Source organism: Paenibacillus lentus (genome assembly GCF_042714055.1).
Lineage (GTDB): Bacteria > Bacillota > Bacilli > Paenibacillales > Paenibacillaceae > Fontibacillus > Fontibacillus lentus_A.
The window spans coordinates 1-54,622 of the sequence record NZ_JBHGVC010000017.1; the positions used below are offsets into that span (position 1 = coordinate 1).

Annotated in this window: 75 protein-coding genes and 1 other RNA gene (1 of these 76 cut by a window edge); 10 read left to right on the top strand and 66 right to left on the bottom strand. The window is 46.4% G+C overall.

Translation table 11 applies throughout. The features are described from left to right. Positions 1–176: 176 nt before the first annotated feature. From ACE3MQ_RS24570 to ffs, 6 genes are all read right to left on the bottom strand, one after another. Complete coding sequence (locus tag ACE3MQ_RS24570) at positions 177–443, bottom strand: pro-sigmaK processing inhibitor BofA family protein (protein ID WP_379397740.1); 267 nt, start codon at positions 441–443, stop codon at positions 177–179. Between the two features lie 29 nt (positions 444–472). Continuing rightward, positions 473–763 carry a DUF2508 family protein gene (locus ACE3MQ_RS24575; protein WP_379397742.1) on the bottom strand — a complete coding sequence of 97 codons (291 nt, stop codon included), beginning with the start codon at positions 761–763 and terminating at the stop codon, positions 473–475. Between the two features lie 165 nt (positions 764–928). After that, positions 929–1,528: a recombination mediator RecR gene (gene recR / locus ACE3MQ_RS24580; protein WP_055105465.1), complete on the bottom strand. Its 600-nt coding sequence runs from the start codon at positions 1,526–1,528 to the stop codon at positions 929–931. A 27-nt stretch (positions 1,529–1,555) separates the two neighbouring features. Next, complete coding sequence (locus ACE3MQ_RS24585) at positions 1,556–1,867, bottom strand: YbaB/EbfC family nucleoid-associated protein (RefSeq protein WP_379397745.1); 312 nt, start codon at positions 1,865–1,867, stop codon at positions 1,556–1,558. A 66-nt stretch (positions 1,868–1,933) separates the two neighbouring features. After that, complete coding sequence (gene dnaX, locus ACE3MQ_RS24590) at positions 1,934–3,694, bottom strand: DNA polymerase III subunit gamma/tau (protein WP_379397747.1); 1,761 nt, start codon at positions 3,692–3,694, stop codon at positions 1,934–1,936. Between the two features lie 455 nt (positions 3,695–4,149). After that, positions 4,150–4,417: signal recognition particle sRNA large type (gene ffs, locus ACE3MQ_RS24595), an RNA gene on the bottom strand. A gap of 143 nt (positions 4,418–4,560) precedes the next feature. Between ffs and ACE3MQ_RS24600 the strand changes: the two genes are divergently transcribed. Beyond that, positions 4,561–5,826 (top strand): stalk domain-containing protein, encoded by a 1,266-nt coding sequence (locus ACE3MQ_RS24600; protein ID WP_379397749.1) that lies wholly within the window; start codon positions 4,561–4,563, stop codon positions 5,824–5,826. 84 nt (positions 5,827–5,910) lie between these two features. Here the strand turns inward: ACE3MQ_RS24600 and rpmE are convergent, their stop codons facing one another. The 8 genes from rpmE to rpoE form a co-directional block, all read right to left on the bottom strand. Continuing rightward, positions 5,911–6,108: a 50S ribosomal protein L31 gene (gene rpmE, locus ACE3MQ_RS24605; RefSeq protein ID WP_110929797.1), complete on the bottom strand. Its 198-nt coding sequence runs from the start codon at positions 6,106–6,108 to the stop codon at positions 5,911–5,913. Positions 6,109–6,217: 109 nt separating this feature from the next. After that, complete coding sequence (locus ACE3MQ_RS24610) at positions 6,218–7,486, bottom strand: radical SAM family protein (RefSeq protein ID WP_379397751.1); 1,269 nt, start codon at positions 7,484–7,486, stop codon at positions 6,218–6,220. Between the two features lie 65 nt (positions 7,487–7,551). Further along, on the bottom strand, positions 7,552–8,886 hold the full coding sequence (rho, locus tag ACE3MQ_RS24615) for a transcription termination factor Rho (protein WP_379397753.1): 1,335 nt from the start codon (positions 8,884–8,886) through the stop codon (positions 7,552–7,554). 169 nt (positions 8,887–9,055) lie between these two features. Continuing rightward, complete coding sequence (locus ACE3MQ_RS24620; RefSeq protein ID WP_379397755.1) at positions 9,056–10,309, bottom strand: UDP-N-acetylglucosamine 1-carboxyvinyltransferase; 1,254 nt, start codon at positions 10,307–10,309, stop codon at positions 9,056–9,058. 184 nt (positions 10,310–10,493) lie between these two features. Further along, entirely contained in the window at positions 10,494–11,348 is an 855-nt protein-coding gene (fba, locus tag ACE3MQ_RS24625; protein ID WP_379397757.1) for a class II fructose-1,6-bisphosphate aldolase, read from the bottom strand. A 366-nt stretch (positions 11,349–11,714) separates the two neighbouring features. Further along, on the bottom strand, positions 11,715–12,092 hold the full coding sequence (locus ACE3MQ_RS24630) for a response regulator (RefSeq protein WP_055105456.1): 378 nt from the start codon (positions 12,090–12,092) through the stop codon (positions 11,715–11,717). 188 nt (positions 12,093–12,280) lie between these two features. Beyond that, positions 12,281–13,882, bottom strand: coding sequence for a CTP synthase (locus tag ACE3MQ_RS24635; protein WP_379397760.1), 1,602 nt, complete (start codon positions 13,880–13,882; stop codon positions 12,281–12,283). A 282-nt stretch (positions 13,883–14,164) separates the two neighbouring features. Beyond that, on the bottom strand, positions 14,165–14,719 hold the full coding sequence (gene rpoE, locus ACE3MQ_RS24640; RefSeq protein WP_379397761.1) for a DNA-directed RNA polymerase subunit delta: 555 nt from the start codon (positions 14,717–14,719) through the stop codon (positions 14,165–14,167). 494 nt (positions 14,720–15,213) lie between these two features. Between rpoE and ACE3MQ_RS24645 the strand changes: the two genes are divergently transcribed. Continuing rightward, positions 15,214–16,365, top strand: a complete 1,152-nt coding sequence (locus tag ACE3MQ_RS24645) for a S8 family peptidase (RefSeq protein ID WP_379397763.1) — start codon at positions 15,214–15,216, stop codon at positions 16,363–16,365. Positions 16,366–16,522: 157 nt separating this feature from the next. On the opposite strand, the gene argS is transcribed toward ACE3MQ_RS24645, so the two are convergent. The 7 genes from argS to ACE3MQ_RS24680 form a co-directional block, all read right to left on the bottom strand. Continuing rightward, positions 16,523–18,202 (bottom strand): arginine--tRNA ligase, encoded by a 1,680-nt coding sequence (argS, locus tag ACE3MQ_RS24650; RefSeq protein WP_379397765.1) that lies wholly within the window; start codon positions 18,200–18,202, stop codon positions 16,523–16,525. 1 nt (position 18,203) lies between these two features. Beyond that, on the bottom strand, positions 18,204–18,623 hold the full coding sequence (locus tag ACE3MQ_RS24655; RefSeq protein ID WP_379397767.1) for a YwiB family protein: 420 nt from the start codon (positions 18,621–18,623) through the stop codon (positions 18,204–18,206). 76 nt (positions 18,624–18,699) lie between these two features. Continuing rightward, positions 18,700–19,779 carry a PQQ-dependent sugar dehydrogenase gene (locus ACE3MQ_RS24660; protein WP_379397769.1) on the bottom strand — a complete coding sequence of 360 codons (1,080 nt, stop codon included), beginning with the start codon at positions 19,777–19,779 and terminating at the stop codon, positions 18,700–18,702. Positions 19,780–19,893: 114 nt separating this feature from the next. Further along, positions 19,894–20,892, bottom strand: a complete 999-nt coding sequence (locus ACE3MQ_RS24665) for a hypothetical protein (protein WP_379397772.1) — start codon at positions 20,890–20,892, stop codon at positions 19,894–19,896. 389 nt (positions 20,893–21,281) lie between these two features. Beyond that, positions 21,282–22,151 (bottom strand): agmatinase, encoded by an 870-nt coding sequence (speB, locus tag ACE3MQ_RS24670; RefSeq protein ID WP_379397774.1) that lies wholly within the window; start codon positions 22,149–22,151, stop codon positions 21,282–21,284. Between the two features lie 15 nt (positions 22,152–22,166). Next, entirely contained in the window at positions 22,167–22,994 is an 828-nt protein-coding gene (speE, locus tag ACE3MQ_RS24675; RefSeq protein WP_379397988.1) for a polyamine aminopropyltransferase, read from the bottom strand. 194 nt (positions 22,995–23,188) lie between these two features. After that, positions 23,189–23,497 (bottom strand): hypothetical protein, encoded by a 309-nt coding sequence (locus ACE3MQ_RS24680; protein WP_379397776.1) that lies wholly within the window; start codon positions 23,495–23,497, stop codon positions 23,189–23,191. A gap of 96 nt (positions 23,498–23,593) precedes the next feature. Between ACE3MQ_RS24680 and ACE3MQ_RS24685 the strand changes: the two genes are divergently transcribed. Both ACE3MQ_RS24685 and ACE3MQ_RS24690 read left to right on the top strand, forming a co-directional pair. After that, the gene (locus ACE3MQ_RS24685; RefSeq protein ID WP_379397778.1) at positions 23,594–23,806 is read left to right on the top strand and encodes a helix-turn-helix domain-containing protein; all 213 of its coding nucleotides are present in this window, start codon (positions 23,594–23,596) and stop codon (positions 23,804–23,806) included. A gap of 432 nt (positions 23,807–24,238) precedes the next feature. After that, complete coding sequence (locus ACE3MQ_RS24690; RefSeq protein ID WP_379397780.1) at positions 24,239–25,108, top strand: hypothetical protein; 870 nt, start codon at positions 24,239–24,241, stop codon at positions 25,106–25,108. A 114-nt stretch (positions 25,109–25,222) separates the two neighbouring features. Here ACE3MQ_RS24690 and ACE3MQ_RS24695 read toward each other — a convergent pair whose 3' ends face one another. The 3 genes from ACE3MQ_RS24695 to ACE3MQ_RS24705 all read right to left on the bottom strand — a co-directional run bounded on the left by ACE3MQ_RS24695 (position 25,223) and on the right by ACE3MQ_RS24705 (position 26,115). After that, positions 25,223–25,468 (bottom strand): YolD-like family protein, encoded by a 246-nt coding sequence (locus ACE3MQ_RS24695; RefSeq protein WP_379397782.1) that lies wholly within the window; start codon positions 25,466–25,468, stop codon positions 25,223–25,225. A gap of 63 nt (positions 25,469–25,531) precedes the next feature. Beyond that, entirely contained in the window at positions 25,532–25,810 is a 279-nt protein-coding gene (locus tag ACE3MQ_RS24700; protein ID WP_379397784.1) for a hypothetical protein, read from the bottom strand. Positions 25,811–25,896: 86 nt separating this feature from the next. Further along, positions 25,897–26,115: a helix-turn-helix domain-containing protein gene (locus tag ACE3MQ_RS24705; protein ID WP_379397786.1), complete on the bottom strand. Its 219-nt coding sequence runs from the start codon at positions 26,113–26,115 to the stop codon at positions 25,897–25,899. Positions 26,116–26,258: 143 nt separating this feature from the next. Here ACE3MQ_RS24705 and ACE3MQ_RS24710 point away from each other — a divergent pair, with 143 nt between their 5' ends. From ACE3MQ_RS24710 to ACE3MQ_RS24730, 5 genes are all read left to right on the top strand, one after another. Further along, positions 26,259–26,381: a hypothetical protein gene (locus ACE3MQ_RS24710; RefSeq protein ID WP_379397788.1), complete on the top strand. Its 123-nt coding sequence runs from the start codon at positions 26,259–26,261 to the stop codon at positions 26,379–26,381. A gap of 77 nt (positions 26,382–26,458) precedes the next feature. After that, positions 26,459–26,716, top strand: a complete 258-nt coding sequence (locus ACE3MQ_RS24715; protein WP_379397790.1) for a hypothetical protein — start codon at positions 26,459–26,461, stop codon at positions 26,714–26,716. 30 nt (positions 26,717–26,746) lie between these two features. Continuing rightward, positions 26,747–27,019, top strand: a complete 273-nt coding sequence (locus ACE3MQ_RS24720; protein WP_379397792.1) for a hypothetical protein — start codon at positions 26,747–26,749, stop codon at positions 27,017–27,019. Beyond that, complete coding sequence (locus tag ACE3MQ_RS24725; RefSeq protein ID WP_379397794.1) at positions 27,016–27,168, top strand: hypothetical protein; 153 nt, start codon at positions 27,016–27,018, stop codon at positions 27,166–27,168. The genes ACE3MQ_RS24720 and ACE3MQ_RS24725 overlap by 4 nt, the downstream gene beginning before the upstream one ends. A 127-nt stretch (positions 27,169–27,295) precedes the next feature. Next, positions 27,296–27,619 carry a hypothetical protein gene (locus ACE3MQ_RS24730; protein WP_379397796.1) on the top strand — a complete coding sequence of 108 codons (324 nt, stop codon included), beginning with the start codon at positions 27,296–27,298 and terminating at the stop codon, positions 27,617–27,619. 48 nt (positions 27,620–27,667) lie between these two features. On the opposite strand, the gene ACE3MQ_RS24735 is transcribed toward ACE3MQ_RS24730, so the two are convergent. The 36 genes from ACE3MQ_RS24735 to ACE3MQ_RS24910 form a co-directional block, all read right to left on the bottom strand. After that, on the bottom strand, positions 27,668–28,576 hold the full coding sequence (locus ACE3MQ_RS24735; RefSeq protein WP_379397798.1) for a P63C domain-containing protein: 909 nt from the start codon (positions 28,574–28,576) through the stop codon (positions 27,668–27,670). Positions 28,577–28,820: 244 nt separating this feature from the next. Then, positions 28,821–29,618: an N-acetylmuramoyl-L-alanine amidase gene (locus ACE3MQ_RS24740; RefSeq protein ID WP_379397800.1), complete on the bottom strand. Its 798-nt coding sequence runs from the start codon at positions 29,616–29,618 to the stop codon at positions 28,821–28,823. Then, complete coding sequence (locus ACE3MQ_RS24745) at positions 29,608–29,883, bottom strand: phage holin family protein (protein WP_379397802.1); 276 nt, start codon at positions 29,881–29,883, stop codon at positions 29,608–29,610. Before ACE3MQ_RS24745 ends, ACE3MQ_RS24740 begins: the two co-directional genes overlap by 11 nt. A 22-nt stretch (positions 29,884–29,905) precedes the next feature. Continuing rightward, the gene (locus tag ACE3MQ_RS24750; protein ID WP_379397804.1) at positions 29,906–30,184 is read right to left on the bottom strand and encodes a hypothetical protein; all 279 of its coding nucleotides are present in this window, start codon (positions 30,182–30,184) and stop codon (positions 29,906–29,908) included. Between the two features lie 73 nt (positions 30,185–30,257). Then, entirely contained in the window at positions 30,258–30,398 is a 141-nt protein-coding gene (locus ACE3MQ_RS24755; RefSeq protein ID WP_379397806.1) for an XkdX family protein, read from the bottom strand. Beyond that, positions 30,398–30,841, bottom strand: coding sequence for a hypothetical protein (locus tag ACE3MQ_RS24760; RefSeq protein WP_379397808.1), 444 nt, complete (start codon positions 30,839–30,841; stop codon positions 30,398–30,400). The genes ACE3MQ_RS24755 and ACE3MQ_RS24760 overlap by 1 nt, the downstream gene beginning before the upstream one ends. A 14-nt stretch (positions 30,842–30,855) precedes the next feature. After that, positions 30,856–31,578, bottom strand: a complete 723-nt coding sequence (locus ACE3MQ_RS24765) for a hypothetical protein (RefSeq protein ID WP_379397810.1) — start codon at positions 31,576–31,578, stop codon at positions 30,856–30,858. 38 nt (positions 31,579–31,616) lie between these two features. Next, entirely contained in the window at positions 31,617–33,113 is a 1,497-nt protein-coding gene (locus tag ACE3MQ_RS24770) for a hypothetical protein (RefSeq protein WP_379397812.1), read from the bottom strand. Positions 33,114–33,115: 2 nt separating this feature from the next. Beyond that, a complete protein-coding gene (locus tag ACE3MQ_RS24775) occupies positions 33,116–34,204 on the bottom strand; it encodes a siphovirus ReqiPepy6 Gp37-like family protein (protein ID WP_379397814.1) in 1,089 nt (362 codons plus the stop codon). Positions 34,205–34,206: 2 nt separating this feature from the next. Then, positions 34,207–35,064: a phage tail family protein gene (locus tag ACE3MQ_RS24780; protein WP_379397816.1), complete on the bottom strand. Its 858-nt coding sequence runs from the start codon at positions 35,062–35,064 to the stop codon at positions 34,207–34,209. Between the two features lie 11 nt (positions 35,065–35,075). Next, positions 35,076–39,485, bottom strand: a complete 4,410-nt coding sequence (locus ACE3MQ_RS24785; RefSeq protein WP_379397818.1) for a phage tail tape measure protein — start codon at positions 39,483–39,485, stop codon at positions 35,076–35,078. Positions 39,486–39,503: 18 nt separating this feature from the next. Continuing rightward, positions 39,504–40,025 carry a hypothetical protein gene (locus ACE3MQ_RS24790; protein WP_379397820.1) on the bottom strand — a complete coding sequence of 174 codons (522 nt, stop codon included), beginning with the start codon at positions 40,023–40,025 and terminating at the stop codon, positions 39,504–39,506. 65 nt (positions 40,026–40,090) lie between these two features. After that, positions 40,091–40,687, bottom strand: a complete 597-nt coding sequence (locus ACE3MQ_RS24795; protein WP_379397822.1) for a major tail protein — start codon at positions 40,685–40,687, stop codon at positions 40,091–40,093. Positions 40,688–40,692: 5 nt separating this feature from the next. Then, the gene (locus ACE3MQ_RS24800) at positions 40,693–41,070 is read right to left on the bottom strand and encodes a DUF3168 domain-containing protein (RefSeq protein ID WP_379397824.1); all 378 of its coding nucleotides are present in this window, start codon (positions 41,068–41,070) and stop codon (positions 40,693–40,695) included. Positions 41,071–41,072: 2 nt separating this feature from the next. Further along, entirely contained in the window at positions 41,073–41,459 is a 387-nt protein-coding gene (locus ACE3MQ_RS24805; RefSeq protein ID WP_379397826.1) for an HK97-gp10 family putative phage morphogenesis protein, read from the bottom strand. Further along, the gene (locus tag ACE3MQ_RS24810; RefSeq protein WP_379397828.1) at positions 41,452–41,811 is read right to left on the bottom strand and encodes a phage head closure protein; all 360 of its coding nucleotides are present in this window, start codon (positions 41,809–41,811) and stop codon (positions 41,452–41,454) included. The genes ACE3MQ_RS24805 and ACE3MQ_RS24810 overlap by 8 nt, the downstream gene beginning before the upstream one ends. Continuing rightward, positions 41,786–42,019 carry a hypothetical protein gene (locus tag ACE3MQ_RS24815; RefSeq protein WP_379397830.1) on the bottom strand — a complete coding sequence of 78 codons (234 nt, stop codon included), beginning with the start codon at positions 42,017–42,019 and terminating at the stop codon, positions 41,786–41,788. Before ACE3MQ_RS24815 ends, ACE3MQ_RS24810 begins: the two co-directional genes overlap by 26 nt. 17 nt (positions 42,020–42,036) lie before the next feature. Then, positions 42,037–42,294, bottom strand: coding sequence for a head-tail connector protein (locus ACE3MQ_RS24820; RefSeq protein ID WP_379397832.1), 258 nt, complete (start codon positions 42,292–42,294; stop codon positions 42,037–42,039). Between the two features lie 16 nt (positions 42,295–42,310). Continuing rightward, complete coding sequence (locus ACE3MQ_RS24825; RefSeq protein WP_379397834.1) at positions 42,311–42,511, bottom strand: hypothetical protein; 201 nt, start codon at positions 42,509–42,511, stop codon at positions 42,311–42,313. A gap of 77 nt (positions 42,512–42,588) precedes the next feature. Beyond that, on the bottom strand, positions 42,589–43,734 hold the full coding sequence (locus ACE3MQ_RS24830; RefSeq protein ID WP_379397836.1) for a phage major capsid protein: 1,146 nt from the start codon (positions 43,732–43,734) through the stop codon (positions 42,589–42,591). Continuing rightward, complete coding sequence (locus ACE3MQ_RS24835; RefSeq protein ID WP_379397990.1) at positions 43,731–44,459, bottom strand: head maturation protease, ClpP-related; 729 nt, start codon at positions 44,457–44,459, stop codon at positions 43,731–43,733. The genes ACE3MQ_RS24830 and ACE3MQ_RS24835 overlap by 4 nt, the downstream gene beginning before the upstream one ends. A gap of 13 nt (positions 44,460–44,472) precedes the next feature. After that, entirely contained in the window at positions 44,473–45,681 is a 1,209-nt protein-coding gene (locus ACE3MQ_RS24840) for a phage portal protein (protein WP_463140478.1), read from the bottom strand. 14 nt (positions 45,682–45,695) lie between these two features. After that, a complete protein-coding gene (locus ACE3MQ_RS24845; RefSeq protein ID WP_379397838.1) occupies positions 45,696–47,438 on the bottom strand; it encodes a terminase large subunit in 1,743 nt (580 codons plus the stop codon). Continuing rightward, the gene (locus ACE3MQ_RS24850; RefSeq protein ID WP_379397840.1) at positions 47,413–47,727 is read right to left on the bottom strand and encodes a phage terminase small subunit P27 family; all 315 of its coding nucleotides are present in this window, start codon (positions 47,725–47,727) and stop codon (positions 47,413–47,415) included. The genes ACE3MQ_RS24845 and ACE3MQ_RS24850 overlap by 26 nt, the downstream gene beginning before the upstream one ends. A gap of 162 nt (positions 47,728–47,889) precedes the next feature. Then, positions 47,890–48,201, bottom strand: coding sequence for an HNH endonuclease signature motif containing protein (locus ACE3MQ_RS24855; protein ID WP_379397842.1), 312 nt, complete (start codon positions 48,199–48,201; stop codon positions 47,890–47,892). A gap of 345 nt (positions 48,202–48,546) precedes the next feature. After that, entirely contained in the window at positions 48,547–48,882 is a 336-nt protein-coding gene (locus ACE3MQ_RS24860; protein WP_379397844.1) for a hypothetical protein, read from the bottom strand. 39 nt (positions 48,883–48,921) lie between these two features. Continuing rightward, on the bottom strand, positions 48,922–49,206 hold the full coding sequence (locus ACE3MQ_RS24865; RefSeq protein ID WP_379397846.1) for a hypothetical protein: 285 nt from the start codon (positions 49,204–49,206) through the stop codon (positions 48,922–48,924). Next, a complete protein-coding gene (locus tag ACE3MQ_RS24870; protein ID WP_379397848.1) occupies positions 49,199–49,513 on the bottom strand; it encodes a hypothetical protein in 315 nt (104 codons plus the stop codon). Before ACE3MQ_RS24870 ends, ACE3MQ_RS24865 begins: the two co-directional genes overlap by 8 nt. Further along, positions 49,510–50,052 (bottom strand): hypothetical protein, encoded by a 543-nt coding sequence (locus ACE3MQ_RS24875; protein WP_379397850.1) that lies wholly within the window; start codon positions 50,050–50,052, stop codon positions 49,510–49,512. The genes ACE3MQ_RS24870 and ACE3MQ_RS24875 overlap by 4 nt, the downstream gene beginning before the upstream one ends. 193 nt (positions 50,053–50,245) lie before the next feature. Continuing rightward, the gene (locus ACE3MQ_RS24880) at positions 50,246–50,875 is read right to left on the bottom strand and encodes a DUF1492 domain-containing protein (protein ID WP_379397852.1); all 630 of its coding nucleotides are present in this window, start codon (positions 50,873–50,875) and stop codon (positions 50,246–50,248) included. After that, positions 50,832–51,038: a hypothetical protein gene (locus ACE3MQ_RS24885; protein WP_379397854.1), complete on the bottom strand. Its 207-nt coding sequence runs from the start codon at positions 51,036–51,038 to the stop codon at positions 50,832–50,834. The genes ACE3MQ_RS24880 and ACE3MQ_RS24885 overlap by 44 nt, the downstream gene beginning before the upstream one ends. Positions 51,039–51,111: 73 nt before the next feature. Continuing rightward, positions 51,112–51,246, bottom strand: coding sequence for a hypothetical protein (locus ACE3MQ_RS24890; protein ID WP_379397856.1), 135 nt, complete (start codon positions 51,244–51,246; stop codon positions 51,112–51,114). After that, positions 51,243–51,734, bottom strand: coding sequence for a hypothetical protein (locus tag ACE3MQ_RS24895; protein WP_379397858.1), 492 nt, complete (start codon positions 51,732–51,734; stop codon positions 51,243–51,245). Before ACE3MQ_RS24895 ends, ACE3MQ_RS24890 begins: the two co-directional genes overlap by 4 nt. Then, positions 51,727–52,059, bottom strand: a complete 333-nt coding sequence (locus tag ACE3MQ_RS24900) for a hypothetical protein (protein ID WP_379397860.1) — start codon at positions 52,057–52,059, stop codon at positions 51,727–51,729. The genes ACE3MQ_RS24895 and ACE3MQ_RS24900 overlap by 8 nt, the downstream gene beginning before the upstream one ends. Before the next feature lie 3 nt (positions 52,060–52,062). Then, complete coding sequence (locus ACE3MQ_RS24905) at positions 52,063–52,485, bottom strand: YopX family protein (RefSeq protein ID WP_379397862.1); 423 nt, start codon at positions 52,483–52,485, stop codon at positions 52,063–52,065. A 13-nt stretch (positions 52,486–52,498) separates the two neighbouring features. Then, on the bottom strand, positions 52,499–52,801 hold the full coding sequence (locus tag ACE3MQ_RS24910; protein WP_379397864.1) for a hypothetical protein: 303 nt from the start codon (positions 52,799–52,801) through the stop codon (positions 52,499–52,501). A 112-nt stretch (positions 52,802–52,913) separates the two neighbouring features. On the opposite strand from ACE3MQ_RS24910, the gene ACE3MQ_RS24915 reads away from it, so the two are divergent. After that, entirely contained in the window at positions 52,914–53,117 is a 204-nt protein-coding gene (locus ACE3MQ_RS24915; RefSeq protein WP_379397866.1) for a hypothetical protein, read from the top strand. Between the two features lie 57 nt (positions 53,118–53,174). Here the strand turns inward: ACE3MQ_RS24915 and ACE3MQ_RS24920 are convergent, their stop codons facing one another. The 6 genes from ACE3MQ_RS24920 to ACE3MQ_RS24945 form a co-directional block, all read right to left on the bottom strand. Beyond that, positions 53,175–53,411 carry a hypothetical protein gene (locus ACE3MQ_RS24920; protein WP_379397868.1) on the bottom strand — a complete coding sequence of 79 codons (237 nt, stop codon included), beginning with the start codon at positions 53,409–53,411 and terminating at the stop codon, positions 53,175–53,177. Between the two features lie 155 nt (positions 53,412–53,566). Beyond that, positions 53,567–53,872: a BC1872 family protein gene (locus ACE3MQ_RS24925; RefSeq protein WP_379397870.1), complete on the bottom strand. Its 306-nt coding sequence runs from the start codon at positions 53,870–53,872 to the stop codon at positions 53,567–53,569. A gap of 54 nt (positions 53,873–53,926) precedes the next feature. Beyond that, positions 53,927–54,076, bottom strand: coding sequence for a hypothetical protein (locus ACE3MQ_RS24930; RefSeq protein WP_379397872.1), 150 nt, complete (start codon positions 54,074–54,076; stop codon positions 53,927–53,929). Then, positions 54,073–54,198: a hypothetical protein gene (locus tag ACE3MQ_RS24935; protein ID WP_379397874.1), complete on the bottom strand. Its 126-nt coding sequence runs from the start codon at positions 54,196–54,198 to the stop codon at positions 54,073–54,075. The genes ACE3MQ_RS24930 and ACE3MQ_RS24935 overlap by 4 nt, the downstream gene beginning before the upstream one ends. Further along, positions 54,195–54,329, bottom strand: coding sequence for a hypothetical protein (locus tag ACE3MQ_RS24940; protein WP_379397876.1), 135 nt, complete (start codon positions 54,327–54,329; stop codon positions 54,195–54,197). The genes ACE3MQ_RS24935 and ACE3MQ_RS24940 overlap by 4 nt, the downstream gene beginning before the upstream one ends. After that, on the bottom strand, positions 54,319–54,622 hold the final stretch of the coding sequence (locus tag ACE3MQ_RS24945; protein WP_379397878.1) for a hypothetical protein. The gene runs 542 nt beyond the window's last position; 304 of the gene's 846 nt are visible here — the last part of the coding sequence; its start codon lies off the right edge, out of view; its stop codon occupies positions 54,319–54,321. The genes ACE3MQ_RS24940 and ACE3MQ_RS24945 overlap by 11 nt, the downstream gene beginning before the upstream one ends.

Consider the following 54,622-nt stretch of genomic DNA (forward strand, 5'->3'; position numbering starts at 1 on the left):
GTTTCCGCCGCCAGATTGTTTCAGCAGCGACCTTTATAATATATCATGATTGCCCTTCTTAAGTCAACACTTTTTTTAAAATAAAAATTGCTGACTGACCTTGATGTACTGGCCTATCGAAGAAGCGATTTATAATGTAACACAGAACGCAAATTAACGTCAACCATGAAATCCAATCAAAGCATTGTTAATTTTAGCCCAAGCAGTAAACCAACGCCAGGCAAGCCGAGAATAAGCACGGTACTTATCGTAACCGGATTCATCGGGATATAAGTCTCCGTCAATAAACCCGAGAAGTTAACAACATAAATCCCAAGTGCGGCCAATACGATATGAAGGCCTAAACGAGTAAGCCATGCGAAACCCAGCCTCCGCGAAAAAATGATGTAGCCTAATAACAGCAATGATCCGATAAGTACGAGAGATAATATTATTTTTATCATCTATTCCCCTCCTCATTAGCACACTCGAATTATTTCCTAAGGTATGAATCGGAATACGAACCAAATTGAAATGGCTCCCATGTGACATTCGCCTGCTTGGCCGCCTTTAAATGAACCTGATAGCGTCTTTCTGCAGCTTCAAGGGTATATATTGCGATATCCACCTCATCAGCGCCTACCGCCTCCTGAAGCGCGCAGTAAGCTTGCTCCCACTGACGCTGCGCCTTTTTTACTTCACTATACAAATGCTCCTTATACTCTAGATCCTGATCTATCTGCTTCATCTTTTTCATTCTCAATAACCATTGCTTCCACTTCACGATAATATCCGCCCCCTTAACCCGGTATATTTCATGTGTATCGGAAAAGGGACAAACTTAGAACTTTCGTGTTTTCTAATTTTGATCGCGTTGATCCTTTCGTGTAAAAAATGCAAAAAGAAGCCCCGGTCTTAACCGGAGCTTCCAAATCGACTTGAATTTCTTTTACCTTAATTCACGCCTGCCCTCAAGCGCCTTGGATAAGGTTACCTCGTCCGCATACTCCAAATCGCCGCCAACCGGCAATCCATGGGCAATCCGAGTAACACGAATATCGAATGGCTTCACAAGACGAGAAATATACATCGCCGTCGCTTCCCCCTCAATGTTGGGGTTGGTCGCCAAGATCAGCTCTTTAACCCGTTCATCACTTAGACGGTTCAAAAGCTCCTTGAGCCTTATGTCATCGGGACCAAGTCCTTCCATGGGTGAAATAGCGCCCTGCAGTACATGATAGTAACCATCAAACTCTTTTGTTCGTTCCATAGCCACCAAATCCTTGGAGTCCTGGACAACGCAAATGACCGAGGAATCTCGAGTCTTGTCCTGACAAATCCGGCAGGGATCGGTGTCCGTAATGTTACAGCATACCGAGCAATAGTGAAGGTTTCGCTTGACGCTTACTAATGCTTTGGCAAAATCGATAACATCGTCTTCCTTCATATTCAGTACGTGAAAAGCCAGCCTCGCGGCCGTCTTCGGTCCGATTCCCGGCAAATGAGTAAAGGCGTCGATCAGCTTGGCGATCGGTTCGGGATAATACAATGAGCGTGTTCTCCTTCGGTCGTTTAATTAGAACAGGCCTGGAATTTTCATTCCGCCCGTGAATTTACCCATGTCGTTATTAGCCAGCTCGTCCGCTTTGCCAAGCGCGTCGTTCACAGCTGTCAACACGAGATCCTGCAGCATCTCTACATCATCAGGATCCACAGCCTCCGGCTTAATATTGATAGACAACACTTTCTTATGTCCGTTAACCTCGACGGTAACTACGCCGCCGCCCGCGCTTCCCTCGACCGTCTTGCCGCCGAGCTCCTCCTGAGCTTTCAGCATTTGCTCCTGCATTTTCTTAACTTGCTTCATCATTTGGTTCATATTATTCATATTACTTACATCTCCTTTGCCTTGGTCATTTATATTATAGTAATTTATACAAAAAGTTAGCCGGGCTTACTCCTTCACGATAACAAGATCGTCTCCAAACATTTGCAGCGCCTCGTCCACCCACGGCTCCTTACTGCCGCTGCCTCCATCTTCTGAGACCTGTTCTAGCTGAAAGGGCTCCTCCTTGGACGGGTCAGCTGCCGCGCCATCAATACTGTCGCTCCAGTCCTTGAGCATCATCGTAACCAGCCGATATGGCGAGCCTAATACCCGCTCCATAACCATTTCAATGAGCTGCTTATTGGCCGGCTTCTCTGTGGTTTCCCGATGAATGTCATTCTTGAATGCGACCAGAACGGCATCCTCCAGCACGGAAACAGGCTCGCCGTTGACGAACCAGGCATGAATGGTGATCTTCTCATCCTTAACGCCTTGAAGCACCTGATTCCACTTCCCCTGCACCGCCAAGAATTCCGGGCTGCTTCGCTGCGCAACGTATCGGTCAAGTCCAGCAGGGAGCTTGGCCTTTGAGGCTACGCGCGGCGCAGCTGTCCTTGCCCCCGGGCGGTTCCCTTTATTGCCAGGATCTTGTCCTCCGCCCGTCAAGCCTCCTTGCAGCGCGCGTTCCAGCTTCTTCTCCAATTCGGACAATTGACGGCGCAGCTGCTCAACCTCCGATTGACCGGCAGAGGAGCTTGGAGCGACAGAGGATACCGACTGCGATTGGACTGCGTCTTCACCCTGCGGAATGCTGCACAGCTTCAAAAGCGCCACCTCAAACAGCGTCTGCGGCTGCAGTGCATATTTCATCTCTGTCTGATAATGGTTCAGCGTATCAATAATCCGAAACAGCTGCGAACGCGTGAACACTTCCGCCATCTCCCTGAATTCCTGGGGATCCAGCACGCGCTCCGTCATCTTATCCGCATTCGGCACCATTTTAATCATTAATAAATCGCGAAAATAATACAGCAGGTTCTCCATGCATTTATCAGCACTCTTGCCCTCCTGCATAAGGCCTTCGATCAACTGCAGCATGCCCCCGACATCGCCTTCGATCAGCGTTCTAGCGATTTCCGCAAACTGCTTCGAAGGAATCCCGCCGGTCATATCCAGCGCCTGCTTGTAGGATACATGTCCATCCGAGAAGGATGCGATCTGATCCAATATGCTTAGCGCATCCCGCATGCCTCCGTCCGACAGCCGCGCTATATATTGAATAGCTTCATCCTCGGCGGTAATGCCCTCTTGCTCGCAAATAAGCTTAAGCCGCTCGCTCTGTTCCTCCAAGGATACGCGGCGGAAATCAAAGCGTTGGCAGCGGGATATGACCGTGGCTGGAAGCCGATGCGGCTCTGTTGTCGCAAGGATAAACATCACGTGCGGCGGCGGCTCTTCCAGCGTCTTGAGCAATGCATTAAACGCTTCCGTCGTCAGCATATGAACTTCATCGATAATGTAAACCTTCTGCCGCACTTCGGTAGGGGCATATTTCACTTTTTCGCGCAAATCACGAATTTCTTCGACTCCCCTGTTGGAAGCGGCGTCAATCTCAAGCACGTCCATAACAGCTCCTGCCGTAATCCGGCGGCATGAGTCGCATTCGTTGCACGGCTCCGGTGCCGGGCCCTTCTCGCAGTTGACGGCTTTGGCCAGAATTTTGGCCGCGCTCGTCTTCCCCGTTCCCCGAGGACCGCTAAACAAATAAGCGTGCGAAAGCCGCTGCTCCCGAATCGCATTCTGCAACGTGCGAATAATGTGCTGTTGTCCTACCATGTCTTGAAACGACTGCGGCCGCCAAGCACGGTACAGCGCAATATGCTCCATATGCGGCACCTTCTTTCTTCATGAAGCGATAATCGTCACTTTCCCATTATACTATACTCGAAGGATGAGAAAAACTTCTAACTGATAAGTCGCTTTCAGTAATAAATATCACTTCATGCCATTAGCATGATTACACCATGATACAGATCCATAAGAAAAACGTCTATCGACGTATAATCTAAGTAGACAGACCGCATTTAGCGGTAGTTTTTCTTGCGATTATAGAATAATTCAGCTCCGCTGATAACTTATAAATTGTATAATCTAAAGAAAAACGTCTATCGATGTATAATCTAAGTAGACAGACCGCATTTAAGCGGTAGTTTTTCTTGCGATTATAGAATCCTTCTGCTCCGCTGAAACTTATAAATTCTATAATCTAAAAGAATAAATATACCCATAAAAAAACATCTCTGTCCGAGAGACAAAGATGTTGCTTTATAAATACTATGTAGCCGTGCACCTGTTATTGATCATTGCGATCCAAGCGGCACCTTTAAGGCGCAACTCGAGACAGGCTTCCCCCCGGCACAAAAGTATGACTGCTTATGGCTGCTTCCTTCCGGACCTGACCAGGTTCACAGGTACTCATTGCGGAGGACCCGTCTGTCAACGTCTGCCGTAAAGACCGGACCTCACATCGGCAAGACCTCTAACAGGAATTCAACCTCGCTATAGCGGATTGCGAGTTACAGGGCACCGCTACCTCCCCATCTAGCACGGTGAAAATAAGTATATCTCATACATGTCCAAAATGCAACCGGCGGAAAAAGTTGTCTTATTACAATACCGTAAACATGCCTTCTCTCTTAAAGTTTGATATATTTATAGAATAATATGGAACTTCATAGAGAGGATGTACCTTGATGACAAAAATAGGAAAATTGGCGCTCGCTGCCGCGATATGGATCGGAACCCTTGCCGGGGTTATGTCGCAGCCGCAGCAGATTCACGCTAACACTACTCCGATCCGCATCATGCTTGACGGATACCCTCTTCAATTTCCAGCGGAGCCTATCATCCAAGAAGGGACGACCCTTGTGCCATTTCGGGCGATATCCGAAGCGTTGGGCATTCAGGTGACATGGGATGCTAAATCAAAGAGCATCTCCGCCATCAAAGGAACCGGTGCAAATACGGTTCGCGTTCAATTGACCTTGAACAGCAAGAAATCCAGTGTAAATGGAGCGGCTGTCGATCTCGCTGCAGCTCCGCAGGCGGTAGGCGGGCATACCTTGATTCCGCTCAGCTTTTTTAGCCAACAATTCGGGGCACAAGTCAATTGGGATCAGAAAACGCGCACCGTCTCGATTTCTTCGCCGCAGCAGCGGATGTACACCATGGGTTTCTATGCGATCTCATCCTTTTCCGACGTTTCGGTCATTCCCAGCCTAGATTCCGTAGCCTTTGGCTGGAGCCGAATTGATGAGAACGGCAAATTCACACTGAACGGCAAAGATTTTAAATGGCCTCTCCCTGCAGGAAACACAACTCCGGAGAGTCTGGTTAGCGAAGCGGCGCAATCCCGTACGCTCCCTTATTTGATGGTCTATTCAGGAGACGTCAATGGCGAATTAACAAAAATTATCGAAAATGCCGATGCCCGGAAGCAAGCGATTTCGGAAATAATCTCTACTGCAAAAAGCAATCAATTCCAAGGTATTCTGCTTGATTTCGAAGGCTTGGGCCTCACCACGGATAAAGCAAAAACCCGCTCCTCCTTTACGGCTTTCGTCAAAGAGGTGTCCTTACAGGCCAAATCTGAGAATTTAAAGCTGGCCCTAGCACTGCACCCGCTCAACTCTTCTTATCAAGGCTACGATTACAAGGCGCTCGGCCAAATTGCGGATGAAATCATCATCATGGCCTATGACTACCGCAGCGGTGGCGGAACCGGACAACCGGAACCAGCCGATAAAGTGGATGAAGCGATCCGCCTCGCTCTTAAGGAGACCAAGAAGGACAAGCTCGTGCTGGGACTCAACCTGAACAGCGAAAATGCTAAATCCGTAAACACGCTTATCGGCTTAGCCAAACGCTACGATCTTAAAGGCATTGCTATATGGAGACTCGGCCTAATCAGCAGCGATGAATGGACGCAAATGCAAAAAAGCATTGAATTCAAAAAATAAAACAACAAATCCCCTGCCAATAAGCAGGGGATTTCGCATGTATTTCGAGATGCTGCATCGCAGCATGTCTCCATCAAATGTAAATTAGATGCCGTATTTCTTCTTAAATCTGTCAACACGTCCACCAGCATCCACGAATTTCTGTTTACCTGTGAAGAATGGATGGCAATTGGAGCAAATCTCGACGCGCAGGTCTTGTTTGACAGAACCTGTTTCAAAGGTATTTCCGCAAGCGCAAGTTACCGTTGTCACGTGATATTTAGGTTGAATTGCTTCGTTCATGACTTTCACCTTCTTTCCGCCCTGGGCCTCAAGCGTGCACAGAGTTATAATGACACATAACGTGATTATATCACGCGATGTTTTGTCGCGCAATTGGAATATATAAGGGCTACCCTCGCACCTTAACTCGGGCCAATTCAGCCGGAGGAACATGCGTATAGGAACCGATCACTACATCCGGCAGCTCTTGCTGGAATATCTCAATCGCCTGCTTCATGCCGAAGATATCGCCTTGCGCCGGAGGAATAAGCTCCAAATAGCTTTCGGGATCGATGTTAAGATTGCGAAGCTGAATCAGGCGGAGCTTCGTGCGGCGGGCGAATTCGATCATCGCCTCAATTTCCTCCTCCCGATCCGTAACGCCAGGGAAGATCAAATAGTTGATCGACGTGTATACTCCTTGATCGGAGGCGTAACGGAGCGACTTCTCCACATTGGCCAAAGTATATCCGCGCGGTTTGTAGTAAGCATTATAATGATCATCGAGTGCGCTAATCGTGCTTACGCGCATTAAATCCAGCCCGGCATCGACAATACCGCGAATGTGATCGCTAAGGCCTGCATTCGTATTAATATTGATATATCCCATATCGGTCTGTCGCCGAACCTCGCGAATCGCTTCGATAATCAGCTTCGCTTGCGTCGAAGGCTCTCCTTCGCAGCCTTGTCCAAAGCTAATAATGGACTCCGGCGTCTTCAAATGCTCTAGCATAATCTCAACAAGCTCATCCACCCGGGGACGAAAGTTCATTCGCGTCTGCGGAGCAACAAACCCGCTGTCATCCGGCTGCTCCGAAATGCAGCCGAAGCAGCCCGCATTGCAGGAGTAAGATACCGGAACCGCGCCTTCCCAACGATTCAAGAACGTATTTGAGGCAGTCAAGCATTCGTATCCCAAGGCACAGTTGGATAAATGCTCGTACAAACGGTTCTCGGGATATTTCGTTTTTAACGCCTTGACTTGGCTCTTTAGCTCAAGCGGATCACAGTTCAGTGGATTCCATTTCTCAGGATCATCAGATAACCGCGCCGTTACATAAAATTGGCCTTCCTTCCATACGACCGCGGAATATCCGAACAGTGGGAGCTTATAATCCTTATCCGTCTTTACATACCCCGGAAGGCAGAGTCGAGTGAAGCCCTGCGGAAGTAAAGCCCCTACAGCCTGCACATCTCCAGGAACGGGCATCATCTCTCCGGTATCGGGATCCATTCCGATCGGCCTGGTTGAGGGCAGGCCTACAAGAGTCGCCCCCTCCGGTAACGGAATCAGTTCATCTTCTAGAATTTCAACGATCATATCCGCGCTGCGGGCAAGGCCATACAGCGAGGGGTGATCATATACTTGTCCTTGTTTGTCTGCATACACTAAATACATGTCTTTCTCCTCTTTGCCTTACGATATGGCCATACTTAAGCCACTTCATGACGCCAGGCGTATTGTTATGACCCCGAGCCTGACCCGGAACCCGATGGAGCAGTTGGACGCGGCGAACGGCGCACACCACTTCCGCTGCTGGACGTTGATGTATTGCCAGCGGTATCGAAAGAAGCGAGGAACTCGGCATTAGTCTTGCTGTCACGCAGCTTTTTCAAGAAACCTTCCACAAAATCATAGGAATCGTTCATATTTTTGCGGATGGACCAGATCGTATCCAATTCTTCTTTCGTCAAGAGCACTTCTTCCCGTCTCGTCCCGGAGCGGCGAATATCAATGGCCGGGAAAATTCGGCGTTCTGCCAATTTTCTATCCAAGTGAAGCTCCATATTGCCGGTTCCTTTAAACTCTTCATAAATGATATCGTCCATTCTAGAACCCGTATCTACCAGGGCTGTGGCCAGAATGGTCAGACTGCCGCCCTCCTCCACATTACGCGCCGAACCAAAGAACCGTTTCGGACGATGGAACGCTGCGGGATCAATCCCTCCGCTCAGCGTACGGCCTGAAGGCGGAACGACAAGATTATACGCTCTGGCCAGACGAGTAATACTATCTAGCAGGATGACGACATCCTTCTTATGCTCTACCAAACGAAGCGCACGCTGAAGCACAAGCTCAGCTACCTTAATATGATTCTCCGGCAGCTCATCGAACGTGGAAGCAATCACTTCCCCCTTTACCGAACGCTGCATATCCGTAACTTCTTCCGGGCGTTCATCGATAAGTAACACAAATAGCTCAATCTCGGGATGATTAGTAGAAATACTGTTGGCAATTTCTTTTAGCAACAGCGTCTTGCCTGCCTTGGGCGGTGCCACGATCAAACCGCGTTGTCCAAGTCCAACAGGGGCTAGAACATCCATAATACGAGTGGATAAATGGTTAGGGGTTGTTTCAAGCACGAGCTTGCTTTGCGGATAAAGAGGTGTTAATGCCGGGAAATGCAGACGTTCAGCGGCGATGGCCGGATTCTCTCCATTAACGGCATTCACTTGCAATAGTCCGAAGTATCGTTCATTTTCTTTCGGCGTTCTACATTTGCCGGATACCAGGTCACCTGTTCTCAAATCGAACTTGCGTATTTGGGAAGCAGAGATATAAATATCTTCGGTGCTTGGCAGGTAGTTGATCGGGCGAAGAAAACCATAACCTTCCGGCAAGATTTCCAGTACGCCTTCCATAAACATAAGACCGCTCTGTTCTGCCTGGGCTCTTAGAATAGCAAAGATCAGTTCCTTCTTCTTTAGCTGTCCGTAATAAGGAATCTGATACTGCTTCGCCAGCTTATACAGCTCCGTCAGTTTCATTTCTTCCAAATCGGCAATTTGTAAATCCATATAGTATACCACCTATTCAATTTTTTCATTTTGCATATTTTGAATAATCATTTCAAGAATTATCTATCACACTATGAAACCAGTATAAATCTATAAGCAGGAAAAATGATAGACGCATTTTACTAATATTACCCGGTTACAGCAAAATTATGCGGCCGGCAGAGAAGTTCTACTCTGCCTGACGCCACACATCCGCTCCGAGTGCACGTAAGTTAGTCACCAGATTATCGTAACCTCGATCGATTAATTCGACGCCGGATACTTCCGTAATCCCTTCCTTGACGGTAAGTCCGGCAATGACAAGCGACGCTCCGGCTCGAAGATCGGTTGCCTTTACCTTAGCTGCATTGAGCTCTCCGCCTTCAATAATCGCCGAACGGCCTTCCACGCGAATCTTGGCTCCCATCCGTACGAGCTCAGGTACATGCTTGAACCGGTTGCTGTACACAAAGTCACTTAACACGCTGACTCCTTCTGCTTGCGTGAGCAAGCTTGTCATCGGAGACTGCATGTCCGTTGGAAAACCAGGATAGATTAGCGCCTTTACGTCGACATGCTCATACTGAGGTCCGCCAAGAACGCGAATCGACTCGTCCATCTCTTCCACCGTAACGCCCATTTCGATCAATTTTGCCGTGAGTGCCTCAAGGTGCTTCGGAATGACTCCGTCGATAATCATATCGCCGCGGGTAGCCGCTGCAGCGATCATATAAGTACCCGCCTGAATCCGGTCAGGGATAATCGAATGGCGGCAGCCGCTCATTTCCTTAACCCCTTCAATCCGGATCGTCTCCGTTCCAGCGCCCTTAATGCTGGCTCCCATCGAATTCAACAGTGTGGCAACATCTATAATTTCAGGCTCTTTCGCCGCATTCTCAATAATTGTGGAGCCTTTGGCTCTCGCAGCCGCCAGCATAATATTAATCGTAGCCCCGACGCTGCAAACGTCAAGGTATATCTTGGCGCCTCGGAGCTCTTTGGCTTTAAGATGGATAGAACCGTGCTCATTCGTTACCGTGGCCCCAAGCGCCTCAAATCCCTTAATATGCTGATCAATCGGACGGGGTTCGAAGTTACAGCCGCCCGGCAATCCAATCGTAGCCTCGCCGAACCTCCCCAGCATGGCGCCCATCATATAATAAGAAGCACGCAGTTTCTTCACAGGGCCATTAGGCATCGGAATAGACCGGATCTGGCTCGGATCAATTTTGATCTGGCCGTTAGTCCAGGTTACCTTTGCCCCCAGCTCCTCTAATATTTCCGTATATACCGCCACATCGCTAAGATGCGGCAAATTATCCAGAGCTACTTCCGATTCCGCTAAAATGGCGGCAGGAAGAAGCGCTATCGCGCTGTTCTTGGCTCCGCTGATTTGAACGGTTCCCCGTAATGGGCGTCCGCCATGAATCATTAACTTTTCCATAAGAAGAAGATCCCCCTGAAGCCGAAAATAGTTCCACCAGTCATCTAAACATAAACATATTCGCTCATTAGGCAAGCGATTCTTATCCATAATACCACTTATGCGGTAAAATAGGAAAGACACCGCAATTTGGCGGTGTCTTTCTATAAATATTGTATTGCAAACTGTACCTAGAATAAAAAGATTATGCTTGGTTGTTGGAACCGAACTCGCGCATTTTACCGATAACCGTCTGTTTGATCGCTTCACGGCCAGGCTTAAGGAATGTACGAGGATCGTAAGCTTCAGTCTTCTCGGCAAGAACTTCGCGAACCACTTTTGTGAAGGAGATTTGGTTCTCCGTATTTACGTTGATCTTGGAAGTACCGAGCGAAATGGCTTTCTTAATGTCATGCGTAGGGATACCTGTACCGCCATGAAGAACTAACGGAAGGCTGATCGCATTACAGATTTCTTCCATTTCCTTGAAGCCAAGGTTTGGTTCGCCTTTGTAAGGTCCGTGTACGGAGCCAAGTGCTGGCGCCAGCGTATCGATGCCCGTTTCGTTTACGATGCGGATACAGTCGTCCAGCTTCGCGTACATGACTTCACCGATCACGTCGTCTTCTTGTCCGCCGACCATACCTACTTCTGCTTCAACGGATACGCCTTTAGCATGCGCATATTCAACGACGGCCTTCGTCGTTTCGATATTTTTGTCGATTGGGCTGTGGGAATCGTCGATCATGACGGAAGTAAATCCGGCATCAATCGCTTCTTTACATTTCTCAATGCTTGAACCATGATCAAGATGAATCGCTACAGGAACGGTAATTTTCAGGTCTTCCATAAGACCTTGCACCATTTTAACAACGGTATTGAATCCGCCCATATAACGCGCTGCCCCTTCAGACACACCAAGAATTACCGGTGATTTCTCTTCTTCAGCAGCTTCAAGAATCGCGTGTGTCCACTCCAAGTTATTGATGTTGTACTGACCCACTGCATATTTTCCTTTTAGAGCTTTGTTCAACATATCTGTCATACTTACTAATGGCATGGCTCCAATCCTCCTAGGACGTTTGTTTGTATTCATTTGCCGACATTCACACGTAATTATTATAACACAACCCGACAAAAATACTATTCAAGCTTTTCCCGTTGCTTATGAATTTATGCTATAAAAACAGCACCTATTGATGCTCAGTAAAAAGATATAGACACGCCTTCATTAAAAGTACGTTATCAAGAATTATCAGCAATCTCCCTGAAGACTTTACCCAATATAATGAAAAAAGAAACCTCCTTTCAGCGGTTTAGCGGAACGAATTCCACATACCTTAAAGGAGGTTGTCTTCATGACATATTAAATTCAATCACAGGAGTCTCTATTAGAACCGCCTACGATCCTCCACGTACTCCTCGATTAAAGGACAGCTCCGCCCTTCAGCTCCATATTTACCGCCATTCTCATTTCGTCAATGTCGAAAGGCTTCGTAAAATGTCTCAACGCACCGAGCTCCGTCGCTTCTTTGATCATATCCAGTTCGCCATAAGCCGTCATCATGATAACCTTAATGGCTGGATTGACTTCCTTGATATGCTTCAATATCTCGAGTCCATCCATACCGGGGATCTTCATGTCGAGAAGCACCAGATCCGGCGAATCACTGCGGACGATTTCCAAAGCCATTTTGCCATTGGCAGCCTGGAACGTCTTATAACCTTCGCTGCTGAACACTTCCATCAATAAAATGCGGATTCCGTTCTGATCATCGACAATTAACACTTTCTTCTCTTCCACTGAGACACCCTCCTACAAGTCTTACCCTTGTAATTCTCATAGGTATAATTCGCCTCGATTTAGGAAATCCCTTCTAATTTGGTAAAAAGATACTTAAAAACATTCGTAATTTCCTACAGAAAGAGAATTGTCCACATTTTTATAGAAGAAAAGCGTATGAAAATCGACCGAAATCTACATAAACAACATTAAGAATTATGCGCAATCGAAGCTCTAACAAACTCGCGGAACAACGGCTGCGGCCGGTTCGGACGCGATGAAAACTCAGGATGGAATTGAACAGCCAGGAACCACGGGTGATCTGGAAGCTCTACGATCTCAACAAGGCGGCCATCCGGAGACGTCCCTGAAATGCGAAGACCGGCAGCCTCAAGCTGTTCACGATAGTTATTGTTGAACTCATAACGATGGCGATGTCTTTCTTCCACCTCATCTGCCTTGTAGCACTGCGCAGCCAATGTACCCGGCTCAAGCTTGCATGGGTACAAGCCAAGACGCATCGTCCCGCCCAGATCCTCGATATCCTTCTGCTCCGGCAGAAGATCGATGACCGGATGAGGCGTCGCCGGATTGATCTCCGAGCTATTCGCACCTTCCAGGCCAGCCAGCGCTCGAGCGGCTTCAATAACGGCTACCTGCATGCCTAGGCAAATGCCAAAGAATGGAATTTTCTGTTCGCGAGCATAGCGAATCGTCGTTATTTTACCTTCGATTCCCCGATCGCCAAAACCACCAGGCACAAGAATGCCGCCAACACCCTTCAATTGTTCGGCTACGTTGTCAGCGGTAATATCCTCCGCATGCACCCAACGGATCTTCACTTCGGCATTATTGTCAAAGCCGGCATGGGACAACGATTCAACGACACTCAAATACGCATCGTGCAGCGCTACGTATTTACCAACGATCGCAATCTCAACCGTCTTCTCCAGCTTGTTGATCCGCTCCACGAGCTTCTTCCATTCACTCATATCAGGGGCTGAAGTATTCAGCTTCAAGTGATTCACGACAATTTCATCCAGGCCTTCGTCTTGCAAATTGAGCGGAATCTCATATAACGTATCCGCATCGCGGCACTCTACGACCGCATTCGCATCGATGTCGCAGAAGAGAGCGATCTTCGCCTTCATGTCATCGGACAGCTCATGCTCCGTCCGGCATACGATCACGTTAGGCTGAATGCCGATGCTGCGGAGCTCTTTTACACTGTGCTGGGTCGGCTTTGTCTTCACTTCGCCGGCAGCCTTAATATATGGAATGAGCGTGACGTGGATATACATCACATTGTCGCGACCAACGTCGCTCTTGATCTGGCGGATCGCTTCCAGGAATGGCAAGCTCTCGATGTCGCCCACCGTTCCGCCGATCTCTGTAATGACCACATCCGAGCCCGCCTCGCGGCCAGCCACGAACACACGCTCTTTAATTTCATTCGTAATGTGCGGGATAACTTGAACCGTTCCGCCAAGGTATTCCCCTCGGCGCTCTTTGCCGATCACGGAGGAATAGACTTTACCCGTCGTAATGTTGCTGTTCTTGGACAGGTTGATGTCAATAAAGCGCTCATAGTGACCGAGGTCGAGGTCTGTCTCGGCCCCGTCGTCCGTGACGAACACTTCCCCATGCTGGTAAGGACTCATCGTACCCGGATCCACGTTGATGTAAGGATCGAATTTCTGGATCGTTACCTTTAAACCTCTATTCTTAAGCAGCCTGCCGAGTGAAGCGGCCGTAATCCCTTTGCCAAGGGAGGATACAACCCCGCCTGTTACGAAAATATATTTTGCCACAGTCTAAAAACCTCCTACATAATAGTCCAGAAATTCAGGCGACTCAGATCATAGCGTAACCCATTAGCCCACGAAAAATAGCTAAAAAAGGCATAAAAAAACAAAAAAGTGACACCCGAATAGGTCGGGGCACTTTTTAATTTAGAACATATTTATAGGTTTGAATCATAAGCCCATGCAATAGTTTACCCGTTAGCTTCTCCCCTGTCAAGTAAAGAAGAGAGCATTTCAAGAGGTTACAATTGTGGCAATATTGTGCAAAGCACAAGGTGATCAGACGCCTTATTTATCGTCGTAGTCGTCCTCGAATTCCTCTTCTTCCTCCTCAGAGCTCTCGTCATCTTCATCGAGCTCTTCTTCATCCAGCAGAGAGTCGTCTTCAACCTCGTCGACTTCATCGTCATCGTCATCCGAGAACAATTCGTCTTGGTCTTCTTCATCGATAGCGTCAAAATCCTCGTCCTCGTCGGCGAAGCTTTCTTCCTCGTCGGTGAAATCTTCATCCTCCAGGTCGTCGTCATCATCGTTAATGATGCGTGGACGCTTCGCATTCGCCACAGGATCCTCAGATTTCTCAATCGGATACCAGCGCTTCAAGCCCCACAGGTTGGTGCCGACGCAGGCAAAACGACCGTCGATATTGATCTCCGTATACAATTGAGCGATCGCTTCATTGATTTCAGCCTCCGACATATTTCGGATCTTAGCTACCTCGCTCATCAGGTCGCGGTAATAATACGGTGTATTCGCCGCTTTTAAAATCAAAAAGGCCAAGTCAACCATCGGAATTTCATGGACCTTCTCCGGGTCGATTTTCAAATTAAGTGGGGTACTCACCAGCGGACACTTCCTCTCGCGCAAAGTCAAAATACGGGATGCCGAAACCAATATGTAAATTGATTCCTTAACTAACATATCCATATCACACATAAGTAAAACCTATTTGGTATTGGTATGTCAAGTTTAATAGTGTGGTCAAAACGTGTCCAAATCAAGTAACGTTTATAAACCGCAAAATATGCGCCCAAAATAAAAAAGACGGGAACGAATCGTTCACCGTCTCCTGACTGTATCCTATCCGAAAAAAGCAGAGTCCTTTTTCGGATTGGTCATGAAGGCCTCAAGAACCTTCTCTTCATCCTATGTCTGTAATTTTCCTTTGACACGCGACTTTAGAACCCAACCTCGGATTTCCAAATATTTTTCTAAAATCAGAGACAATCCCTAAGGGCCTGTTTGCCCATTTCCTCGAAACAGGGTCACTTCCCCACTCCCGGTCAATGGCGCCATCATAATATACTCCAACACGCTAACTCAGGAGGATATCATCTATGGACTACGCCAAGTTACTGCGCTTCTTAAATGATTCCATCGACACCTCCGGAAAAGGCGGGCGGCATATCGTCCGATTCTTGCAGCCTGGCCATTATAGCGAGTGCCTCCGTCAATTGTTCAAGTATCGACGCAAATATCCCGCACTCCGGCTAATTCGTTCCTCGTCGCTGCTTCAAGCCCTACTCTGTCCATTACGGCACACCGATTCCACAATTTATGCGGAACTCGGATTATATGTCGAAAGTGATTCCACCATCAGCGTACATTCGCCAACTTCTCCCACGAAGGAACGCGCCACCGATATCCCTTGGGGTATCAAGCGTATCGGAGCCCCCGAGGTATGGTCCGTCTCCACGGGACACCGCATCCGTATAGGCGTCATTGATACAGGTGCCGATTATAGCCACCCCGATTTACGCTATTCCCTGGCCCGCGGTGTCCATCTGCTGAATCGACACATCCTGCCCCATGACGACAACGGGCACGGCACCCATATCGCAGGAACGATCGCTGCGGCAGGTGGAGCTCAAGGAATGATAGGCGTCGCCCCTCGTTCATTAATATACCCTGTCAAGGCATTCGATCATAATGGATCAGCATTTGTTTCCGACATTATTCTCGGAATCGACTGGTGCGTCAGAAGCCGCATGCATATTATTAACATGAGCTTCGGCATGAAATCCACAAGTGCGTCACTTAGAAATGTCGTCAATAAAGCAAATGAGGCCGGCGTCGTCATTGTCGCTTCCTCAGGAAACGACAAAAAGCAGCGCACCGCCGATTATCCGGCAAAATATACCCAAACCATTTCTGTCGGAGCCACCAACCGGGAAGGAAAAATCGCCTCCTTCAGCAACTCCGGGCCATATATCGACATTTATGCCCCCGGGGAGAAAATAACGTCCTCCTGGCTCGGCGGAGGGCACCGCGAGATGAGCGGCACCTCGATGGCGACATCCCATGTGAGCGGGGCTATTGCTCTGCTGCTTGCCGCACGTCCGAATCTTACGCCGGGGGAGATCAAGCGCCGGCTGCGCCGCACAGCCCGGCCGCTGGCCCTAACGCAAGCCCGCGCCAGGTCAAGACCCGGCGAGGTCAGCGCGGTGCGCCTGCTCCGCGGCAGAGTCGGGCGGCGCGGGCAGGGCTAGCGCGAGCGGGGCTGGCGCGAGCGGGGCGGCAGCGGGCGCAGCCGGGCCGCTGCGCACAAAAAGCCGCCCTCTTCGACAATGCGAAGAGGGCGGCTCCGAGGCCCGGCTGCGGAGGCGATCCGCCGCCTGCCGGGCCAACTGCCAGCCAATGGCTATGCTACATCCGTTCCGGCGCGGATACGCCGATTAGCTTCAGCACATTGGCCAGCACCGTGCGCACGGCGCCAAGCAGCGCCAGCCGTGCAGCGGTTTGCTCCGCGTCCTCCGTGATGACGCGCTCCGCTTTGTAGTAGCTGTGGAACAACGCCGCCAGCTCATACAAATAACGAACAAGGCGATGCGGCGCAAAGTTCTCGGCCGCCACGCCAATTTCCTCCGGCAGCTCTCCCAGCTTGCGCAGCAAATTGAACTCATGCTCTGCCGTCAATTTGCCGAGCTGCACGTCTTGTATCGCAGGAATTACTACCCCCTGCTCCTCAGCCTGACGGAATATACTGCAAATCCGCGCATGCGCGTATTGGACGTAATACACCGGGTTCTCATTAGATGTAGAAATCGCAAGATCCATGTCGAAATCCAAATGGGAGTCCATGCTCCGCATTGTAAAGAAATAGCGGATAGCGTCGACGCCGACTTCATCCATCAAATCGACCATCGTGACGGCCTTGCCCGTCCGTTTGGACATTTTCACCTTCTCGCCGTCCTGGAACAGACTGACCATTTGAGCGATCAGCACCGTCAGCTTATCCGGGTCATTGCCCAGGGCCTCCATCGCTGCCTTCACGCGCGGGATATAACCGTGGTGGTCAGCGCCCCAAATGTTAATCATACGATCAAATCCCCGGTCGTATTTATTCCGGTGGTACGCAATATCCGGTGTCAAATACGTATAGGTGCCATCGTTCTTCACGAGTACCCGATCCTTGTCGTCCCCGTATTCTGTCGATTTAAGCCAGGTTGCTCCGTCCAGCTCGTAAGTCCGTCCCTTGGAACGCAGCTCCTCCAGCGATTTTTCCACCTGACCGTCCGTATATAAGGAGGTTTCGCTAAACCATACATCAAAGCCTACCCGGAAGCGGCTTAAGTCGCGCTTAATTTTATCCAGTTCTTTCTCCAAACCGAATTTCCGGAGGAATTCCTCTCTTTCGACAGGCGTACGGGACAGCAAAGCATCTCCCTGCTCGGCAACCAGCTCTTTCGCGAAGCCCTTAATATCCTCGCCATGGTATCCGTCTTCCGGCATCTCCACGTCTTGGCCAAGCTCCTGCAAATATCTGGCCTCAATCGATTTCACGAGATTCACAACCTGATTGCCAGCATCATTGATATAGTACTCCCGGGTAACCTCGTACCCGGCATAGTCGAGCACATTGCACAAGGCGTCGCCGACCGCCGCGCCGCGCGCATGGCCTAAATGCAAACTGCCCGTCGGATTGGCGCTGACGAACTCAACCTGCACCTTTTTGCCTTCCCCGAGCTTCACCCGGCCATAATTTTCGCCCTGCGCATAAATCTGCTCTAATACTGGATACAGATAGCTTTTACTGAGAAAAAAGTTAATGAAGCCCGGCCCGGCAATCTCTGCCCGTTCGACCCCGGCTTGCTCATAATCGATATGCTTAACGATTTCTTCCGCAATTTGCCGTGGATTTCTCTTAGCGATCCGCGTTAACTGCATAGCGGCATTCGTCGCCAGATCTCCATGCGCTTTATCCTTCGGCACTTCCAATACAATAGCGGGCACCTCATCGCGAGCCGCCAGACCTGCGGCCACAACCGCATTAAGAATTGCTTCCTTCACGGACTGATTGATTTGTTCTAACGGATTGACTGTCATATTACACTTCCTCCTGTATATGTAAACTGATAACAAAGTGTCCGGTCATTTCTTCATGAACCAGCAGGTCGTATTCCCAGGTCACAATGCCATAGGAACCATCCAGGTCTGACTCCAGCCTGCTTGTATCGGTAGATAAGTTAAACCTGGTGTAAGGGGATCTGTAGAACCCCGGCAAACGCCTTCCTTGCTGGAACGTCTGCTCTGACTCCACTTCCCCGTGACGCATGATTTTGAGCTCATCCTTCGATATTTTGACCAACGCCCGCGTCGTACCTCCGGTCGGGCCTGGTTCAGGCTCGTCATACCTAACATATACCATGCTTCCTTTGGTCAAAGACTCGCCCTTGATTCTCTGCTCTGATGCCTCATCGCCCTGCCGGCTATTGATGACGATGATGGCTGGCTTCCAGTTCGGCACCCTATCCTCTCCATCCATTCGGCCTGATCCTTTACAATTTCTTATTGTACTACTATATCCAGTTCATCGGTTCAATTCAATATTTTAGCCTTAGCAGACGGTCATCATTTTCTCCGGGAGTCCCCCGTCCATCCGTATTATTCGTAATTACGTATAGTTGTCCGTCAAAAAAACGCACATCCCGAATTCGGCCCTCACCCTCCAGCAGTACATCCTCCTCCTTGCCTTCAGGCGTGAAACGAACGAGCTTCTCGCCGGCTAATCCAGTCACAATCATGTAGCCAGCGTCATCGATGGCCATCCCTGAAGGAGCCAGCGTATTGTCCCCGGTGTGATATAAAGGGGGCTTCATCCCCTCCTTCGTATCATCTCCAATGATGCTCGGCCATCCGTAATTTCCCCCCGGAACGATGAGATTGAGCTCATCATGTCCTCCCGGCTCGCCTGAAGGGCCATGCTCGACACTGAACATGCGGCCTGACTGATCCCAGCCCAGACCTTGGGGATTGCGATGCCCATAAGAATAAACATAGGAATCAGGAAAAGGATTATCCTCCGGCACGGCGCCAGTTGGAGTGAGCCGCAGTATTTTGCCCGCGAGGCTGTTCAAATCCTGAGCCAGCTCTCCTTGTCCGGCATCCCCTGTCGTTGCATACAGCATGCCGTCAGGCCCGAATGCGAGCCGTCCACCATCATGTACGATATTTCCGGGAATGCCTTCAAGCAGAGCCTCTATCTCATGCCATTCCCCATCCCGCTCCTCCAATTTAACAATCCGATTCAGCATAGCATCGGCTTCCTGATAGCTGTGGTAGGCATAGGCCTGCCTGGAGTCCTTAAAGTCCGGGGACAAAATAAAGCCCAGAAAACCGCTTTCCGATAACTGATCCACAGGTCGGCTCAAGTTCACAATCTGCCTCGTTGTCTCGCCGCTGTTTATTTTTACAATATATCCGTCTCGTTCGCTAACATATATACTCTCTGCTGAGAAATCTATAGCCCAAGGGCTGTCCAAGCGAGAAGCCATTATTTCGTAATGCCTCTCTTCTTCAAAGCCGGACTTTAAGCCTTCCTCCTGCCCGATCATTGACTTGTTTGTTCCGCAGGACGATAACAGCACGGACAACAGCAAGCCGAATAGCATTACCCTTTGCATGAAAACTCCCTCCTCGCTGACCTTTTGGAAGTACCATGTCTTATATTTTAAACGAAAACACCACTCTTGCGAGCGGTGTCTCCTCTAAATATTTCTTAGTCATGATTAGAGCGATTAGAGCGGCTGACTTAATACCATGTATTTGACCTTCGAGTCGTCGAAATAAAGATGGAACCGAAAGTAATCCCCCGACTTATAGCTCCATTTGCTGGGCAGCTTTCTCGCGTCGGCATCGAGCTTCTTGGTAACCTCCGCCATGGTTAGCCCCACTTTAACCGCACCAGGCGTCTCATGAGAACTGTCGCTGAAGACAATTTTGTTGTTTAGCTGCAAAATCCCGTCCTGAAACTTGCGAGCTTTTCTGATTTCGCCTATAGCATGATCGTAATAAGGGAGCTCCCAGTCGGCTTCCTCCGTCTGAAGACGCTCTTCCCAATCCATGTATATAAGGCCATCTACCGCAAGCTGCTCCTGTTCAATTCCCCCAGGCTCGCCTGCCTCGGCAAGCTGCTCCATTTCTAACCTGGCCTTCTCCTCTAGAGCATCAAACAAGCCCAGTTCGGAGTCGGGGTTCATCAGGCCGTGCATCAGCAGCAATACCTGATCATCAGCATAGTAAGCCTTCCCGTCCGCCTCATAAGCGTTATTCTCCAAATTGTAAGGAACTTCGATGACCCGCTGATTCGCCAAGTTGAATTGTAAAATAACCTGCTCGGATGAAGAAGCTGCCTCCGTTACTGCCGCCTGCATATCCGTGAATCGTAAAGACTGTAGAACTACATACTGACGTTCAGACGGTATCTCTATTTTGGTTCCACTGTGAATAGCAGAGATGGAGTTCACCTCTTCCTCCTTAAACGGAAGATGATCCAGCAAGTAAGGGGAATCTGCTTCTCCCTGTTGATCCTGTTCCAAGGGTACTTCCGGCTGCGCTGCAGGGTTTTCCTCCAACACCGGTTCCGTATTCCTGTTATCGTTCACCGCCGCCGCACCTGTGTTTTTCAAGGCTTTATCTTGGGATTGCAGCTTTACGATACCGATAATGACGATCACGGTCAGTACGATCAAGACGCTCGCTAATAAATATCCCTTTCGATTGCTTGGTTTGTTCATCTTACCTCCTTAAGCTGCCATGCATCAATATGTTGTTCACTTACAAAGCGACATGCTTAGAACAGCATGCTTTAGTAAATGACTTAGAGTTCAGGGTTGTGCTAATGGATGTGCCGCTAGCCCATGTGCTATGTAAGTAATTCCAATTCCATGTGATTAGACGCATGAAACGCATAAAGGTTGCCAAATTTTCTCACAGCCTCAGCAAATTAGTTCCAAGGGAATACTTCATTGAATTTATCGGCTGGATGAACCCGCCTTCTGAATCCCAAGAGCCCGCAAAAGTCTAACTCAGCAAAAATACCCTGCAGCGCGGGTAACGCAGCAGGGTATTGCTCTCAATTTAACCAATAGATTCGCCCACCCAGACGATCTAGACGATCCATCCGTTATTTTACGAAGCCAAGGAGCATTTCACGAATCAGCTTTGCAGCCACGATTTGGGTCTGCTCCGTCGGATCATAGATGGGAGCGACTTCTACAAGGTCGCAGCCCACAACATTCACGTCGGATCTGGCAATCAAATGAACCGCCTGAAGCAGCTCCTTCGATGTAATTCCCCCCGCCTCGGCTGTACCTGTGCCCGGAGCGCAGGACGGATCGAGTACATCGATGTCAATCGTAACATACACCGGACGCGAGCCCATTTTGGGCAGCTCCATCTTCAGGGGTGCCGCAACATCGAACGGGTGAAAGTTGATATTTTGCCGCCCGTAAAGGAACTCTTCCTTCGAGCCGGAACGAATCCCGAATTGATAGATGTTCTTGCCGCCCATCAATTCAGCGGCTTTACGAATCGGCGTCGAATGGGACAACGGCTCGCCTTCATATTGATCGCGAAGATCGGCATGGGCATCGATATGAATCACAGCCAAATCCGGATATTTCTCATACATCGCTTGAATGACCGGCCAGCTGACGAGATGCTCCCCACCCAGACCGATAGGGAACTTGTCGTCCTTCAACAGACCGCGAACATAGTCGCCAATCACGTCAAGACTGCGAGCCGCGTTGCCGAAAGGCAGCAGCAAGTCTCCCGCATCAAAATAGGCAGCGTCCAAGATGCTTTTATCTAAATAAGGGCTGTACTCCTCCAATCCGACGGAAGCCTGGCGAATGCGCGCAGGGCCAAAACGCGAGCCGGGACGATAGCTGACGGTGTAATCCATCGGCATGCCGTAAATGACCGCTTTGGCGTCTTCGTAAGATTCGGAGCTGCAAATAAATACATTACCCGAATAAGCCTGATCCAGTTTCATTGTTTACCGTCCCCCTTACTTCACGAGATCTTCTACAAATTTAGGCAGCACGAATGCAGCTTTGTGCAAACGCGGTGAATAATATTTCGTGTCGATCTCCGGAATTTGGGTTTCGTCCACTTGCAGCGGATCATAAGTTTTGCTGCCCATCGTAAAGGTCCAAAGACCGCTAGGATACGTTGGAATGTTAGCTCCATACACTCGTACGATCGGGAAAATCTCCTTAACGTCTTTGTTCACCTGTTGAATCAAATCGGCTTTGAACCATGGGTTGTCGGTCTGAGCTACAAAAATGCCGTCTTCCTTCAATGCCTCGTAGATTCCTTGGTAGAAGCCGCGCTCAAACAATGGAGCAGCCGGGCCTACCGGCTCTGTGGAATCGACCATGATCACATCATATTTATTTTTGCTTTGAATAATGTGCATATATCCGTCATTCACTTGAACCTCTACCCGCGGGTTATCCAGTTCGCCAGCGATTTCCGGTAAATATTTTTTGGAATATTCAATGACCTTGCCATCAATGTCGACAAGTACAGCCTTCTCCACATCCGGATGCTTCATAATTTCACGAATAACGCCTCCGTCGCCGCCTCCAACCACAAGCACATGCTTCGGATTAGGGTGCGTAAACAAAGCCGGATGAGCTACCATTTCGTGGTATACAAATTCATCCTTCACCGTCGTCATGACCATATCGTCAAGCACCAGCATTCGTCCAAATTCTTCGGTATCAATGATCGCTAAATCTTGAAAATCCGTCTGTTCTCTCACCAATGTCTCCCGAATTTTTGCCGTAATGCCAAAGACGGGCGTCTGTTTCTCCGTAAACCACAATTCCATCGTATACCCTTCTTTCCCGTTAGAATAGTGTTTAGCCGTCATATTAACCCATACCGGAGGCCGGGGGCTGTCCAGATTCACTTCTTGCAAAGTTTCTCTTCCTATTGTACCAAACAAATTTGATAATAACACAGGTAGCGCGGTATTTGCGAGTGTTGAAACAAGTGAAAAAACAAATCCTAAACACATGCATTTTACCGCGATATTCGCGTGTTGTTCATTGCCTGCGTGGTCAAAATGTGGTCAAAGTGGGCAGCAGGACATTGAGTGTTGGCAACGATGTTTAATGCTTCTTCGAAGGCTAATTTATATGCATAGTCAATTGCCTCTCTTGTTTGTAAAAGATAAAGGTTCTCTAAGTGGAATGTATCTTCTGTATTAATCGTTGCGTTTTGTATAATGCTTATAAATCTTTCGTAGCGATCAGATGTAATTGATAAGTAGTCATCACAAGCAACAGACGTCTTTTCATCTATAAGTAAATTGATGCACTCTTTTAACATGGTCATCCTCCTAATTCTTATGTTGTTTACTGCCCTTTTGCGACATGGTACAATTTACCGCATAGACATCACGATACTACCGAAAGGAGAATAAAGTTGGCATTAGCCCGCGGGAGGTGCCGACTTCGATACTTATTAGCTCGTAAAGACATGACACAGGCTGAATTAGCTCGGAGGACTGGCTATCAAAGGCAGCAAGTATCTAACTGGGTCAATGATCGTGAACCGATCCCTTGGGATGCTGGCTTGAACATAGCGTATGTACTAGAGTGTCAAATGGAAGAACTTTACGAGGTAATAGTTGTCTGAGGCCGGATGGCCCTCCCCGGAAAATTGTATAGTGAATACTATACAAACATCATTTCAATTCACCCCTCCCCCTCGTTTTCAAAAACTCACAAACTTTAATGTTTTTTAAATCTATACTGTGAGTAGCAATTACATTGTACCATCTTTTACATGTCGAATGCCGTCGAATTATGTTTATTAAAACAATTTAATGAAGCTGATTAATTATCGCCCCTATCATTAAAAAATTTCATTCCTTAATCTCACAATTTACCTTGATTATAACCGAACGTTAGTTCTCGTTCAATAGTAAAGTTGCCAATTTGGTATTTTAAATTACCTTATGGGTAACAATAATAGCGACATAAGGTGTTGTGAGATTGTGATAAATTATAGAAAAATTTTCCTAGGTCTGATAGACTAATCATTAACAAATTGGAATTGGAGGGCGTCATGAAAAAGGTACTTTCCATCTTATTTTTAGTAGTATTATTGGCGGGTTGTGGTAATGCTGAAAAAGTAACCTCGCTTGAGGCTCAATTGACAGAATTATCAAATGAAAATACTGAATTAAAAAAACAACTTGAAGACTCTAATAACCAATTAGAAGAAATAAAATTTGGCCCATCTACTCTTTTGAGTGAGGCGAAACTTTCATTTGAACAGGGTGATATCGAGAAATTAAAATCCGTATCAGATACGATCACAGAGAAACACCCAGCTTCTACGGAAACAATAGAAGTCTCAGCACTCGTACAGCAATTAGAAAATAAAATTGCCGAGGAAAAGAAACGAGTTGAGCAAGAGGAAAAACAAAAAGCTGAGGAAGAGAAAAAGAGACAAGAAGCTGCTGTAGCAAATATGAGAAAACGTGTTGATGAAGTAACCAGCGTAACTGTTTACGAAGATAAGACGAGTCCAAAATATATTAACTCTAATGCTTTTATGGCTATGATTACACAAAAAGAGAACGAATCCCCTGTTCTGCTCGCTCGATTTATGTACACTGGTGACAACTGGTTGTTTATTGAAAAGTACACTATTAAGGCAGATGACCAAACATTTGAAATTTCTCCTAGCTACAACGAAATAAATAGGGATAATCAGGTCGGTGGAGTATGGGAGTACTATACAACTATAGTTGGCAAGGATATGCATGAAATAATTACTGCTGTTATTAACTCTAAGAAAACAATAATACGATCCGAAGGCAAGGAAAGACACCAGGACAGAACTGTTACAGACGAGGAGAAAAAAGCCCTTCAAAACGTGCTGGACGCATTTAAGGCAATGGGTGGAAACGACATTCAATTTACTTTATAACTACATAACCTACTTAATACATTGACCGCTGACGGAGTTTTGTTGTCAGGCGGTCTTTTTTTGTTTAGTGCAGATCCTACCGAACACAACAAAAAAGAGACCGCATACAGCGGCCTAATCATCCCATCCCAATGCGGTTATATCCTCCATGTAAAACCATTCCCCGTCAACTCTAAACCTCGCTGTAAGGCTATCTATACGCTCCACTACGCCAATGACATAAGCATCTTCATATTCATGATACATTCGCAGCTTGACAGCCTGCCGCGTCTTATGAGCTGTAATCATAAAGCGTACCACTTGCTTCTTTTCTTGATCATCGAGTTCAACACGCTTCCGCTTGTGTTGCGGCAATATCATCCGGCTGGACTCCCAAATCATGTTTGAACCTGGAGTTAATTTGTTCATATGATCAACCTTTCATTAATATTGAGTCCAATAGTCCGTCGAACCCGTGTTAATACGAGTTTTCGGCACTTCGACCTGTTCGCGTTCCCAGCCTTCCAAAATGACGATAGTATCTAGGTTAGGTCGGTCAGTCCAAAGTATATACTGTTGCTCGACTAGGCCAACTAACCCTTGTTCTATCACGCCTACCGTCTTCCCGGTCACACGTTCAAGTTCCGTAACCGTCGGCATTCGGTGGCGCCGGGAAGTAAAGTTATATAGGATACGAAGCAACTTGCGTTCGAAATCAGACAACATACAATCACCCCGACAATGTATTTGTATGTATTATAATGCGAATGTACGTTCGTAATCAAGACACAAAAAAACCACCTGGCACGTTATGCCTCGGTGGTCTTTTTATTAACATGCTCTATTACATCATTAGGCTGCACTCCAAAATGGGTACATATCTTATCTAATGTCTCCATCGAAATATATTCACCTTTTCCCATTTTAGCAAGCTGATTTGTTCCGATGCCTAACTCTTCCCTAAATTCTGTTTTAGTAATCCCCTTATTCACAAGCAACAACCAAAGAGGTTTATATGAAAATCCCATAGCAATATCTCCTTTGTGATACTTTATATATCGATAATACAAAAAAATATCCCAAAAAGCAAATAAAACTATTGCGCCAATATATCACTTATGATATATTATATGTAGGAAGTGAAATGAATACTTCCAGAAAGGAGAGGGCAATGAAAGATTGGGTAACGCTCCTCACGGCAATCATCCAGCTCATCACAGCATCACTCATACTTAAGCGTGAGGACAACAAAAAAGGAACCAAAAAACGCCGCGACCACCGCAAACGTAAATAGGTTCCATTGGAGGGGTTACCGCCCCTCCTCCCAATCTTAACATAAAGCAGTACAAAATAAAATCGGGAGGTTAGGACATGAAATATCATTTTAAAGGGATCGTTCGCGGCGGATTTAGCGAAAATCAAGCGGTTGGGCTGCACGAGCCGGCAGTTATGGAATTTGAAGGAGACAACCTGCACGAAATTCTGTGGGGATTGGCGATTGATGGATGGATATGCATCCTCAAAGTAAACGGCCGCCGCATCAAAAACGTGATGATGTACCTGAAACGTAATGGTCTCGATCCGCATGATTACATGCGTTTTGCGGCAGATGGATCATATCAAGCATAGGGCTTCGGCCCCTCTAAGGAGGAAATAACAATGAAAAATAAAGTAACCACGTATAAAGGTTTTAAGATCGTGGAGGGTGTGGATTATAACGTGCAATTACCAGTGTTTACGGTGTATACTGCCTATCAATGGAAGCTGCCCAAACCTGTGCGTGAGTACGAATGGGAGGCGTGCAGCATGAAAGAAGCAACTGATTTCATTGACTGCTACGGATCCGGGAACCCAGTAACATACAATAACTTTCTGGACTACTCCGAAGAAACGGGGTTCAGACTCATCAGCGGGGAGGGAGAGAATAAATGAAATATTTTGTTATGGAATCCAAAAACGATGTTATCATCTCTTCTGTAGAGATGGTAGAAAACAATGAGAAAATCGGCTTTACAATTGTTGGCTCCAGAAAAACAATGAGAGGCGCGGAAAGACTCGCCGAAAAACGCTGCGAGTTATAAAAGGAGGAATAAACCGTGGAAACAGTAACTTGGATTGTCGTTATTGCAGCGTTGGCCTTGTCGATTGTGGCGTTGATACGTACAATGAAAAATAAATAAGTCCACCGATCATTTAGGAGGAAATATCATGATATATGATGCTGATCCAATTAGAAAATATGATGACGGATCCCTGTATCTTCACGCTGCGTATTTATTGTCTATTACATCTAAAGAGTTTGTGACAGCAGTTCTAGATCATGTACGATTTTGCCGACTGGAAGAATGTCAGTTTAATATCTATTATGATGGTCGTACCACACTGCACTATATAGAACGGTTGCTAGGATTAGAAGATCCAGCAACAGCGATTGGAATTATTGCTTTTAACCCAAAAACAAATAATGTTAAAAGTACTATTATCTCAATGGATGATCTTAAGCGATTTAAATATATGGGATTATCTTTATAAACGTAAGAAAAGCCCGCTGACCATATAGGTTAGTGGGCTTGTTATTATTTATTCTTTGGTTGCTGATATTTCCATTCTGGATTCATATTCTTCTTTAGCTATAAGTTCATCTTCGAAAGCTATGTTGAAATTATCCTCAAACGATTTAATGTCTTTTGACAACTTCATAACACCCAGTATTTTCGATATATGGTTATCTAGCTGCGGCACTCCGATATCGGTAGTTAAATACTGATGATGTTTATTTCTTCTGAAGGACTTAGAATCATTTTTCAATTTCGGATTTCTTCGCTTTATTTCATCCATTACATGCTGAGGGAACAGGTCATAAATATATTTGTTAGTAAATTTACCTATTACACTCGGTCTGTGTTGCGTCTCTGGGTTGTATGTCCAACCGTACAATCTAAATATCTCTTTATAATACACACTTGGAAATCTTCGTTGCCATTTCATTAAGTCTGCCGAAATATACGCCTCTAACAACCTTTGAAGTTCTCTAGTATCTCTATCTTCTTGATATCCAGTAGCTTCATCAATTAAGGCTGTTATCCCTACTTTAGCTAATGATCTGATCAATGTAACTGCTCTAGCATATAGGTGTTCCTGAGAAACTAGTAATGTATTGTTTTCTTTAGCTTCAATATACAAATCACAAACTATAGGTATTAATTCAGCGTCATAACCTTTTGCTATTCTACCGTTAGTATGAAAATACTGGATTGTTTTAGACTTTTCCAAGAGTTCATCATCAATATAGTCTTGAAGATTTTTAGCGCCAACTATCGAAGGAACCCCTTCTACTCTTGTGGATCCTTTTCTTGGTCTATCGAAGGCATCAAATAAACCTGTCTGCGAAATAACCCTCTTCCCATTTTCCAATACTGCGCACGGTATCTTTTTGTCTGCAATATGTAAGTAACCCCTATGCGTCGCTTTGAATATTTGATCAGTCATTTGTTCACTCCTATTCGGTCACGTGACCATTATTTTTCATATGACCATTCTATCATTAAATATTTTCATAGTCAACATTAATAGGTCCCGTGCCAGAACCCTTGATATATAAGGGTTTTTAATGTATTTTCTTTGTAATATCATTAAACTCAGTCCGGTGTCATATAAACAAAAAAAGCCCCACCAGCAGGACGCTGACAGGGCTTTACCGATGCTTTCGGATTTGATTCGATTATAGCACAGATTATTTGGTAAGTGTAGCAGTCTTGGTTATGTTGTCCCAGTTTGCCTTTGCCCCTAACGCTTCTCCTACTGCTCGTAGAGGGACATATACACGGCCTTCAAGTATAAACCCGTCTTCTATCTTCTCGTCGTTTACATATACCTTTGCCTTGTCCGCGTTGTGAGCCCCCTTTCTTAGTCGTTCGAGTTCTTGCTTAATGGCAGGGATAAAGCCCTTGTTCGCTGCTGCCACCGTGTTCCCGTCTCCCCAAAAGTTCGTACCGGGGCAAGTTTTGGACGATCGTCCCGGTGTGTAGTCAGGCAACCTCGATCCCTGCGCCGTGTACCATGCGTGGTAAACGATATGAGCCGTGTTGATAGGAATGTTAAGCTTATCTGCTAGACAGGCGTATACGTGGGCTACGGCTTGTCTTTGGGCGGCTGTCATAGTATCGCCCCCACGGTCAAAGTTGCCGATAATCTCCACGCATAGCGCCCCTGTGTTGGCCCCGGCGATCCCCGCAGGAGTTTTGTTCAAATCTCTGTCGAGGGAAATAGCAATCCGACCGTCTTCCATTATGGTAATATTCTGGCCTGTGGCGCTCCACTTTTGGGTATTGATGTGGTAATTGCGCATTCCCTCCAAACAAGCGAAAACATCCTGCTGCGCAATCCCGTTTTTCATTTTCCGGGTTGTGTAATTGGGAGAAGCGGTGTGATGTACCTGGAGTTTGGTGATTGCTCGGGTTATTTTTTGCTTTTGCAGCCAGCCGCGAAATTCATGAGTTTCGAGCAGCAGGAAGTTACCCTTAGTAATCATTTCTTGTCACACCTTTTACTGTCTGCTTCACAAATTGATTGCCATATACCGCAAAAGCGCCTGTAAGAATGCCCTGAATCAGCGATTCCGGCCCCCAGCCGAGCAGCCATATCGTTAGCAGAACAGCAACTACGGTAACTATATAGATAATGCTCCAGTCAGGTACCTTGGGTGTCTTTTTAAGCACGAAGCCAATAACCCAACATCCAGCAAGTACCCCGAAAAGTGCAGGGTTAATGAGTTCGAAAATAGTAGTCCATTCCATTTAAAATCATCCTCTCAATATATTATTCTTCTAAGCGATCAATCCGCTTGTGTGCTTGTTTGGCCGATTCTTCCACTCTTGTCACTCGTTCAGAGATTCCATCCACGCGCTGGTTTTGGATTCTCATGTCCACCTTGATGTCATCCACACCCCGCTTAATGTACTCCACGTCTTGACGTAGCGCTCCTTCACCGCTTCCGTCCGTCCGTTCCTCTCTCCTGATCTGGCGTGATCGCCCCGTCCAGCCGAGTATGGCGCCGCTTATTGCTGCTATTAGCCCGACGATTGCTGCAATATCCATTCCTTCTCCCCCAATACAAATAGCCCCCGGGGATCCCGAGGGCATAAAAAATACGCCTTGCGGCGCTAATTCACTATGCTACATATTCGGTGTCAGTAATCTGCTGGTACTGCTGCGGCGTAATCATCTTAGCAACCACAAATGTTTTTAGGTTACCGGGTGTATATGCTGGATGGCCATTGTCATAAAATCGCTTGATCGATGCAAACCACATTACTCAGCGCCTCCTTTCAGCGCTGCTACCTCTAACAACAGATTACCCACGGTATCCTCCAGCGTGGCAATCGTAGCTTTGTCTGCAGCATTTTCTAATAAGAGATTGCCCAAATCGGATTCTAGTGACAGCACTTGCTCTGATAGTGATGGTTGATATATCGGTTCCTCCGGTTCGGGATCACTAGGATCGGGATAACTAAATTCCAACTGCAGCGTTCCCGGGTTTACACGGAAGCCGTTACACTGCGAAAAATCCTGCGCATACTCCCCGTATTCCAACTGGATCATGCCGACAGTTTCCGGAACGCGTTCAGCAAGTGTTTTGTAGTTAGCAAAGTCCTCTTCTTGTGTTGTTTCGTAGACATGACCAGTCCTCTCGCCTATGTCTAGTATTACGTTCCCGGTTATCTTTTCAAAATATATACGTTTTCCAATCTGCATCACCTAAACCTCCCTTATTCCCATGCCCACCATGTATATTCTGTATTTCTGCTTAATCCAGTAAAAACAAGTTTTGGTGTTGTTATTTCTGCCTCGCTCATCCTCCGCAAGTATGATCCGCCAGGGCTGCCAACTGATCCTCCACTGACTAATGAGTACTTCTGTATACCGTTCGCCCAGCCTGTGACATTATGCTTAAAATATATACGATAACCACCAGTAATTGTCGTAACACTGCCAAAGGGGTCATCGGACTCCCTTACAATATAGATAGTCGGCACGAAATCAATTCCCGTTACCACGTCTACTGGGTAAGACACTAGATTGTTTTGTCCATTGGTGTACGAGGAAAAGTTTTCATCGGTTGTTGTCGCTGGTGTCGTGAATGTTCCTGTTGCGAACCTTTTCCCGGTCACAATCTGCCCGATCTTCTGCGCAAGCACTGCGAACGTATCACTCCCTAAAGCTGCTATACCTTTGCCAGTGATGGCGGAAGCGATACGGGTTTTCCCGTCACTGACATTTGTAAAAAGCTCATTGATTGCCTTTACCACGTTGCTCTTATCCGTTGTTTGCAAGGTTGAAAGATTACCCACCACATTATCAACCGTGCTTTTAAGTGCGATGTCGTCAGCCGCTAGCGGGGCGGTAACCTTGGCACGTCCGGCACTGTCCTTTATAACAAGGCGACTGGTAGCCGTTGAATCTAGCTCTTGCAAGGTGATTCCCTTTGCCATATGTCTTCAACACCCTTCGTTACATACTTGTCCTTGGCTTACTCGTAAGCCTTCCAATTAAATTCGTAACTAATGGTTCCGTACCCTATATTGCCTGAAAATCCATCGGGATGAATAGTTATTGGATTTCTGTAATCCCCCGTAGGAAAGTTAAAGGTGCGACCATAGTATTCTACTGTACACCCGTGTAATGTCATGTCATCTGGATCGTAAAGTTTAAACCAGTAATACGGTTCAAATGAAGAAGTATAAGTTGCATGTACAATGACTACTCTGGGTGTAAAATTTAAACCTCTAATTTCAAAATTTCCTCTTGTGCCGGGAACAGTCATCCCGCTACCGCTTGCCCACCTTTTACCTGTAACAATCTGTCCAATCTTATTAGCCAATGCTGCATTTGAATCATTCGCACTAGCAGGTACATTCTTGGATGTTATCGCGTTCGCAATGGCTTGTTTTTCGGCTGTGGTCATGCGCTCCAACAGGCCAACTACTCCAAAAATAGATACATCCTTGGGGTAGTTTCCCGCCGCTACAGCAAACGTTCCAGTTACATCCCCCACATCCGTATTAGCTGTTTTTCCTGATCTTATTTCCGAGGCAAGAGCTGTTCCACCACCCCCTTCACCCTGCAAGATAAAAGCCGAGCCACTGTACACGAGGGTGTAAACAGAGTTAGCCTTCAAGTTGCCAGCCGCTACCGCATTACCATTCCCTTTTAGAATGTTCTTGGCGCCAAGTCCGTTGACGTTTAGGGTTGCTGCGCCAGTATTCGCTGCATTAATACGAACAGTAACCCGAAGACCCTCTACAAGAGCGGTCGGAGCCGGAGTTGGTTTGACCGAGTACGCATTCCCGCTGTTGGTCGTAACACCATATCCACCAGTCAGCACCCTGTTATCCACGTAATCTGTCGTAGCAAATCCCTCGTCTTGTACGGACTTCATAAAATCTTGCCATTGCTGCTGATACTCTGCTGTCTTAGTGTTGAGCCACGCCTGAAACTGATTAAATATAGATGTTGTATCCGCCTGATCTATCAGGGCTGTAACTATCCCGCACACCTGATTATTCAATCGCTCGTCCGTGATGTTTTCAGGCTTAACAACTGTTGTGTTGGCTATAACTCTAATCTGCGCCAGACTCAAATCATAAATATTCCCCGATCTTACAAGTGCCGGAGGTTGCGGACTTGCGCTAGGAAGTCCCTGCACCACAAGCGCGCGAATAGCCCTTACAGGTGCTGATGTGTCCAGCCGAAGAATCACCCGGTCAATCCTATCCTGAGTCGTGGCTGGCTCTATGGGCATCGTTAGGGGCTCGTCATACACGCTATACATATACCCGTTAATCCAACCGTACCCAAGTTCTACGTTAACATTGGCATCCTGACCTGAGGCCGTAACCTTTAGTCGAGTGCCGCCTAAAAAGACACCATTGCCCACAAATCGCGCAAAGTATTCAGCAAACTCCCTGGCCGGGTATTCGCGCATGTCATCTGCCGTGCTATCAAAAAATCCAGATTTCTGCGGCAATATCATCCACTCCTTTTTACATTGTCCTCTAACTTATTCATTGCTGTTTTGATAGTGGGGATTTCATCACCTAGGACAATCTCCAGACTGCTCGCCGGTTCGTATATTTCCTTGACTTCGATTATCCGGCTGTCCATTGTTAGTCCCCACTTCTTGTTTTGCAAAGTTACCCGGTCGCCCAAATCCCAATCCTTTTGGTAGACAAAGCTGCCGGTATTCAGCACTTGGCCATTGTAAGTCGTTATTTGCTTATGTTCAGCAAGCTTCTGCTCTCCCATTTCGACCAGTTCCAGCACATCCTCCGCCGAACTGCAGTCCAGAAACACTTCCCTGCGATTCAGTCCGGCGCCGCTACCGACCAATTGGATCAGACGGTCTTCTTCCTCGCCCTTGCCGCCAGCGTAGCCAACATTTTTATATTGCAGATATGAGTCCATATACTGCTGAGATTTGATGTTATCAAACTCATGACTAAAAATAACCGGAGGAAGAACGGACTGCCCTGCCGTGAGGTTGCGCCCTTCTAGGACATCAAACACCCATTTTTTCATGGCGAAGTCAAGCCGTACTAACCAGCCGATATCGCACCATTCGGCAATCTCTTGCACCACAACATCCAGGGGCTCAAATCGTGTCTGCCAAGGTGTTTGCTTCCCCCGGCCTAGATCCTGAGCAATAGAAAAGACCGGGATGTTCCGGTCTGGATAAATACTATTCGTTAGGTGGTTAGCAATGTAATGCTTCATGACGGTTTCGGCAGAGCCGCGAATACGATCGTATGAATCGGTGACGGTTATTCTGCGATTCAGCACACCTCCAATAGTAGTCCCTTTGACTACCAGCGTTTCTATCCCCTGTTCGTCCTGGACAATATCCCGCTGTATGATGATACCGCATTTCTCGGGGTCATTCCCTACGACAATAACCCGGTCATTCTGCAGCGCCTCTAGGTTCTGTTTCCCAAGCGCTATATGCATTTCCCATTCTCCGGATCGGTAAAAACGTCGGGTAAACTGTAAACTCTCGTAGTCGTCAATTTCCCCAAGCAAATTAAATTCCGGATCCAGCACACGAACCGATGGAGCTGCCATTCTCATCCCCCCAAATACTTGTTATACCAGTAGATAGTAACCGTGGCAGCTTGTTGTTCCGACTCATATTCTGAACCATATTTGAGCATGTTCCGTCCGGGTTGTAACTGGAAGAAGGTGCTGCCGAGATCTATCCAATGAAAAACGTTCGTCCGGGTTCCGTCATCATTGAGCACCTCGACGCGCTTGTTACCAAAGGCAGTATTGATGATCAACGTGTCTTCTGCTGTTAACGTGTAATTGACTTTGATGTATTCCCCGGTCGTCTCGCTCTCCACAATAGGATTTGTTGCTGGCCCCTTGTAGTGGATTTCCACCGGCGTTTCTACATCACCAGAGTTTATAAATGTCCCACGATAGGCGGAAAACGCAAATTGAGTCGGAAGGCGTAACGAAAAGATCATTCCCCCTGACTCGAATCTTAGCCCCTTTACTGTCTGGTTTTCGTCGCGCCAGTATGGATCATTCGCTATAAAGTTGACGACAAATAGATTTGCGTGGACGTGCCTGTCACCGAACACGGGCCCTTCCTCCGGAATTGCCGATATCGCATAACTCTGAGCGTCATTAGTATAGACTAGCCTGCCGGGGCCTAACTTTGGATTAAGTATCCGGGTCAACTCTCGGCGACGCTCGTAAAGTTCTTGCTGACTTTTAGCATTGATAAATCCCTGCAACGGGATTTGCCGATCAGCAAGCTGTATATCAACAAATGAGGATCCGTCTTGATATGGTGACTTCGTACTCTTAATCTCTCCCGATACATTGGCCGTGCCATCGATTTTTTGAAGAACAAATGGCCCGGAGTTGCCGAATAACACAGATTCGCCCCGAGCATTCACAAACGTGACTCTTTGCAATTCGACACCTCCTAGAAGCCTAATAATCTTTGAGCTGTTTTTGTAGCTGCAGCCGAAACCGCAGACGGCGATGTAACAGGAGAGTTAAAATTATTGGTCACTGATACATTTGGCCTTATTACCTCGGTAACAGTGCCATGAATAACCGGTATTGATGAATTAGAACTTGATCCGGTATTTGAACCACCGCCACCACTAGAGGAACCAGATGATCCGCCGCCACCGACAGCGGGTGGCGATGCCATCAGAGCAAGTGCCGCTGATCTTGCAGCGTCGATTTGTGCAATCACTCCGGCGATCATGGAGGATATCTCGTCCACCTTTGGTTTAAACCCCGCTACCAACTTTTCACCCAGAGTCTGCCCTGCAGCCTGATAGCCTTCGCCGAATTCATCCAGGAGCACCAGTATTTCCTCTTGCTGGTTTTGGATGATCATCTTTTCGGCCTCCGCCTGTAAGGACTTGGCTTCTAACAGCTTGTTATAATGATCTTGAGCATCTAACAATTGCTGAGCGAGAGAAGCCTTTTGCGCGGCGTATATTGCGTTAATGTTAGCCTGCTGCGCTTCGTACTCTTGCTGCATGATCTCCTTCTTAGCGGCGAGTTGATCTTTGATGGCCTGTGTTTCTTCGGCAAGCTTGTCTTTGATTGCTTGTTGTTCTTCCTTAAGAGATTCCTTCTTGTCCTCTAGTTCCTGCTGCCGGTGCCGTTCGTTCATTTCGGCAATAACCTTGTTCAGCTCGTCTTGGAGCTGCTTACGGTTAAAGTCATCAGGCTCATATTCAATTTTAGCCTTCAAACGGTCAATCTTCTTTTGATCTTCCGCATCTAGTTCCTCGCGGCTTCGCTGCTTTTCGGCCTGATTAAGGGCATTGAGTTCCTTCTGGATCGCTTCAATCTGAGCATTGTAAACAGTATTGATACGCTCGATCTCGGCGTCCGCCGCCTTCTGTGCAGCTTCTACTCGTGCGTTATAAACGGTTTTGATCGCGTCGAGTTGCGACCTCTTCCATTCCTCATTGGCCTGCTGCTCGGCCTTTATGCGTTCCTCTTCGGCTTTCTTCTCGGCCTGATACTTAACCTTAAGAGCATCTTGGACGGCTTTAGCAAAGTTATTGATGCTGTCAACGTGTGCCTTTTGCTCCTCTGCTGCCAACTTGAGAGTTTCTAAATGATAATCCTTCTGGAGTTTAAGCCGCTCGTTTGTAGCTTTGCGGATTTCCTCGGTAATCTCCCGTTCAATTGTCCTCTTTTCCGCAGATGAATAGCGGTTGTCTGCCAGCACCTTCTCCAAGTAGTTTTTGTTCTGCCAGATTTGATCATTCAGCAGTTTGTCCTCTGCCTTAAAGCGGTCTTGCATGTCATCCTTGAGTTGATTGATATAGTCTTTGTGGAGCAGGATTTGTTCCTGAGTCAGTCCTTCCTCCAATTTCAGACGTTCCTCGGCAGACAATCCTTCTCTGGCAATCATGTCCTCATACTCAGCCTGCAACTGCTGTTTCGCATACTCAAAATTGGTTGTGCGAAGCTCTTTTTCTTTTTCGGCTATCTGCTTCTTAACATCGTAAATTTTTTCTTCGATGGCCATTCGCTCGTCGGCTGTCTTGACGTGAGCTTTTTGGATGGTTTGTAAAGTTTCTAACTCAGATTCGAGGGTCAACTGGTCGAGCCGCTTTTTATGTTCAAGTTGCTTGTAAGCTTCATCCAATGCTTCGTTGGAGTAGGATTTTGATTTAGTAGTTCCGCTGCCCTTGGTTACTTTACTCTTACTAGCTCCCGTTCCGCTTGGTAACTTTGGTATAGTTACAGTCGGAACTTTAATGTCGGACAAATTACCTTCTGCCATTGCCTGAAAGGCTGCTGCCTCGCCTCTCATCCTCGCTAACTCTTCGTTCATTTCAGCAAGTCTATTAGTTGATTCAATTGTGGCTTGAGTGATTCTGTCTTGAGCAACAGCGATGTCAATTGATGCTTCCAATTGGGCAACGGCGGCAGCTTTCGTTTCGATTGCCAACTGTTTCGTTTGCAGTGCGTCTGTCGCCTTTGCTTGTATACTCATCCACTCTACTTCAACTTCTTTGCGCTTGGCATCTGTCAGCCCTTCTGCAGCTCCTATATTTATTTCAGTAGCGGTTGCAAATTGAGGGAATATCCGAATTAATTCTTTGTACGCAGCATTCCATTCATCGGATCCTTTTTTCGCCGTTTTATATGCCCTAACAACTTCTTCGATGCTAGCAACCTCTTGACGCCTCACCGCGACTTGTTTAGCCATGTCATTTAATTCTGAAACTGTTTCCTTTTGTGCATCCTTTATTGCCTTGGTCAAATCACGATGTCTATCGGCGAGATTATTGAGGGATGCTGCAGCCATCTTTCCGTTATCATCTAAATATTGAAGCTCTACCCCAAAATATCGAGCATCTTCCTGTAGCTTTTTAAAAGTCACGCCTAATTCGTCAGCCGCCAGGATGAAAGCTCTGTTAAACCGCCCTGTTCGTCCCTCGTTGGATTCAGCTGCAACTTCAATAAATTTTTGGTAAGTCTCGGTTAGTTCTTCAAGTTTATCGATTTCCTCTTGAGTCTGATTAATCTGTTCACGGGAAATGCCATTTTGGATAATTTCCTGGTACCTTAATTTAGCTTCTGCCAGTTCCTCTGTTGCCCTCTTAGCATCTTCCATTGTTGATTTAATTTTAACAAAAATATCAATAAGCCCTGCTGCAGCCACAGCCGCTAACCCAATTGGAGTGCCGGCAAGAAACTTTATTTCGGTGCCTAACACCTTAACAACAGGTATGAGGGCAGATATATTGGTTGTCAGTTGTCCGGCAATAATTAACAATGGCCCCGCAGCTGCAGCCATCCCCAAAATTGTAATGATTGTACGCTGCATCTCGGGGTCAAGGTTCGCAAACCACTTTGCCCCCTCTTCGATACTCTTAAATAAAGGCTCCAGGGCATCTAGAGCAGACATTAACGCCGGAACAAGGGCGTCACCAAGCGTTATTGCAGCATCAACAAGCCTATTACCCAGTATTTGTAGTTGGGATGCTGTTGTTTCATACCGCTGGCTGGCTTCATTCGTCAGTGCCGTATTCTCTTCCCATGCTCTGGTGCCAAGTTCCATGGATTCCCGGAATAAATCCCCGGCATTGGATGCGCGAAGCAATGCGTCACGAACGCGAATTTCGGACAATTGAAGATCATCAAGTACGGCAAAAGTGTTCTCTCCCGCTGCTGACATTTTTCCCAATCCCTCGACAAAGGAGATCAAGGCACCGGCTGCGTCTTGCTGGAAAGCTGTTTTAAACTGGTCGGCAGACATGCCTGCCACAGCTGCGAATGTGTTTAGATTACTACCACCCGTCATAACAGCCTGGGACATTTCGATCATTACGCGGCTAAACGCCGAACCCCCGGCCTCCGCTTCAATACCTACAGAGGACAACGAACCAGCAAAGGCGAGTATTTGAGCTTCGGTCAATCCGATTTGCTTACCAGCCCCCGCAAGCCGGAGCCCCATCTGTACAATCTCACCTTCTGTAGTTGCTAAGTTGTTACCCAAATCAACGATTGTCGCTCCAAGTCTGTCAAAATTCTCTTGCGGCATCTGTGTGATGTTTGCCAGCCTAGCAAGTGACGTCGCCGCCTGATCGGCGCTCATGTTAGTTGCCACGCCCAAGTCAGACATGGTACGTGTAAAGCCCATAATGGCTTCGTTTTTAATCCCGAGTTGCCCTGCCGCTTCTGCGACACCAGCTATCGCCGTTGCAGATTGAGGTATTTCCTTGGACATTTCTCGGATACTATCGGAAATCCGTTGAAATTCTTCTTCTGTTGCGTCGATGGTCTTTCTTACGCCGGCGAAGGCAGTTTCATAGTCGATACTTGCTTTTGTTGCTGCTGCTCCTGCTCCTACGATTGGTGCCGTGACGGTCATGGTTAACGCCTGTCCAGCAGCACTCATTTGTTTGCCTACCGCATCCATTTTCTTAGCAGCTTCATCAAGCGTCTTGGATGCTTTTTCCCAAGCGGTTGTTTGCTTGTTGAGTGCATCCGTTGTGGACTTTAGCTCACTGTCTAACTTATTGTATTGAGCAACCGCCTTGTTCAATTTAATCTCAAGATTCTGTGTCTCGCGCGCATCTGTTCCCTTTGCTACTGCTGCGGCCTCGTGTTGCTGTTTTAGCTTTGCAACCCGCTGCCCCTGAATCTCTAACTGCTTGCTGAGCGAGTCGGCCTTTGTCTTCAAGCCTTCCTGCGACTTGCCATATTCTCCGAGCTTGCTGGAAGCTGCCGCAAATTCCGATTGTACAACCTTCATTTGCCTACCCAGCGCGGCCATAGACTGCTCAATGCCAGTGTCGTCAAGGGTTATCTTCGTTACTAGATTAGATACTTCAATATCATCTGCCATAGTTTCCCCACCTCCCGATTAGATGTATTGGTCAACCCAAGCCTTGGCCGCTGATTGTTCTGGCGACTCCTTTTCTTCCCAGCCATTCACCTTCTTGTGGATCGCCCACAACGCGAACAGTTTCCGAGGCGTACAAGACCAAAAAACCGCCTCGCTCATACCGAGCAAAACGGTTCCCCTATAGTAAAGCCAGTCCCATTCCCAACCCGAGTCATCAGCTTGTTGGGTCTGTTGATTTGTTGTCTGAACAGCACTTGAATCCGGCAAGGACAACGAAACTGCTTTGATTATTTTTTCGATTACTTCATATCTATTAGTCACATTAATCAATTGATCTACATAGGCGACGCTCAATGTGTCGTCCTCATGCCTTAATCCGAAATATAGCACCCTGGCCGTATCGTCAAACGCATCAAGACGCACGCTTTTAATCGCCTTCGTAAACGAGCCGTAAATTTGTTCCAATTCATATATCGCGTCCAGGTCATAAACAAGATGGCGGCGCTTGTCTAGATTAATCGTGACTTTATTAACCTTCATTCTCTTCACTCCCCGAAATAGTAAAAAGAGAGAAGGTTTATGCCCTCTCTCTCGAAAAAATGTAATTATGGTGTGGGAATAGTGTCTGGAACATCTTCTGGGACAGCATCGAACCAAGAAGCAATTAAGTCTGCGGTTTCAGGATTTTTACTATCAGCCCTGAACCTCCAGTTACCGTCATAAATTCGTTTAAGGAATTTCCCTGTAATCGTGGGAGTTTGAAAAGAAATCTCGCCTTGTTTGGTGGTGGCCTCTTCTGTTGGTAACTGGAATTTTCCTTTCAGCAGCCAAACATAGCGAACACTACCATCACTCATTGTCCTCTTATAACCAAGAGCTACTTCGGGAGCCTGGTCATCTGCATTGTCGATCAACATTCCTTTGCTATTTAGTCGTGATCCTAGCAATATTGCATAGTCCTCATAGCTAATGTCCGGGATTCCAATTTCTACATTAATTTCACCTAAAGAGTTAGCTGTTAAAATCGGGCCATCATTAGCATTGAGGGTTGCTGAGTTTATGGTCGGAGATACGTTTGCAGAGATCGCAAGCGCAAGTAACTTAGGATTGCTGTATTCCACTCCCTCTTTATCATCTTTCGTGCAAATTGCATAATAAATATCCTGTAAACCAACAGGCACTCTAGCTTTGTTTTCAGGCAAATTAATCAGCCTCCAATATGAGTTTTTGAATAACGTAAAACTTTGTGATAAATACCTTTTTCGTTCTCGTTGAAATCACGTGCTGCCCGCCGGAAAAAGCCAAGCTCGCACATCGTTTCATCTACCGCTTGGGCGATTGGATAAGTATTTCCGTTTGACCAAACATCTACCTGGAAATGGATCGAGCTGCTAATGGCCTTGTCATTTGCGAACTTGTTATCAAAATTGCTGAGTTCGAAATAAGTCACGTAGGGCTTTTCAACATTTGGGGATTGTTCTGGATATACTTTCACATCCCCCAAATCATCCCGCCCCAACAAAGAAGCAAGCGCCGCATTGGATTGCAGCGCTTGGGTTATGGTTGGTTTTAGATCAATCAACATTGTTACCGCATCCCTTCCCGCTGAACACTGGCAAGGAGTTGAGCCACACGAGCTTTGTTCTCGTGAAAGCTCGGGTAGATGAACGGCTGCGCCGGCGAATGCTCAGTGCCAAACTCTTCAAAATGCGCCCTCCATGCAGTTTTCTTGCCTGGGCCAATGGATACAACCCGAAGGCCATCAACTCGGCGCACCGGACTGACCCGGATATCATCGCGCATGTGCACGTGATCGATCTTACTGACGGCCACTTTCTCCCGCTGACCCTCCGCAAATATCTCGCCGCCTTCGCGCATTCCTTGGTTCTCCAAGCGGGCAATGCCCGAGGCGAGTTTGCGTCGAATGTCCGCAAGCATCTGCTCGTCGCCCTGCAACTCGATCCCGCTAGCCATTTGATACCTCTGAGACCATCAGGTGCGTCTCTGTGCGATCGTCGAAGACGTCATCAAGTACAGTCTTGATTTCGTATGTTCGATTATCCCTCTTATCAACCAGTCGCATATCCGGGCTTATTCCTTGTCGATAACGTATTTTATAGCGGACAGTTATTTCCGACTGGGCAGCATCCGCTGCAAAAAATTCTCGGCCACGTAATGGCTCGCGATTGGCCCATATATCAAACGGGAAAACATCCTCCCAATCTTTCGGATTGGGGATGGGGTAACCAGCATCATCTCTGGATCTCCCCTTTTTTTGTATGGCGATCTTACGATTAAGATCATTCGCCTGCAGTCGCTTCGCCATCGCTATCACCCGGTTTTACTTCATTTTCCTTTTTCTTGCTCGATGCTTTCTTATCACCCTTCTTCACGTCAACTACAGAAATAAACCCCTGCTTGAGCAGTTGCTCTGCCCGCTCTTCGCTTGGCGGCACATGCGACTCCCCCGGCCGGCAGTGTCGATGTTTATCGAACCGGTCAAGGAAATCCTTCTCGACCACGTATTTTGCCACCGTGCTCACCTCATTTCTCAGTATTTAAGTTGCAAAATGATGCTCGTCAACGAGCGTTCCACCCTCTCGGCTTCCTTATCATCATTCGCCCTCTCGCGATGTACCCGCAAGCAAACCGCAAGATCATACAGCTTCGAGTCTTCACCAGGTTCCGGCTTCTTGACACCTGCATTTGCAAGGTACTCCTCTGCAGCACCAACTAAAAGAGCGAGGACATCATCATCCTCGCTCCCATCAATTCGCAGATAAGATTTTATTAATTTCATGTCTTCCATTGCTCGGGCTCCCTTCCTACGGGGTAGGCACCCAGTCCAGAATAGCTACATAAAGCTTGCCGCTGGTGGTCAGTACTTCGAAGTTGTATTGTCCAGCAGGGTTATCTGAGCTGAACCACAGTGTCTCGTCGTCGTTAGGAATTAGGTTAACGCCGTCTTTTTTAATGTAAACTACTGCTCCAGCGGCGAGGGATATTCGATCTCCTGCACCATCCAACAGCTCGAACTCGGTATGATTAACACCTTCATGCTCGCCCTCTTGTCCTGTTGGATTCCATGTCGCTGGCGAAGGAGTTACTGCTTTTTTGCAATGCGGAACGCGGAATCTAGGCTACGTTGCTGGTCATACCATGCGGTTAGTACGAAAAGATAGTCACCGCTATTAACGTCCTTATCAGAGTCATAGACAATATCATCGTAGTTAATTCCGAAGTAGTTAAAATCGCCCACAATTGGGTGAACAGCAGCATCCGTAAACTCAACAGGCTTGCCTAACACTTTTTCGGGTGGAGCTTCATAAAGCGTTGCATTTCCATTAGCCAACACTTCGATGATGTCCATGTAATCTGTGAATGTCATATAGATTTTAGCGTTATCGCGATAATCTTCATGCAGATCAGCAATTGCAGCTTTGATGGCCTTGTACAACGTTTCTCCCTGAACCTCTTTTACTTTACCATTGTAAAATGTCATGTGTTCAAGACCGGCTTTAGGCGTTGTTGCAAGGGCGTCTTTCTTCTCCTTTGCAGCCAAACCAGAGCGCAAAGCATTCTCTACGTAACTCACTAATTCCAAATCAGATCCATGAATAACAGTATCAGAAATTTTGGCTTTAACCTTGAACTTGTAGCGTCCGTATTGGACGGTATCACCCTTCAACTCCATTTCCTTGGCTGTCTCTTCATCAGTAATAAAATCATCATCATCAAGCACATAAGAGATACGTGGAATTTCTAAACCCTTGATATTAGTTACCTTTGCAGCGTTGCGCAATTGGTTCTTTGCAAATGGTTCATGTACCAAGTCCTTAGTCATGGTAGTTGGAAGAAATTTGTCTCCACCAGTTGGATTGCCTGCTGGAATTGCGATCAGCGCTTTTGCCTCATCAGATACCGGGCGACCCGTTACAGCAGCGCGAAAAAATTCTGCTTTGGCAGCAATTAATTTTTGCTCTGGATCAGCGATTCCGCTAATGTTCATCGCTTTATTAGCTTTCAAATCAGCCTGCATCTTAGCTTTTTGTTCAGCTTCCATAGTATCGTGCTGCTCTTTGAGGATATCAAAGCGTTGTTTCAAATCATCTTTCGTTCTTTGCAATGCTGTAAGATCATCAGTTGATGCCGATGGATCAACAGCCTTTGCAGCCAACTCGCTCTCAGTCTTTTGCAGTTGTTGACCGACAGTTACTAGGTTTTGTTTCAATTCATACAGTGTTTTCATTTATACATTCCCCCTAAAATAGTTTCAATATATGCCGCGCCCGCCTTTGCCTCAGCGGCGATTCTGTTACGCAGTTTCTTTTCTTCATCTGTCATACCTTGTGCCTGTTGACTGATACCCCTGATAAGCGATTGAGGTACGTTTGAATATTGAGCGAATAAGCTTGCGCTGATAGATGCTGCCGCTTCGTTCGCCGGAAGTACCTCGTCACAAAGCCCATAAGAAAAAGCTTCATCAGCCGAAAGCCATGTTTCAGCGTCAAGAAGCTCTTCTAGTTTTTTCTCTGTTAGTTTATTCCCAGCTCGATCAAGGTACGTTTGACATGCAGATTTGCTAATCTTTTCAATATCATCTGCTGCCTTGCGTAATTCCTGAGCATTGCCAGAAGCCCATGTCCACGCATGGTGAACCATCATCATTGAATTCTTGTGCATATAAACTTTATCAGCACACATTGGAATAACAGACGCTATCGATGCAGCCAGCGCCTCGATATAAGCGTTAATCTTTGCTTTGTGCATTTTTAGCATATTGAAAATTGCAATCCCCTCAAATACACTTCCGCCCGGCGAGTTTATATGCAGATTGATTGTGTCGATATCTCCGAGTTCATCTAAATCTTTTTTGAACGTGATAGATGATACTTCACCGTATTCTTCCCATGCATACTTAGTAATCTCGCCATAAATAAAAATATCCGCTGATTTGTTTGCGGACATCTTCATTTCCCAAAACTTTTTATTCTGTTTTGTCACCCGTCTTCACCCCCTTCCGCTGAGTTGGATCCATATCTATTGGATAAAGATCGCCACTAACCCAAAGCTGCGCAGCCGCTCCACCCTTTGGCGGTAAATCCTCAAGCCTTCTTACCTCATCGGGCTCCATTCCACCGCCTCGAAGCATGACCTGATAAAACTGCGTTCTGGCCGCTGTATCCCCGCGCAATAATCCCCCAAGATTGAACTTGAAGTAATAGCCGCGCCGGCGCTCATCCGGCGTTAATAGCTTGCGGTTAAATTCCTGTTCATACTGGCGCACTATTGGAGTTAGAGCCATTTGGACAAACTGAATCATCATCTGCTCGTTGGAAGAATAGCCTTGCCCCTCCGTGTCGTTCAAGAACGATACTGGCACATTAAAAACGTTAGCAACCCGCGAACGTGTGATGCGCTCAGATGCTAACGTATCGGAAGCAAAATATTTTCGTTCAATTTCATCGATTTCCACACCGGGTTCTCGAAACAAGATCCCGCCGTTCTCCTGGTAGAACCTTTTGAGATCATCAATTATTTTTTGTCTTTTATCGTTATCGACATTAGTGCCGTACTTCAAGATAAAGCTGTCCTTCTTTTGCATTTCAGAAAGCGAAAACTCTTGTACAGCTTTATCATACTTCAAGGTGTTACCAAGCACCGACAAAGGGTTGATTCCCTTCCATCTTGACGAACCTGTTATATGCTTCACGTGGATCATGTTCATGTTGTGTATATAGTAGGTATTATCAGCAGCATGCACTTCATACCACAATTCGGAATCGTCAGCGTTTATAAACGGCGTAACATAAGTAGCATCAATAGGCGTTATTGATTCAACTTGCATTCTGATGTCCCGTCCTATCACTGCATAGCCGTTCCCCGTTTCATTCCTTGATACTTCCAGCTTATTGATTAGATCAAATCCCGACATGTTAGGGTTTGGGCTATTTATCAACACATCAGCCGTCTGACTCATTTCTGTGTCAAAGTCTTTATACAGTTTTAATGGAAGTGAAGACAGTGTATTGGCAAGACGCGAAATTACACTGAATATTGTCTCGTTTGTGGCTAGTTTTGAATTGTCAATTCCCCAAAACTTCCTACCAAACCAAGAGGAAAAATCAAATGTTACGCCCTTCCAAGCTGCTGCAGCTGCTCTCATTGAAGCCTTTATTCTATTCGTCCATTTCAATTCACCACCTCCCTTCATTGATTGAATAGATCGTTAACAGAAATGAACTCGACATTACCGTCACCCTGGACAACAACGAATTTTTTCATGACTTCCGTATGAGCATTCAAAAAGGCCGCGAAACCGTCAATTTTACGGTAGCGACCTTGTTTTGTCGGTAGTTTATTCCTGTTTCGATCCTCGACCATCTTCACATTGTTGATGTACCAGCGGAATAATCTGTTATTGTTGAAAATAACATTCCCGTCAAGGAACCTCTCTTTAACATCATCTACTGCCGGGCCAAGCGTTAAATGTCCCTGCCGCACAATCTCGGTTTCGAAACCATAGGCATTCAATTTATCTACAAGGCCAGTAGCTTTGGCTGGGTCAAAAGTAATTAACTCGATAATGAAATGCTTGGACTGCTCAACAAACCAATCATAAACTAACTCTTTTCGAATATATTCCTCGTTAACAATGGTTAATAGGCCCTCTTCTTGTAGTTCCATGTAAGGTATTTTTTCGTTATCAAGTAACGTCTTTTTATATGGAACCCACGAGTGAGAAAGCACCACCACCTCGCCCGTTTCAACGATCGGAAATTCTAAGCAAGCGCTCGTGAAGTCCTCAGAATCCGATAAGTCAAAGCCACCGACACACGGTATATGTGCAATATCATCGAAGTTAATTTCCTTGTCATTTTTCTTAAGCGTTTCATAGTTAAGGAATGACTCTTCGGAATTATTGACGAATATATTGAACCGTTTCGTAATAAAGTCACTGCGCTCCGATGGGATCCGCTTTGCCTTTTCCCACTCCTCGATCATGTCCTGGAGCTTAATAGACACACCCATGTTCGGGTTTGCCTTAACCCACATTTCAGGCTTCTCAAATTCATCTTCTGAATCTAATTCAGCCATGTAATAAAAAGTTCTCTCGTCGGTTATTTCGCCTTCCAGGACATCTGTAGCCTGAGCATAATATTCAATTAACGGGCCATCCAACTGATAACCGGCTGTCGTAATATAAATGAGCAGCGGCTGATCACGTGCAGCCCTACTGTTTTTGACAACGTTGATCAACTTGAATGTTTTGTACTCGTGAATCTCGTCGAACACGCCTATATGAGTGTTTAGACCGTCTAACTTCTCAGAATCCGAGGCTTGCGGCTCTATTTTAGAGAATGTCTTGTCAAAATGAATCGCATCTCGAAGCGGCCTAAACCTCTTCCTGAGTTTCGGGGATGCCTTTATCATCGCCTTGGCCTCATCAAATAATAGCCGCGCCTGTTTCATGGAGTTGGCCAATAGCGGTATATCCGCCCCGCTCTCTCCGTCCTTGCTCACGCCATAAATGGAAACACCGGATATCAAGGTTGTTTTACCGTTCTTTCGACCAACAAAAATAAGGCCCTCCTTAAAGCGCCTTAACCTCGTGCCCTTGTGAACCCATCCGAACAAGCTACCTAAAACAAAATGCTGCCATGGCTGCAGAATGAGTTGTTTGTAATTCCCCTTCGAGGGCTTGCAATACTTTTCGATGAATTGGATTGGCCTATGTCCTAATTCCTCATCAAAAACGAAGGGAAATTTTTCTGTTCCAGCTCGATCTAAATCGTTCAAATGACGTTTACACGCCAATATCACCTTGTTTGAAGCGATTATATTTCCTTTTACAACTTGCTCAGCGTACCAGGTAGCCAACAGATTACCTGACGGCTTGGATAGTACATGAATAATCCCGGTTGTTTTAGAAGCTGTCAAAGTCGTCTTCATCCTCACTCACAACCTTTTTCCGCTGAGCAGGCGTTAGACCAAGGGACTTCAATAAGTTATTTAGTGTTTGAACCGTCTTCGTCAATTCAATTGAAAGGGGGTTTTTAACAAGATTCGTAGCCCCCGCTTTATTGGTGTATTCATACATTAGGTTTGATTTCTTTATTTCTGTTTGAAGCCTTCGGTAAAATTGGTGTGTCTCAATGTACAACTTAATAATTTCCTCGTCTGACTCTTCGTACGAATCACCTAGATACTCTCGTAATCTTTTAGCTGTCGGAACTGCCATTTTCGGGTTACCCCCCTTTCATGAAAAATTATCCGCAGTGTAAACGAAGCGCCCTCGCCGGTCCCGCCGGGTTCAAAGTCGAATTTCGAAGGGAGGGGGGGCTTCACCACGCTAAAGCGTAACAGAAAATAGTGGAAATCGATGGTCTCGACACATGCACGGTCAAAACACTTCCTCATTCGCTTTTGAAACAATCACCTTCACCCTACTAGGCTTTCTCTCTACCTTCTTTCCCCTTCTTCCCTTCTCTGGATGCTCTTTGTTATGACATGTAGGACATATGCTCTCTAGGTTATCTTCGTCCAGCGCAAGCTCTGGATAGTCCTCCAACGGCTTTATATGGTGTACTGTATTGGCGGTTGTTATAACCCCTCTCTTAAGGCAAGGTTGGCATAAGTAGTTATCTCGCTTAAGGATTACTACCCTGCATTTGCGCCATGCTGTAGACTTATAGAAAGGGTTAACCTTTTTCATTTCAAAGCGATGATAGGAATCACGGCACCAATGACAGCGCCTATCCACGCCCAAGGACTTCTAACGTAATGCCTAATAATCTCCTTCACTGGCGTTCACCTCTTTCTTACGAGCGTAATCAAGTCCACCTTCATATTCCTTGCCGTCAACAATGATCTTGACCGGCTCCGATCTGCTCATGTAGGGACGATCTCATACCGTTCTCTTAGCCAATCCCTGCGCTCGTCGATTATTCTGATATCGTTCATGTTCTCAATCCACCTTCTCTATTTCCAGACAACAAAAAAACCCCTCAGTGTTGAGTGGTTACCTGATTCATTCTATTCAAACGCCAATCATGTACTCCTAACCTTCTACATTCACTTTGATGCTCTTACACGCTTCTGCAATTAAGTTACCTGTTATGGATGTGTGTTCTCCAAACTTCTTCAATAACTCATCAAACTCTGGTGTAGTCTCAGCAGTAATATTAACTGTGAGATTGCCGACATTTATATCCTTGTCAGAAGAGGATCCTGGCATCAAATCCCGTTCAATGCTGTTGATCACGTTGGCAGCTCGTTCTTTAATAAAAGCATCGTGAATCGAATTTCCTTCGCTCTCTGCTATTCTAATCAATCGATCAAGAAGTTGTAATTTTAATTCAACTTGTTCCGACTTTGATAAGATTTCAAAAGACATAACTCAATCCTCCTTATCAGTTTACCTTTCCAATTCAAATCATGATTTTTCCTTAACCACATCCACACCCATTTTCAAGAGCTGGCGAATGGATCGACTCTCATATATCGGATTAAGCCAATACCCCCCAACCAACACGATCTGCATTTTCATTGTCATCGGGTTTAGTCCGTCCAGCATATACTCATTCCTGCTTACAAATTTTACTCGCGCCTCTCTAGGATACTTAGCCTTTACAAGTTTCCATAGAGAACGAGCCTCTGTACTATTTCTACCTATGACCAGTATGAGATCGTACCGTTTGGCAACCTCTGCTTTATTCATGTGCTGCCCCTCCCTCAATCTGCACCCGCAGCGCATCCATCTTTTCCTTGATCATCGCCCGCAGTTCTGCTTCTTTCCTGGCCGCGTCCTCATGGTTATCATTGGGATCGCTAAAGCGCCGCTGCACCCTACGTATACGCCCCTGTAACTTGCGTATCTCGGCATCCCTATAAAAGTTCACGTACTCGTGCTGACAATGCGGGCAATTGAAACATTGTTTATCTATGCCATCCTTGAGTTTTACCGTCTTAAACGATTCCACTACGAATGCTTTCTGGCAGCTGGCGTCACAATGCGTTTTCATCAAGTGAATAACCTCCTGAGATTAATCTCTTGTACACTTTGCTGTTCCTTATCTACATACTCCAATAAAATATTGTGGTTTCCTAGATCGCTGTCGCCTTTCGTTCTCCATTGATAGCCGACCCTCACCTTACCCGTTATATCTTCGCCTTTGTACCTGACGACAGGGACGGACTCCATGTCTTTTACCTCAATGATCAGTAAGGGTTCTTGACCTATGACACGCCCACCCTTATCGACGATCTCTACAACCGGGAGACCAGCCTCTTTAAGCCGTTCCCAGATGTCCAGGAAGAACGACCTGAACCACCTATGATACCTGTGCCCATGATCCTCATCGTGGTGTTTTTCAATATCTCCAATCTTTATTGGGCCGTCTGAATAGGTCAGTGCTAATTTAATGCAATAGGCTGTAGTCCTCCCAGTCGCTCTTCCGAACGCCGTATACTCCCCGGTGTATAGGTACCTCTTTTGCCAGTCATGCAGTGTAAACCCTAGAGCTTTTTCGATGATGGGTATCGTAGCGCACCAATTAACCAACATTATCTCCCCTTTTCCTCTTGAAATGCCAACTTAAAAAACAATAAAAATGCCGCCTCCGAAGGTTCGGAAACGGCTATCAAGTAGGAGAATTACCAAGTATACAATTATTGCACAATATCATTTTATCACCTTTTTAACGGCTTGAACTCCCCTGCTCACTGGACATCTTACTGGACAACTTACTGGACTTTTCTTAAAATCCAGCTAATTTGGCGTATTCTTCGACCGCTTTTATGCGCCAGCGGAAGTAAGTCTTCTCCACAACGCCTAATGCTTCGCATATGTCGGTTACCTCTTTTTTTTCGATATATCGCAGTCTGATTAACTTTTCAAAGTGCGGATGCCTTCTCTTTAAAACTAGCAGCACGCTATCAATTCTCGCTGACTTGGATATCAAATCCTGATATTCCGCAAGCTGATCCAGCACCTTTTCAATGTCGCCCCGCCGCCCCGTGCGAGCCTTGACTACTTTCTCTATTTTCTGGATTACTTCTTCCAAGTGCCTTTTGTCTTCGTCATCGACCGTTACACACTCTTCAACTGCCCGCTTTTGAGCCTTGGTTCCCGCCGGATGCCTGATCAGGTACGCAGTTGCGGTTTTCTCTAGTTTCTGCTCGTGGCCATTAAGGTACATGTATGTTGGTAACCTGCGCAACTGCCTGTGAAGGTCTTGGAGTTGATCATCCTCGTTCAAGCGGCTTACTGTAATCCCGCCACCCACTGGGTATGTCTGCAGCACACGTATTCTATCCATGTCGTCCCTGTACTCAGTAAGTTCCTTAATTACCTTTTGCTCTGCTGATACCGTTGCTACGGTTGACATTATTTCCCGCCTCCTCTTGAAGCACTCTCTTTATTGCATCAACTGGAACCTTGTATCTTTTGTTGTAGCGTGCTGCAAATCTATCATCGGACAAGTCATGATATATCCTTCTCATGTCCAAAATGCTTTTCCGGATCTCTTCCGGCGTGCTCATTCTCGCCATACAGCTCTATTCTCCTTTTCCTCTCTCTTAGCCAAATCTCGTAATAAATCTACATTTGCTGCTAACGACACGCTCAAAGCGGTTGCGATAAGGAGTGAAATATGTCCGGTGTTGGTGCGCCGAATCTCCAAACCTCATAGAATCGCCAACTAAAAGCAATAATCAGGTAGAAAGCAATAGACAGCATGGAGAATTTTAATCTGGTCATTTCGCTTCTCCTTCCTCAACCAATTCCAGTTGTAAGCTGCTAATTGATAGGTGCGACGAAATTTTATAATTATCTTGTATCCTCCGGCTCAACTTCTTTTCAGCATCTTTTTCTGACTCTGCCTCAACCTTTAGCCTTGGCTTTTGGACAGTTGTCCTTATTCCGTCATAAACATGGATAATTGCATCAAAGGTGAATGTCTTTGTCTCCTTCTCTGGGTAAAGGGATGTTAAGGCCTCCCATTGATTTTTAATTGATTCAATTTGGCTTTCTGCCTTATCTGCACGTTCTTTCTCTGCTACAGATTTATAGATGTACTCTTCCACTCGCAGGCTCAACCCCATGGCTTGATTGATGTAATATTCCAAAACGTCTACAACAGGAGTGCCTAATAGTGTTTTTTCATATTTTGGATTGTAGTCTTCGGAAGATTTGTATCCCTGGATGATCTCCATATCCTTTTGCCAGTCCCTGCCCTGTTTAGTCATGGGATATAACCTCCAAATCAACTGCATCTGCATTGCCGCAATGTGGACAATGGCCTTTGTCAATATCAACAAAAACTTCTGAATCATACTGCACAACACACTCAAAATCACATTCTCTACAATTGAATTTGATCGTTGTTGTATCTCCCGGCTTTATGGCTGGTGGGATGGGGTCGGGGTCGAATTCTCCGTTATCTATCGCAAAGCATAAGTTTGAATAGGCATCGCTCGATTCCTCGGACTCCATAAACGCTTCTGCCGCATCATTTTGCAAAATCCATAGTTTTAACTTTTCCGCATCTATTAGCCTTCTGTTATCCATCAATCTCTAACCTCCCAATAGCTCTGGATTGGTGTAAATGTCGCCTAGCTTTTTAGTGCCTTCTGCCCAGCAATATTTACGGTCAAATTCGATAAAATAAGAGAACCATAAGTATCCGTCTGGTAGACTGTCAGCAACAAACATATACCCGCTGCCGCAATACTGTACTTCGCAAATATGTTTCTGTCCTTCGTACTCTACTTCCGCAATGTCACCTTCATAAAATTCTGCTTGGTCATCGATGTCGTCATGTACTCCTGTATATTGCATCAGGACAAAATCCGACAAACGTAATTTGTGATATCCCCTACCCTCGTGCGGCATGTATACACCGACTATTTTCGTGTCGAAGTTTATACTCTCTAATTCATTCGGTTGGATCATTTTTTTAAGCGGCTTATAGAATGCTCTGAATTTATACTCACTCATGTATATACCTCCCCTAAAGTAAGGATTCGTCAACGATTAAGACTGAATTATCTGCTGATTTAAACACCTGCATTACTTCCCTAACTCTCATATCTTGGTGCGGCTCACATTTTATAAACTTTAGTAGCGCCTCGTCTTCGCTAATCTTTGTTGGGTGTGCTTTTTCGATGCGCATATGATCGAGATTGTCGTAACCGCCGACATGCTCTATATAAAGTTTCATAGCGTTAAACATAAGGTTATATTTCGATGTAACTTTGATTAAGGCATAGTACTCTGCATTGTTAAATTCGTAGTAACCAGTAAACTTTTCCATTGGTATACCTCCTTGAATAGCTTTGCTCGACAAAATCTAACAAAATAAACCTCTATAAAATTCCGAGTTCGTATATTAAGATAGGTGAGGATATCTATTAAGAGGTGATATAATGCGATCCGAAACCAGTATGTTAGTTAAACAACACATGCAATACATATTAAGCGACCCGGCTAATGCCGCTGAAATGCGTACGTTTGATACTCTTTATGCTCATATGTTTTATTACTTTACGACCGTCTTGGGATTACTACCTGATACTGCACAAGGTATTGTGGACGATTTCGAAGCCGATTTGATGGCTCAACCTGATTAAGGCTTTACGGCCCCCGGCTACGCCTAAGCATATTCGGTCGAGTCGAGGGCCTGCGGCCTAATCTTCTACTTTCCCTTTTTCTTCGAGCCTACGGGCTTCGGTTGCAAGCTGTAACGCTTTTGTTCTAAGTCTGCCAGCCCTGTTATGATCACCTTTTGCGGCAGCTTGCTTTGATCGTGTCTCCCAAAGGCCTGCCCTATTAAGCAATTTTGACACTTCCCTGCTTGCCATACTCTTTATCTCTCCCTTTGGTTTATTGGTGGCCTTTGTCTTTCCAATCCTTACAATTTCCACTTCCACCTCCATGGTATGGAGGGTAATTAGGCATAATAAGCTTGTCGTGGGCGGCACATCCAAGCGCAGTTTCGCTTACCTGTACGAGATTTCCGCGATTCTGGCATATTCTGGACTTGCTCGTTTTCATAGCTTTCTCCAATAACCCACCTGGCTTAATTACCATTCACACCATCCCCAAGCGCTAATAGAGCAGCTCTGCTTATCGCTTTTGTAGCTGTGCTTGCCCGCGCATAATGACTGCCTGCGTAAAAACTTGACACCCACATCATCGTTGCGTCCTTTTCTAAGTGGAAATGAAGTGTTTTTCTTTGAACCCGCTCAGCAATACTCATCGCGTCTAGCATGTCAAATGCGGGATTCCAATTTGATTTAACGGCGCCCCAACCCATCACACGAACCGCTGTAGCCTCTGCCAACTCTTGTGGTGTCATAGCTAAAATTTTGTCTTTGGTTAACACGTGAGCCCTCCCCTTCCTGAAATATGTGTCTACACTTCTATAGCCGTATAGGGGCTAAATAACCTCAAACTCCATAATCCGATTTCCGTTTTGCCACACAGTAACACGCGCTCCAACATGTGTATCCCTAACAAACGCCACAATCTCGTTAAAATCCAGAACTATCGTCTTGCATCCGTTTCTATATTCAGCTTCATAGATCATTCCTCATCCTCCTCACACGGTATCATTGCACCGCATTCCGCGCATTCGTATATCCCTTGGTTCCAGTGTGTAATCTCCCCGCCGCAAGCTGGACAAATGCCTTCTTCGAGTAAGTCTTTCATTGCTTATCACCTTCCAGCACGGTTAAATTGACCACGCCACCCTCTATATCTATGTCTACTAACTCGCAATTGACGTGTCCCAGGCTTTCCAGCAGCACCACAGATGGGATCTCAATCTTTTTAGTTGCCATCTTTGTCACCTTCCCCTAACTCTTTTCTGGCTTTATTAGCAATCATCATGGCGTAGTTGGCTAAGTTCGCCGCACTGTCAATGAGCCTGTCTACCTCGCGAGAGGTAAGGTCATCACGTTCATTCCAGCACATAACATTTGCGACAGCGGATGAAAGATCATGTAATCTACTCTCGATTTTTTTTAGAAAGAAGCTGTATCGATCATGATCCCATCCGCGCTTATAGTCGTTCTCCTTTAGCTTTGCTTCCATCCGATCTGCAAACCAGCGGACTTCAGGACGTTGTTCTTCT

Bases quoted from the DNA above. Each gene is read 5' to 3' on its own strand.
- ACE3MQ_RS24680 (WP_379397776.1), bottom strand. From the start codon at position 23,497: ATGTTAAAAGAGTGCATCAATTTACTTATAGATGAAAAGACGTCTGTT.
- ACE3MQ_RS24665 (WP_379397772.1), bottom strand. From the start codon at position 20,892: ATGAACAAACCAAGCAATCGAAAGGGATATTTATTAGCGAGCGTCTTG.
- ACE3MQ_RS24830 (WP_379397836.1), bottom strand. From the start codon at position 43,734: ATGAAAACACTGTATGAATTGAAACAAAACCTAGTAACTGTCGGTCAA.
- ACE3MQ_RS24710 (WP_379397788.1), top strand. From the start codon at position 26,259: ATGAAAGATTGGGTAACGCTCCTCACGGCAATCATCCAGCTCATCACA.
- ACE3MQ_RS24585 (WP_379397745.1), bottom strand. From the start codon at position 1,867: ATGAATAATATGAACCAAATGATGAAGCAAGTTAAGAAAATGCAGGAG.
- fba (WP_379397757.1), bottom strand. From the start codon at position 11,348: ATGCCATTAGTAAGTATGACAGATATGTTGAACAAAGCTCTAAAAGGA.
- ACE3MQ_RS24880 (WP_379397852.1), bottom strand. From the start codon at position 50,875: ATGTCAACCGTAGCAACGGTATCAGCAGAGCAAAAGGTAATTAAGGAA.
- ACE3MQ_RS24835 (WP_379397990.1), bottom strand. From the start codon at position 44,459: ATGAAGATGTCCGCAAACAAATCAGCGGATATTTTTATTTATGGCGAG.
- ACE3MQ_RS24720 (WP_379397792.1), top strand. From the start codon at position 26,747: ATGAAAAATAAAGTAACCACGTATAAAGGTTTTAAGATCGTGGAGGGT.
- ACE3MQ_RS24800 (WP_379397824.1), bottom strand. From the start codon at position 41,070: ATGTTGATTGATCTAAAACCAACCATAACCCAAGCGCTGCAATCCAAT.
- ACE3MQ_RS24805 (WP_379397826.1), bottom strand. From the start codon at position 41,459: ATGGCTAGCGGGATCGAGTTGCAGGGCGACGAGCAGATGCTTGCGGAC.
- ACE3MQ_RS24895 (WP_379397858.1), bottom strand. From the start codon at position 51,734: ATGACTAAACAGGGCAGGGACTGGCAAAAGGATATGGAGATCATCCAG.
- ACE3MQ_RS24705 (WP_379397786.1), bottom strand. From the start codon at position 26,115: ATGGGATTTTCATATAAACCTCTTTGGTTGTTGCTTGTGAATAAGGGG.
- ACE3MQ_RS24890 (WP_379397856.1), bottom strand. From the start codon at position 51,246: ATGACCAGATTAAAATTCTCCATGCTGTCTATTGCTTTCTACCTGATT.
- rpmE (WP_110929797.1), bottom strand. From the start codon at position 6,108: ATGAACGAAGCAATTCAACCTAAATATCACGTGACAACGGTAACTTGC.
- ACE3MQ_RS24785 (WP_379397818.1), bottom strand. From the start codon at position 39,485: ATGGCAGATGATATTGAAGTATCTAATCTAGTAACGAAGATAACCCTT.
- ACE3MQ_RS24855 (WP_379397842.1), bottom strand. From the start codon at position 48,201: ATGAAAAAGGTTAACCCTTTCTATAAGTCTACAGCATGGCGCAAATGC.
- ACE3MQ_RS24910 (WP_379397864.1), bottom strand. From the start codon at position 52,801: ATGGAAAAGTTTACTGGTTACTACGAATTTAACAATGCAGAGTACTAT.
- ACE3MQ_RS24730 (WP_379397796.1), top strand. From the start codon at position 27,296: ATGATATATGATGCTGATCCAATTAGAAAATATGATGACGGATCCCTG.
- ACE3MQ_RS24940 (WP_379397876.1), bottom strand. From the start codon at position 54,329: ATGGCAACTAAAAAGATTGAGATCCCATCTGTGGTGCTGCTGGAAAGC.
- dnaX (WP_379397747.1), bottom strand. From the start codon at position 3,694: ATGGAGCATATTGCGCTGTACCGTGCTTGGCGGCCGCAGTCGTTTCAA.
- ACE3MQ_RS24660 (WP_379397769.1), bottom strand. From the start codon at position 19,779: ATGCAAAGGGTAATGCTATTCGGCTTGCTGTTGTCCGTGCTGTTATCG.
- ACE3MQ_RS24735 (WP_379397798.1), bottom strand. From the start codon at position 28,576: ATGACTGATCAAATATTCAAAGCGACGCATAGGGGTTACTTACATATT.
- ACE3MQ_RS24860 (WP_379397844.1), bottom strand. From the start codon at position 48,882: ATGTCTTTTGAAATCTTATCAAAGTCGGAACAAGTTGAATTAAAATTA.
- ACE3MQ_RS24620 (WP_379397755.1), bottom strand. From the start codon at position 10,309: ATGGAAAAGTTAATGATTCATGGCGGACGCCCATTACGGGGAACCGTT.
- ACE3MQ_RS24820 (WP_379397832.1), bottom strand. From the start codon at position 42,294: ATGGAAGACATGAAATTAATAAAATCTTATCTGCGAATTGATGGGAGC.
- ACE3MQ_RS24750 (WP_379397804.1), bottom strand. From the start codon at position 30,184: ATGGATATTGCAGCAATCGTCGGGCTAATAGCAGCAATAAGCGGCGCC.
- argS (WP_379397765.1), bottom strand. From the start codon at position 18,202: ATGACAGTCAATCCGTTAGAACAAATCAATCAGTCCGTGAAGGAAGCA.
- ACE3MQ_RS24865 (WP_379397846.1), bottom strand. From the start codon at position 49,206: ATGAATAAAGCAGAGGTTGCCAAACGGTACGATCTCATACTGGTCATA.
- ACE3MQ_RS24845 (WP_379397838.1), bottom strand. From the start codon at position 47,438: ATGAAGACGACTTTGACAGCTTCTAAAACAACCGGGATTATTCATGTA.
- ACE3MQ_RS24775 (WP_379397814.1), bottom strand. From the start codon at position 34,204: ATGGCAGCTCCATCGGTTCGTGTGCTGGATCCGGAATTTAATTTGCTT.
- speE (WP_379397988.1), bottom strand. From the start codon at position 22,994: ATGGAATTGTGGTTTACGGAGAAACAGACGCCCGTCTTTGGCATTACG.
- ACE3MQ_RS24765 (WP_379397810.1), bottom strand. From the start codon at position 31,578: ATGGCAAAGGGAATCACCTTGCAAGAGCTAGATTCAACGGCTACCAGT.
- ACE3MQ_RS24695 (WP_379397782.1), bottom strand. From the start codon at position 25,468: ATGATATTGCCGCAACACAAGCGGAAGCGTGTTGAACTCGATGATCAA.
- ACE3MQ_RS24715 (WP_379397790.1), top strand. From the start codon at position 26,459: ATGAAATATCATTTTAAAGGGATCGTTCGCGGCGGATTTAGCGAAAAT.
- ACE3MQ_RS24790 (WP_379397820.1), bottom strand. From the start codon at position 40,025: ATGAAGGTTAATAAAGTCACGATTAATCTAGACAAGCGCCGCCATCTT.
- ACE3MQ_RS24875 (WP_379397850.1), bottom strand. From the start codon at position 50,052: ATGTTGGTTAATTGGTGCGCTACGATACCCATCATCGAAAAAGCTCTA.
- ACE3MQ_RS24740 (WP_379397800.1), bottom strand. From the start codon at position 29,618: ATGATTACTAAGGGTAACTTCCTGCTGCTCGAAACTCATGAATTTCGC.
- ACE3MQ_RS24645 (WP_379397763.1), top strand. From the start codon at position 15,214: ATGGACTACGCCAAGTTACTGCGCTTCTTAAATGATTCCATCGACACC.
- speB (WP_379397774.1), bottom strand. From the start codon at position 22,151: ATGAAACTGGATCAGGCTTATTCGGGTAATGTATTTATTTGCAGCTCC.
- ACE3MQ_RS24930 (WP_379397872.1), bottom strand. From the start codon at position 54,076: ATGATCTATGAAGCTGAATATAGAAACGGATGCAAGACGATAGTTCTG.
- ACE3MQ_RS24850 (WP_379397840.1), bottom strand. From the start codon at position 47,727: ATGGCAGTTCCGACAGCTAAAAGATTACGAGAGTATCTAGGTGATTCG.
- ACE3MQ_RS24915 (WP_379397866.1), top strand. From the start codon at position 52,914: ATGCGATCCGAAACCAGTATGTTAGTTAAACAACACATGCAATACATA.
- ACE3MQ_RS24610 (WP_379397751.1), bottom strand. From the start codon at position 7,486: ATGTATTTAGTGTATGCAGACAAACAAGGACAAGTATATGATCACCCC.
- ACE3MQ_RS24935 (WP_379397874.1), bottom strand. From the start codon at position 54,198: ATGAAAGACTTACTCGAAGAAGGCATTTGTCCAGCTTGCGGCGGGGAG.
- ACE3MQ_RS24905 (WP_379397862.1), bottom strand. From the start codon at position 52,485: ATGAGTGAGTATAAATTCAGAGCATTCTATAAGCCGCTTAAAAAAATG.
- ACE3MQ_RS24760 (WP_379397808.1), bottom strand. From the start codon at position 30,841: ATGCAGATTGGAAAACGTATATATTTTGAAAAGATAACCGGGAACGTA.
- ACE3MQ_RS24570 (WP_379397740.1), bottom strand. From the start codon at position 443: ATGATAAAAATAATATTATCTCTCGTACTTATCGGATCATTGCTGTTA.
- ACE3MQ_RS24690 (WP_379397780.1), top strand. From the start codon at position 24,239: ATGAAAAAGGTACTTTCCATCTTATTTTTAGTAGTATTATTGGCGGGT.
- ACE3MQ_RS24885 (WP_379397854.1), bottom strand. From the start codon at position 51,038: ATGGCGAGAATGAGCACGCCGGAAGAGATCCGGAAAAGCATTTTGGAC.
- ACE3MQ_RS24755 (WP_379397806.1), bottom strand. From the start codon at position 30,398: ATGTGGTTTGCATCGATCAAGCGATTTTATGACAATGGCCATCCAGCA.
- ACE3MQ_RS24725 (WP_379397794.1), top strand. From the start codon at position 27,016: ATGAAATATTTTGTTATGGAATCCAAAAACGATGTTATCATCTCTTCT.
- rho (WP_379397753.1), bottom strand. From the start codon at position 8,886: ATGGATTTACAAATTGCCGATTTGGAAGAAATGAAACTGACGGAGCTG.
- ACE3MQ_RS24810 (WP_379397828.1), bottom strand. From the start codon at position 41,811: ATGGCGAAGCGACTGCAGGCGAATGATCTTAATCGTAAGATCGCCATA.
- ACE3MQ_RS24600 (WP_379397749.1), top strand. From the start codon at position 4,561: ATGACAAAAATAGGAAAATTGGCGCTCGCTGCCGCGATATGGATCGGA.
- ACE3MQ_RS24745 (WP_379397802.1), bottom strand. From the start codon at position 29,883: ATGGAATGGACTACTATTTTCGAACTCATTAACCCTGCACTTTTCGGG.